Genomic DNA, 57,671 nt, shown 5'->3' with positions numbered 1-57,671 from the left:
ACCGACATGCATCTTAAGTGTTCTTTGGCAACGTTGTGCAAGCTTGGGGTCGTGTGTCACCAACACTAACGTTGTGCCGTGGGATGAGTTCAATTCAAACAACAATTCAACAATTTTGGCAGCAGTTTGTTGGTCTAGGTTGCCTGTGGGTTCGTCAGCAAAAAGAATTTTTGGCTTAATCATAAATGCGCGCGCCAACGCGACCCTTTGTTGCTCACCACCAGATAGCTGAGACGGCAAGTGATCAAGCCTGTCTTTCAAGCCTACTGATTCAAGCAGAGCCGTCGCGCGTTCGATGTCTTCGTCTTCTCCCTTCAACAAACAAGGCAACGTGACATTTTGCAGCGCAGAAAGGCTTGGAATTAATAAGAAGCTTTGAAATACAAACCCTACCGATTCACTGCGGATCTTAGCTCTTGCCTCATCATCAAGCTGTGAAAGTGGCTGCCCTAATAAACTGATTTCGCCTTTCGTTGGTACATCAAGACCAGCAAGTAGCGTCATTAGGGTCGACTTACCCGCGCCAGACGTGCCGACAATCGCGACAGTTTCGCCCTCACGAATATCGATATCGACGTGCTCTAGGATTGTTAAATGTTCTTGATTAGTAGACACTGTCTTCGAAACAGCTTCTGCTTTAATGATGGATGTATGCATGACTCGACTAATTTCCTTTTTATTCTTTATTTTATTTTCAACCGCTTCTTTGGCTCAAGATACCGAGTTAGATTCTAAGTTACTGGTCCTTGGTGATAGCTTGAGTGCCGGTTACAACATGGACATCAAACAGAGTTGGCCAAGCCTGTTACCCGACGCGTTAGCAAAGCATGACAAAGCGGTAACCGTGGTTAACGGAAGTATTTCTGGAGACACAACTGGCAATGGTTTAGCTCGCTTACCACAATTGCTTGAAGAACACGCTCCAGACACCGTTCTTATTGAACTTGGTGCGAATGACGGACTTCGTGGATTCCCACCAAAGCTGATGTCTGCAAATCTTGATCAAATCATTGAGCAGATAAAAGCTGCGGGCGCGAAACCTATAATGATGCAGATTAAAATCCCACCGAATTACGGAAAGCGTTACAACCAGCAGTTTGAATACGTTTTTGCAGCGCTTGCTGATCAACAAAACGTACCACTTTTACCGTTTTTCCTAGAGCATATCATCCTTAAATCTGAGTGGATGATGAACGATGGATTGCATCCAAAACCAGAAGCTCAACCTTGGATTGCTGAATTCGTCGCCGAAGAATTATATCAGTATCTTTAAGTTTTAATGGTCTAGCTCAATAAATTTTACACAGCTTTACGTTAGCCTGAGTGCATATCACCGTTAACTGTAAGGTTATTTATGCTGATCGAACCTGTTATCAAGGGTGTGGTAGCCAAAAGCGCTCACCCTCTTGGCTGTCAAGAAGCCGTAAAGCAACAAATCAAGTTTGTTAAGAGTGCGCCGCAAATCAAAGATGGCCCTAAACGAGTACTGATTATCGGCGCTTCCTCAGGCTTTGGCCTTGCCGCTCGTATTGCCCTTACTTTTGGCGGCGCAAAAGCTGACACTATTGGCGTCTCATTCGAGCGCGGTCCAAATGAAAAATCCCTAGGTAGTGCTGGTTGGTACAACAACATCTACTTCAAAAAAGAAGCCGAACGAGAGCAACGCACTGCTATCAATATCGTTGGCGACGCATTTTCGCAAGAAACACGTTCACAAGTTGTCGAAGCCATTGAAACCTACTTCGAAGGTGAAGTGGATCTGATTATCTATAGCTTAGCTGCGGGTGTTCGCCCTAAACCAGATTCCGAAGAGTTTTGGCGCTCTGCCATCAAGCCTATTGGTGAAAGCGTGACTGGCGCGACCATTTCTTTGGAACATGACAGTTGGGTGACCAACACACTAGAAGCTGCAACGGAAGAAGAAGCCGAAAGCACACTCAAAGTAATGGGTGGCGAAGATTGGGGACAATGGATTGATGAGCTTATCAACGCTGAATCTATTGCTCCGGGTTGCAAAACAATCGCGTTTTCTTATGTTGGTCCAGAAGTCACACACCCTATCTATTTAGACGGTACATTAGGGCGCGCTAAGATCGACCTTCACCAAACCAGCCACGCACTAAACCTAGAGTTGGCTAACTTTGATGGCAACGCTTACGCGACTGTCTGTAAAGCCCTAGTCACTAAAGCGAGCGTTTTCATCCCAGGACTCAGCCCTTACCTACTTGCTTTGTATAAAGTGATGAAAAACAAAGAGACCCATGAAGGTTGTATCCAGCAAATGCAGCGTCTGTTTAGCACCAAACTTTATGGTCAATCAAAAGTACCACTAGATGGTGAGCGATTGATTCGTATGGATGATTGGGAACTAGAACCAGAAACCCAAGCACACGTGACTGAGTTACTAGAAAATATGGATGAAAACAACTTCCAAACTTTAGGCGATTACCAAGGGTTTAAAGAGGAATTTCTGCAATTAAACGGTTTTGGTCAACCATCGGTAGACTATAGGCAAAAACTTAACACAGAAGATTTTATAAAGTTAAAGCCTTAATCGAAACTTATCTCATTACTGAGACCCGGATTCACATTTGAAAACCTCTGCAAAATTGCGGAGGTTTTTTTGTGCAACATTTCTTATACTTAATTAACGTAAGATTCACAGTTTATTTGGTTCATCATAATTAACACAGGATGTGTTGATGCATTTAGCATAATTGACTCGGAGTCATATGAAGAAAATAAAAACGATTGACTTAGATATTCCAGACGATATGGAGTCCGGTTGGCAGAACATTGTTGACCTCTTAGCTCAAATCACTCAAGTGCCTGCCGCGCTCATCATGCGTGTTCACGCCAACTACATTGAAGTATTCTCTACTAGTCGCAGTAAAAACAATCCATACAACAAAGGTGATTCTGAAACCTTAGGCAATGGGCTTTACTGTGAAACGGTGATGGAGTCTCAACAACAACTTGTTGTGCCCAATGCCCTCGCCGATCCTGCCTGGGGAAACAACCCAGACATAAAGCTCGGTTTAGTCTCTTATTGTGGCATTCCGCTGCTTTGGCCGAATGGTGAATTATTTGGCACTATCTGCATTTTAGACTCGAAAGAAAACCACTACACTCCCACCTATATCAAGCTTTTACAGAGCTTTCGCACCTCGATAGAGTCTCAGCTCAAAACCCTGTTTCAGCATGCTAAGCTCACTCAAATGAATAGAGACTTAAGAAACCGTGTTTATACTCGGACTAAAGATCTTGCGAGTCTTAATTATTCATTGAATCAAGAGATTGATAAGCGAAAAGCAGCAGAACAAAAGATCAATTTCCAAAAGAATCACGATCTCGGCACAGGCTTTTTAAACCGAAACGCATTTGAATCTCGCTTAAACCACAAGCTACTGTCACAGAGAAGGCTGACAGGCAGCTCATTTGCCGTCGTTCATATTTGTTTTACCAACGGCAGGCGCATACAGGCTCGATACGGCTATAACGCGTTAGACCAAGTACTGGTTGAGTACCGAAAACGCATCGACAGTCTTTCTGATATCGATGTATTAACTGCACGCCCTACTTCGGTTGACCTCGTGTTGGCGTTTAGCGTTAAAGATTTGCACCATCGCGTTGAAGAACTTTGCCAGACGTTAGTTAAAGTTGGCCATTCAGAATTCGATATCGAAAGTGACAAAGTGCATTTACACGCCTTTATTGGGATTGCTATTACCAACGACGAAGATGACGCGGAGAGCATTCTTCAGAAATCTTCTGAAGCGATGCTAGCCTGTAAAGATTCAGGCCAAAAGTTCGCTTACTACTCTCATTCCCATACCGAAGAACAAACCCACATTAATAAAATCGAAGGCTATTTGCTTCAAGCCGTTCGTAATGATGACCTTATGCTCTACTTTCAACCCAAAGTTTGTCCGTTGACGCATCGCTGGGTTGGTGCAGAAGCTTTACTTCGTTGGCGGCACCCTGTTTTGGGCGATATCTCTAACGAAACCCTGATCCACATGGCTGAGCAAAACGGTTTGATTTTCGAAGTGGGTAGCTTTGTACTGCGCAATGCGATTGAAAAAGCTAAAGAGTGGACTGAATACGTTGACGATTTCAAAATGGCCGTCAATGTATCTGCGATTCAACTCAAGAACATTCACTTTGCGGAACAAGTGGTTCACCTACTCGAAACCTACCACCTAGAACCTCGTTTCTTAGAACTTGAAGTCACGGAGAGCGGCCTGATTGCTGATGAAGTGGTTGCCAAGAATACCTTGGAATCTCTGCATGATATCGGCGTTACATTGTCACTAGATGACTTTGGTACGGGCTATGCCTCATTCAGTTACCTGAAGAAATTCCCATTCGATACCATTAAGATTGATAAGAGCTTCATCGACCAAATGCTCAACTCACACGAAGACTCGGAAATTGTTCGTTCTATTGTCCAAATTGCCAAAAAGCTCGACCTAAAAGTCACGATTGAAGGCATAGAGTCGGAGGTTCAGGAGCAATTTATTATTAATGAAGGCTGCGACGTAGGACAAGGTTACCTTTATGGCAAGCCAATGCCGAGCCAAGAATTCGAACACAGCTTAATCAATCAAAACTATTTGGGGACAACTCGTTACGCTTAAAGCGAAAAAGAACACTTTGTTTTGGATTTAGGCCTACTTTCTCTTTACTCTATAGGTGGTGATTTTTATAATCGCCGCCTTTCTGTTTTATCTTCCCTTTATATAGGCATTCCTCGTTATGGATCAGTTGACTGCAAAGCTTAAAAAGCTCGAAAAACAAAACTTCCGCGCATATCAACAAATTAAAGGTCAATACGACTTTGCTGATTTCGAATTACACATCGACCACGTTCAAGGTGACCCGTATGCTTCATCTTCACGTTTTCGCGCAACACGCGCTTGGTCGTTAACAGGGTTAGATTGGCTTAAAGAAAAGTCTTATGAATACCAAGTAGCAGCACGTGATTTCATTGCACGTAGCTTCTCTGAATTTGCTAAGCAAGAAGCGACTGTGTCTATCGCACTAACAGGTCAAACTGTTTTGGATAACACATCTGTGGTTTTCACCGAGCACGGTATCGAAATTCGTTTTCGTATCAACCTACCTGCTGATGGCCGTAGTATTCTTGCAAAGAAAGCAATCAACATCATTACATTCTATTTGCCTAAGTTTATTCGTCGCGCAACGCTTGAACGCGAACTCAACATTGAAGCGATGATTAAACATTGTGAAGCCGTTGAAGACCAAGACGCATTGCGTGCTCAATTAGAAGAAAACAACCTAGCGGCATTCGTTGCAAATGGCAGTGTATTACCTCGTATTGCAGGTAACTGCGACCTGCCAATGAAAGGCGCGGTTCCTTTCCTAGCACCAGAGTCTTTGAGTGTGACGCTAAACACGCCAAACAAAGGTGATGTGACTGGCCTAGGTATTCCTAAAGGTATCACACTGATCGTTGGTGGTGGTTTCCATGGTAAATCTACACTATTGAATGCTGTTGAGCGTTCTATTTACAACCATATTCCAGGTGATGGTCGTGAAGGTATCGTGACGGCGACGGATACGATGAAGATCCGTGCAGAAGATGGCCGATGTGTACATAACTTGAATCTTTCAAACTACATCAACCATTTACCAATGCAGAAAGATACGTCTAATTTCAGCACCCAAGATGCATCAGGTTCTACATCGCAAGCGGCTTGGTTACAAGAATCTATTGAAGCCGGTGTACAAACGCTCCTTATCGATGAAGATACGTCAGCAACGAACTTCATGATTCGTGACGAACGTATGCAAGCGCTAGTATCAAAAGGTGCTGAACCTATCACTCCACTGGTTGACCGTATTGGCCAACTTCGAGAAGAGATGGACATCTCGACTATCGTGGTAATGGGTGGCTCTGGTGATTACTTAGATGTAGCTGACACGGTAATTCAAATGCACGACTACCAAGCGGTAGACGTAACTGAAAAAGCACAAGAAGTCATTGCTCAACACCCTACTCAGCGAACTAACGAATGTGAGACGGCATTAGAGACGTTTGTTCCTCGCTCGTTAAACCGCGCAGCACTGATGAACATTCTTACTGACGGTAAATTCCGAGTTAATGCGAAAGGCAAAGAGTCGCTGCGTTTTGGTAAAGAATTCGCGGATCTTTCTGCATTAGAGCAGTTAGAGTCGACTTCAGAAGTGAACGCGATTGGTTGGGCATGGTTCCAGTTTGCACAAACTCCGGGCTGGTCAAACAACCCTGCTAAAGAATTTAGCGCTATCTTAAGTGATGAGTGGCACGTGAACATGCCAAACTACGGTGACTTAGCGAAACCAAGAGTATTGGATGTAATGGCTGCACTAAACCGTATGCGTAAATCTCAGTTCAAACCTTCGAACTAAGTTAGATTTAAGCATCATAAATTGTATTGACGGCTCTCATTGTGAGAGCCGTTTTTTTATTCGCTAACTCTATGCCTAAAGCGTTCAGGCTGACTCCTGCATCACTTTCTCTTGTTTAACGATAAAACCCACTAATATTGTGCTTATCCTAAAAATCATGACACAGCTTTTACAAAACTATGGCGATATTCATATAGAGTTCCGATTCGAAAGGTGTAACCAAATGTAACAAACCCTTGAGGCTTCAATGAATCATAAACGCGTTAAGATGCGTGACCATAAAATCGAAGTGAACTTGTTCAAAAATCGCGTAATCGTCGCGTTTTGTGGGATCTTGATGTTCACTCTTGTCTTGGTTGGTAATCTATACCGACTTCAAGTTGAAAATTTTAAAAGCTATCAAACTCGTGCCGATGGCAACAGAATCAAAGTATTACCTATTGCCCCTACTCGTGGACTTATTTACGACCGCAACGGCGTGTTGCTTGCAGAAAACAAGCTTGTCTTTGACCTGACTATGATTCCAGAGCAAACCGATGATGTTGATGCAATGCTCACCAAGCTAGGCAAATACGTCCCCCGTGATGCTGAGCAGATCGCTCGTTTCAAAAAACGTTATCACAACACCCGCCGTTTTAAACCAGTGACTATTCTAGAGAACTTAACGGAAGAAGAGATTGCGAAGTTCTCCGTGCACCAGTACCAGTTCCCCGGCCTATCGATCGATACCAGCTTAAAACGTTTTTACCCGAATGGTGAAGTGCTTACCCATGTTCTTGGTTACGTGGCACACATCAATGATAGCGATCTCAGAAAGCTTGAAGAACAAGGGATAGAAGCGAATTATCAAGCCACAACAATCATAGGTAAGCTCGGCGTTGAACGTTATTACGAAGATATACTGCACGGTACCAAAGGTTATCAAGAAGTTGAAGTAAACAGCCGTGGGCGAATAGTCCGAACCATTGAGTACGTGCCGCCAGTAGCTGGCAAAGATATCGTGTTAAATATTGACCTTGAGCTGCAAAAATACGTCTTTGAGCAACTTGATCACAGAACCGGAAGCGCGGTTATTCTCGATCCGAAAGACAACAGCGTGTTGGCGATGGCATCTAGCCCGAGTTATGACCCTAACCTTTTCGTCGATGGAATTTCGAGTAAGAACTACCAACGTTTATTGAATGACCCAGCTCACCCGTTGGTAAATCGCACGACTTTAGGCGTTTATCCTCCTGCTTCGACCGTCAAACCATTCATGGCTGTGGCAGGACTGCAAGAACATGTTATCTCTGAGCACACCATTCGTGATGATCATGGTTCATGGCAGATTCCCGGTTCTAAACCTAACTCCAAAGCGTGGCGTGATTGGAAACGTTGGGGTCACGGACCTGTCGATGTAACTCAAGCCATTGAAGAGTCAGTGGATTCGTTCTTCTATCAAACTGCTTTTGACTTGGGTATTGACCGCATTTCAAGTTGGATGAACCGATTTGGATTTGGTGAACCGACAGGCATAGACATCTATGAAGAAAGTACCGCCAACATGCCGACTCGAGAATGGAAGATGATGCGTTATCGTACCCCTTGGTATCAGGGCGACACAGTTCCGATTGGTATTGGCCAAGGTTATTGGACATCAACTCCAATGCAACTTGCTAAAGCAACGTCAGTATTGGTTAATCACGGTAAGGTGATGCCACCTCATATCTTGAGAGCTACCTTAGATCACGGTGAAGATTTCAGTACGCAACAACTTGTCGAACCGGAACCAATGCCCTCGATTACTGAAGTACCGGACAGAATTTGGGATGTGCCGATCAACGCGATGCGACTCGTGAACCACGGTAGTCGAGGCAGCGGCAGACGTGCATTTAAGGGAACTGAATATACGAGTGGAGGAAAGTCAGGAACTGCACAAGTGTTTGATCTTGCAAAAGATCAGGTCTACAACTCGAAGAAACTTGCTAGGCATTTACTTGACCACGCACTTTACACGACTTTCGCACCGTATGAGCACCCTGAATATGTCGCTACTGTGGTTATTGAGCACGGTAACGGCGGTTCAAAAGTTGGGGCACCTTATATCCGTAAAGTACTCGACTATGCGTTTGAGCATAAAAGCGGTCAGCAGAGCAAAGATCACTCTTAGCACCAACAAATAAAATAGCACCAACACATAACGTATGTTAAAGCGCATAGCGCAATGACGACACAGCCCCACTTGTATCACTCACAATGTGGGGCTTTCTATTTTAGGGTTTCGAGTTTCAATAAACTACGTAGTCGAGAGTTATGTTCGATTACGTGCTTCGCAATACATGCCACGCTTCACAGAGCGTTTGAAATTTTGCGGTGTTGCCCTCGTCTCTGTCTGGATGCCATCTCAACGCCAGTTGTCGCCAACGCTTTCTAATGTCATGGTGAGTGGCATCTAAAGGTAACTCAAATAAGTTTAACGCTCGGCTTCGATCCATATCTAGTTCATCACCACCAACAAACTTCCTGTATCGAGTCCAAAATTCGTTCAACAGCCTTTTGACTTCGCCTTTGTCCGCTTCATAGTTAACCCAATTAATGTAGTAGTCTCGAAGTGGGTCTTGATGATCAATGTTGTGACTGCTTCCGTGATAACGACCATTCATTAATTCAATGTCCATCGCTTGGACTTGGAGCCATGCATCAGGGTGTAAGGTTTCTTGAAGCTGATAAAGCGCATTCATAATGAGGAAGTTTTTCTTAAACAACTCTTTCTCCGGCACAGCATCTAACACTGGCACAAAACCAAGGCCGTTCAGATGAGCTGCCAATGTATGTACTTTCCATCCACTTGGTTTTTGTTTTAGCACTTCCATAATTGGCCAAAGTAACGGGTTTTCCATATGTGTTTGGAAATTAGGGCTAATATCCTGATGACTTGGTGATTCTGGATTGTCTAACATAATAAAGTGGGCCCGTTGCCATATGCATTTGAGTGTCTTATTAATTGAAAGCGATTTACGTCAGTTTGTCGAGTTTCAAACCAAATAAACATCAATCCGTTGCACCAGATAAACAAAAGGCCAGCATTACGCTGGCCTTCAAGAATATACAGTTTAACTGATTAGATAACGCCAAGTTCTCTTAGACGTTCCATTAGGTATTCGTTTGCTGTGTACTTTTCAGATAGCACTACTTCTGGCTTCGGGTGAAGGAATAGAGGCAAAGAGATACGAGACTTCTCTTGGCGTTCACCTGATGGGTTGATTACACGGTGAGTTGTCGATGGGAAGTAACCACCTGATGCTTCTTGAAGCATGTCACCGATGTTGATGATCATGTTACCGAAGTCACATGGAACATCTAACCACTCGTCATTTTGAGCTTTAACTTGAAGGCCAGGTTCGTTTGCAGCAGGAAGAACAGTTAAAAGGTTGATGTCTTCGTGTGCAGCAGCACGGATTGCGCCCGGCTCCTCATCACCCTGCATTGGTGGGTAGTGAAGTACGCGAAGCAGAGTTTGCTCGCTGCCGTTAATCATTTCAGAAAGTGCGATTGAGAACTTCTCTTGTACTTCTTGAGGCGCGTGCGCTTCAACCCAACCTAATAGCTCTTGAGCAAAAGCATTAGCGCGTTGGTAGTAATCTAGAATCTGTTCTTTCAGTTGTTCAGGAATCTGGCCCCAAGGGTATACGTGAAAGTACTCTTTGATGTCTTTTACAGTGTGGCCCTTTGCAACTTCCGACACTGAAGGTGGAAAATATCCATCTTGTGTTTCAACATTAAAGTGGAAGTTCTCTTTCTCTTCAGAAATGAAGAATTGGTACCAGTTTTCGTAAATTGACTCAACAAGCTCTTTCGGGATTGGGTGGTTTTTAAGAACACCAAAACCAGTTTCACGTAGAGAGCGAACAAATTGTTCTGCTGCGTCGTCAGCAAGGTAATCGACAGTTTCCAGTTTCATGATTTTCTTTCTTGTTATGTAGTAATAGAGCGATTTTAAGGATCGCTTTGTTGTAAATCAAACTTTTGTGAAACTCTAGCAACCGTTTGTCTAGATACTGGGCTATAACACTACTTTTCAACAAATCTGGTAATCAACACCCAATTGAACACTGTTCATTACTGTGTAACACTATTACAAAATTCGACGAGAGATCTTGATATGACAATCACGCCACTTGCTCAAAATCGACCATTACTGTCATTGACAACGTTGTATCTGATTGTGTTTCTATTTTCAGCGTTTGCTCCCTCTTCAAGAGCGGTATGGATTGCCGAAATTGTCCCAGCGCTCGCGATATTGGTAGGTATTTGGTGGTTATCAACAAAGCTCACCTTTTCAAAGACGGCTTACGTTTTGATGTTCATCTGGTTGGTTCTGCATACGATTGGCGCTAAGTACACTTTCGTTGAAGTCCCCTTTGATTGGTTTAATAACCTGATTGGATCTGAACGTAATAACTTTGACCGCGTGGCGCACTTTTCGATTGGTCTTTACGCTTACCCGCTCGCTGAGTACTTGATTCGTAAAAAACTGGCTCAACCGGTATTGGCCTGTTTCTTTGCGCTATTTGCTATCATGAGTGTGGCTGCAGGTTATGAAATTATCGAGTGGTGGTATGCGGAGATTGCAGGTGGTGATGAAGGTATCGCGTTCCTTGGCTCACAAGGTGATATTTGGGATGCTCAGAAAGACATGCTTTGCGATACAACTGGAGCGATAGTTTCGTTGTTACTTCTCAAGCTTCAAGGGCGAATTGGAGTTCATTGATACTCGCCTTTGATTCTTAGCTTCAAGAACAGTTGTGAACTTCAGAAGTAGATCTAAAATGCCATACACAATTCGTGCTATGGCATTTTTATTTCATCGTTACTTTGCCACCCACAAACTTGTAGGCTGGTGTACCTCGAACCAAGGTGTCTCGCGCAAATTCAATCCCGCATTCAGGGCACACACATGGCTCTGTCGTGAAATCTTCATAAAGCACTTAACGAGAGCACCTTTGCCTCCTTTCCGATACTTGAAAAGTTGTGTCTTGCATTTCGCACAGAAAATCTGAACCGTCTTGGTCGGTTGTTTCTTGTTTGGTTTAGCCATAGCAGTTAATGATTGAATTCTTTATTTCTTAAGTTTAGGGGCGACAAGAACCAAGCTTATCCCAAGGAGTATAACGGTTGATGAGACTATAAATTGCATGGTGACAGGTTCAGATAACAGTACTACACCACCAAGTGTCGCGATAACTGGAACAGAGAGTTGCGCGATAGATGCAACAACGGTGTTTAGTTTTTTCACGACGTAATACCACAAGCTATAACCCACACCAGAAGCTACCGCTCCCGATAATACTGCGTAAATCAAACCTTGCTCCGTTATAGATATTTGTGCCGTGACGCTCGGAATGAAGGCTAGAAGACTTAACAAAGCAAGAATGACTAACGAACCAAAACCAAAATTGGCCGTAGTCGATTGAAGTGCGTTCGTAGATTTCTTGCCTGCCAGAGTGTAAATACCCCACCCAACTCCAGCCAATACCATTAATATGATAGAGGTTAGATCTGGTGAGCTTGTCGCACCAGTCGGTATGAGTAAATAAACAAGCCCTGCAACAGACAATAAACAGCCACCCCATTCAATCGACGACATTCTGTTGCCAGCGAATAAGTGCGCAGCAATCATGGTAAATTGAACAGCGACAAACAGTACCAGAGCCCCAAGCCCTGCACCTAATGTGAGGTAAGCAAACGAGAAACCGAACATGTAAACCAGTAGAGCCAATATCGCGGTTAAATCGAGCTCAGAGCGAATCTTGGTATACATAGAAGCGTTGCCTTCTAACTTGTCTTGTTTACGTTTAGCGCTTGAAGATAAGGTCAATAAAATCAACAGTGTGAGTGCACCGGATAAAATGCGCACGACCGAAAAACTCAAAGGATCAATCGTTTGATCCATTAAGGCCCAACGACACAATACTGAATTGGCAGCAAATGCCACCAGCGTAATAAATGTAACCATCAGAGTTTGCATCGTTTTTTCCTAATTGAGTTGTTTGGTCCTAATCGAGTCATCTTCGGTTTCAATCAACTTCTGGTTTTACCCAAACTTGGCTAAAGTCGAACCATCCGAGTGCATTACACTTAGCGTTTTGCAGCGTACCGCATTGGTCTTTGTTTACGCCTAGCCAACAGTGAAACATTGGAATCAATTGGTTGCTTTGCACAAGTTGCTTACCGAGTTGTCTCGCTGGGAATTGCTCAAACTCACCAGAACGCCAACGATCAATCATGTGACACCATTGATCAAAGTCTTCTGCTGGGCTCGATTCATCCAGAAAGCTGTAATCCATCAACCAACCGGCTAATGCATCGTCTCTATTATTGGCAATCCCCATTGGGTTGATCCAAATATCGACATCATCAGCGTGTGGTGGTTCGGTTTCGTAACCAGAAAGCTCGACATCAACATTATATTGCTTCAACACAGTGACGATGGCTTTAGCGAGTGTTGGAAACATTGGGTGTTGGCATTGATACGCTAATTTGATACTTGGTTTAACACTTGCTGGTGGACAAACCGGTACCTTTAACTTGATGTCATACCAACCGGGCTTGATACCGTAAGCATGCAAAACTCCCAAGTCGATCACTGTCTCTTTTGGAATATGCACAAACAAATCTGACGCATTTAACGCGTTTGATAGAAACTCAGCCCAAGCTGGGTCTTGTGCGATGCCCTTCTTTCTGTTCAGTAATAAATATGTACAGCCCGGATCAAGCTCTACTTCGTCATCACTATCACCACGGTCCGCCATTATCGGCTTCGAAAGGCTTGGGTAAACCATCGACGAATAGGCTTCATCAACGACCCACACCTCCACACGATCGATCAACGGCCTAAAACCAAAGTATCCATTGAAAGCCGTTAACACGAGTTGCTTTTCGTCGTTTTTTTCAATGCGATAAGGGCCTGTACCAATTGGGCGAATATCGTAATCTTCTCCACGTAAAATCATCGGCAGAGTAACTTTTGCGACGGATTCAGTTAACGCGAGTGGGAAATATTTATCTGGACGCGTTAGAAAGACATCAACCACGCAATTTGCCGGTGAAGACACATCTTTGATATGCGAGAACATGTTAAGCGGCTCGAGTAAAAGCAGCGTATCCACAACGTGGCTAGTTAACAACGGTTCGCCATTATGGAAACGGACGCCCGGCCTTAAGAAAAATCGCCATTGGTGGTCGTTTATCTTTTGCCATGAATGAGCGAGATCAGGCTGCAGTTGATCGTTCTCATCTAAGCGAGTTAATCCACTGAATACCTGACAAGCGATGTGTTGCTCAGAACGTCGCATCGATTTGGTTGGATTAAGCATGGAGAGCGGACGGTAGTAAGGTAAACGAATAACCTGTTCACCCTCTTGATACTGTACTCCCAAGTAATTCTGAATAACTTGAGTAAGTTTGGCGGCATTTTGGTCAAGTACCGACAGGGCTTGACCAATTTTACCTTCTTCTAAGTAGCGGCGTGCTAAGTTTTCGCTTACATCACAACGATTCTGCTTAAAGATAAGTTGAGATAACTTACCGCGACCCGCTGCAGGTAACCACTCTACCCAACCTTCTTCTTCGAGCTTGTTCAATACCATTCTGGCATTACGACGTGTACAACAGAGCACCTCTGTTATGTCGTCGAGCTGAACATCAGAATCTTTGCCATCGAAGTATTCAAACAGGGTTTCAAATTGAACGCGAAGTCTTGGGCTGCTCATAAAGAGGAAAACTTATTCAAAGGATATTGAATTCAGTTTCCCTATTTTATGAGCCAAAATCAATCGAACTTAATACTATTTTACGAAGGGATTACGAATGTGGGCGATTTAGTGCTTTTAACAGAGAGTGAAAAGCCGAAATAAACGTAATGATAACCGCTAATTACATCACATCACAGCCGATTTCATTGGCAATGTCACGAAGCTGTTGTTCGTTGTCTAATTTAATCGACCATTTACACTCAGAACCATTGGCCGAAATGACGTTTGCCCCTTTTCCGATCAGCTGAATTGCATCAACTTGCGCTTGTAATGTAACTCTATGCTCTCCATCTAAACGAACAACCAACTCATGTGCAGTTGCGATGACTTTTCCACTTTTAAACGTTATGACCATGGATTTCTCTAGCTAAAATAAACAGTGTGTAAATGAGGTTTAATCAGGTATGGCTAGGATGATTACTGCGCCTCACCTTGATTGCAGAACTAACGTTTGTGCTTCTTCACTGCAATGGTCAAACGGCTTGTGCAAACCAAGCGTTGACGTTCATCAGTGATGTTTATCTGCCATACTTGAGTAGATACGCCAAGGTGAATAGGCTCAGCGGTGCCAATAACGTGCCCCTCACGCATTGAACGAACGTGATTAGCGTTGATGTCTAGCCCTACACAATAGTAACCATCGGGTACACAGAAGTTTGCAGCAAGTGAGCCAAGCGTTTCTGCTAAAACCACAGATGCACCGCCGTGAAGCATGCCCAGTGGTTGGTGCGTGAAATGACAAACTGGCATGGTTGCCACCAAGGAATTATCGTTAACCTCGGTGTAAACAATGTTGAGGTGCTCAATTAAGGTATTTTTTGAGGTCGCGTTGAAGGTGTCTAGGTCAACGGGCTTTTTCCAAATGCTCATGTGGGTTCCTTAATTAATGATCTTGTTGTCGCGTGCATAGCTTTTTCTATATTACTGGCTGTTAGTTATCTTACAGTCCTTAGTTATTACGCAAGTTGATGTTAACATGCATAAAAACCGAATACACAGAGGATATTGTATGACGTCATGGACGAAGTTTGCCTCGCTTCTCACTCTTGCAGGCCTAACCGCGTGTAGCGCTTCCCCGACAGGAAGAAACCAACTGCTGCTTTTTTCAGATCAAGATATGTCTCAGCTTGGGGCACAATCTTTTGAACAAATGAAGAAAGAGCAACCCATCAGTAAAGACGCAAAAACCAACGCTTATGTTCAGTGCGTAGCGAACAGTATTACTCAACACATTCCTAAGCAAGGCTTTAGTGAATGGGAAGTGGTGGTTTTTGATAGTGACCAAGTGAATGCGTTCGCTCTGCCAGGCGGAAAAATTGGGGTCTACACGGGTTTACTCAATGTCGCGGTAAACCAAGACCAACTGGCAACGGTTATCGGACACGAAGTGGCGCATGTTCTCGCTGATCACAGTAACGAACGTCTTTCACAATCACAACTCGCCAATACAGGTTTATCGATCACCAGTGTTGCTCTTGGCTCATCAGAATACAAGCAGTATCAAGGCATGACCATGGCCGCATTAGGCTTGGGTGTTCAATATGGTGTGATTCTGCCTTATGGTCGAACTCAAGAATCTGAAGCTGATATTGTTGGCCTTGAGTACATGGCTAAAGCCGGGTTTGATCCAAACCAAAGTGTCGATTTATGGAAGAATATGGCGAAAGCATCAGGCGGCAATCAACCACCAGAATTACTTTCTACGCACCCTTCTCACAGTACCCGAATTAAAGATCTACAAACCAAGATCACGACACTGCCTCGATCGAACGTTGCTAAACCGAATTGCAAAGTATGATTGACGAACGTACAAGTTAAAACCACAGATATTAAAACGCCCTATCCAAATGGTTAGGGCGTTTTTCATTTTGTTTATATTTGGCGACCCTGCGCTTTTATGAACAAGTCACTCAATTATAGATATTCGTTAAGTGCCTAGAATCTGTAACGGGAGGCTCAGTAATTGGTCGCCAGTAGAAGCGAAGTACCAGATAACACCGATTAATCCCGATACTAAGCCCACATACCAAAGGAACGATACGATTTGGCCGTATCTGTCTAATGGCAACAAATGGCTATGGTGACGGCCTCTCCATTCGAACAGAATCTCGACACTACCCATGATCAATAAGAAACCAAACAGGGTTAAGTTCAATTGGTAACTCAACACGACACCTGCAACGGCTGCAGCGACACACAGTACAATACCCAACACGCTATTCATCGAAAAACTGATGCTTTTCAACACGTGGCCACCATCGAGCGGCAAAATCGGCAATAGATTGAACAGGTTTAATAGAGCATTAAACACCGCAAGCCCGGCGAAGAACATCTCGCCAGTTGCCCAGTACAAGACCGTAAATATCAACGACAATATCAAGCCAAACAGTGGGCCCATGATAGAAATAACCACATCTTGCCATCGAGTATTAATCTTTTCGTCTGAAAGCGCTAATCCACCAAGGAATGGGATTAAGTAGATCCCTTTTGTCTTCATCCCAAAGTACTTCATCGCTCTGATATGACCGTACTCATGGAACATAAGGCAAGCGATTAAGGCCAGTGCGAACTGAATAGAAAACAGCCATGAATACGCCGCTAAACTCGCAGAAGCAAGCACGACTTTAATCAACTTAGCACTCTTCAGCGCTTTCATTCCGAGCGACACCAAACCAATCAAGCTAAAACGTTTTTCAGGCTTAGGTGCCACAACCGGAGTTTGTTGTTCGATATCTTTGGTGCTGCGATTTCCTTCGGTAATGGTTTGCCCATTAACCGATGCTTTATACGTCATCTCAAAGGGTTGCCACTGAACGGTCGATTCAACGTGACACTGCAACGTTTCCTCACCCGAACGAAGTGTAAATGTGTGTGTTCTCACATCGTCGTCTTCTGAAGTCGCATCCAGTTGAGACACTAACGTGTTGTCCCAAAACAACTGCTGCCACCCTGCCATTGATCCTTCTAAACGAAGCGGTTTACCAAGAAACTCTATCGCGAGTAATTCCAAACTAAAAATTCCAATTTAATGACTTCTAACGAGTGTCGATATTATGCCGATTTAGCGATCGGCGGTAAACATAAACAAAGTTGTTACATATTGAGCAATTGAACACTATTTGTACCAATAGCTGACATAAACATTCTGGTCACACCTCCAACCACGAACAAACCATTGATTGTAATTATATTATTAGTGTTAAAGTGCCGCCCCTCAAAAATATAACCTCACAAAATAACAACTCTTTCTTTGACTTTATATAAAACATGAATTTAACATGCTATTTACATTAGAGCTTCAACACCAACAATGCTCAGTGTGTTTTCAAACGATAATAATGAAATTCGATGCCCTAGGAGGGTCAAGGATGAAAACAATACAACGCTCTCTCGTTTCACTTTCAGTACTATTTGCATGTAACTCACTTGCGGCTGGCTTCCAAGTTGCTGAGCATTCTGCTTCAGGTCTTGGTCGTGCCTTTTCAGGTGAAGGTGCAGTAGCTGATAACGCGAGTGTACTAGCAAGAAACCCCGCCGCAATGACCCTATTTGATACAGCCAAATTTTCAGGCGCGGTTTCTATCGTTGATCCCGAGGTAGACGTTACTCAAACCAAAATCAATGACAGCGACTTCAACCAAAAATCATCAGATGTAGCTCCTTTACAAATTGTCCCTGCTGCTTATTACATTAATCCTATCAACGACAAATGGGCTTGGGGAATTGGCATGTTCACGACTTACGGAGTAGCTACTGATTACCCAGATGATATTTATGCAGGTGATTTGGCAGGTGACACATCACTGATTTCAGTCAACTTAAATCCAAATATCGCGTACAGAGTTAACGATAGTTTTAGTGTTGGAGCTGGCGTTAACTTTGTTTATGCAGAAGCCGAACTCAACAGACACAAAGGCAGCCTACCTGTTGGTGGCTCACCAAGCGACAAATTAATCTCGATGACTGGTGAGACTTTTGCTTTTGGTTGGAATGTGGGCGCATTGTATGAACTGAACGAATACAACCGATTTGGCTTTGGCTACCGATCATCCGTCGAGCTCGACTTTGATGACGGTGAGTTTACTGATTACACTGGTCTAAGAATGGCAAACGACGCCCCTGGAAAAACAACAGGTCGTCTTGAAATTGAACTGCCCGATATCTTCGAATTATCCGCTTTTCATCAGCTTAACGATGCTTGGGCAATACACTATGGCTGGCAGTTAACTAAGTGGAGTAAGTTCAAAGAGTTAAAAGCCACAAGCTCAGATTGTAAAAACAATGAATGTTTCCTAAAAACCGAACATTACGAAGACAATCAGAGATGGTCTGTAGGTGCAACTTACATGGTTAGCCAAAACTGGACTTTACGTGCAGGTTTGGCATATGACGAACAAGCTGGTGAAGCGACCTTAAGTATCCCGGACAGCGATCGGATGTGGTATTCAGCGGGTTTAACTTACACAGTTTCTGAAAACATGACTATCGATGCCGCATTTGCACTCGTACAAAGTAAAAGCGGTTCATTCACAGAAACCGATGCTGCCGACGACAAGTTAACATTTGATGCTGAAGGCGCTGCTTACCTTTCAGCGATACAACTTAACTATACCTTCAACTAACCGTACGGGAATAATTACATGAACAACAAATTTTCTTTATCTCTCGTATGCTCGGCATTACTGCTGGCAGGCTGTGGGGACAATACTGAAAGCTCTGGTTCTATCTATTCAAATGCAATTGAACAGTCATTAGCACGCAGTTCTTCAGTTAGCTTTACACTTCTTGGCAACGAAGCAGATATCCCTCTTCCTTCATTTTTCCTATTCGATACAAACGACCATACGTTGAATATTCCGTTGGACGCTGACTCAACGGGTTTGCTAAATGATCCAGCAGTTGCGATGGGAGAAGCTGATGGTTGGAGTACTATCATGCCATTTACTATTAATGTGAATCTGCCAAGTGATAGGACACTTAAGAATGATGTTGTAATGAACGGGACGACACCATTTAGCGCGCACCTAAATGCCGGTGTAAAAGTTGCTAAAGTGGATGTTGACCTGAGCACCGGTGTCATGTCTAACTTTACTGCGCTAACTGCTGGAGTTGACTACTTAGTGGCATCTAGCGACTTGAAGACCATACAAGTTTTACCTCTTAAAGGTTTAGATCCTAGCTCTGACTACATCTACGCATTAACTGACTCAATTGTTGATAGCGCAGATGAACCACTTGGAACATCAAGCTCCTACGCGTCTTTAAAAACGACAGATATAGACCAAGCAGGCTCGCTCGATTTACCACAAAAAATCATCCATCAAGTTGAAGCGTTATTCGCTGGCTATGGTTCTGTATCAAGCTCAGATGAAATCATCTACTCATCTTGGTTTACTACGGCGTCAGCAGGTAACGTAATGCAAAATACTAAAAACGCGTTAGCACTAGGGTATGAATCAACCCAATCTCAGATTTGGCAAGGCAGCGCCAACCCGAACAATATTGATGCAGATATGCTCAATAGCCTTTACGAGATAGAAATTGATACTGCGAGCCAAATTCCAAATACCATGGCATTTGATACCGCACTAAGTGTTGATCCATACGCAAAAGCGGTACTGGGAACAAGTGGCATTAATGCCCTCACCACCAATTATGCTGATTTAAAGTTAACGGGCAGCGAAATCACGGTCTACCGTGCTAAAGTTAAATTGCCGTATTTCCTATCTAATGACACAGCGAACAGTGGTTGGAAAACTCAGCCTTGGCGCAGTAGCATGCCGAGTGTCCTCAAGATCCTCAAAGTTCTAACGTCTGGTTCGGACGCAGACAAAGGTGAAATAGCAAGGCAACTATTTGTACTGGGTATCACTGACCCAGCCACTCAACTACTCGATCCAAACTACCAAAAGAATCTAGTTGGTACGGAGCTGACCTTAGCGGACGGCTCTCAACTGGACCCAGAACGAATCTTAACCAAATACAGTGCCGTTCCACAGATTCGCTCTGTAGAAAGCGTTGATGTCATTATGTTTATCCCTTCTAGTGGCCCTGTAGGTAACAGCCTTCCAGTACTTCAATACCAGCATGGTATTACTAGTTTAAAAGAGACCAGTTACGCTTTCGCGTTGCAGCATATTGCGGGCGCAATCCAAACCGGCCAACAACCTTATGCCATTGTTGCGATTGATCAACCACTGCATGGCCAGCGAGGTCTTGGACAAAATGGAGAAGTCGTGACTACGCCAAACACACCGACTGTGTACATGAACCTTGAGTACTTACCGGTTGCCCGTGACAATATTAGACAAAGTGCGATTGATGGCATTGGTTTGAGACTTGCTCTCAATAACGGTATTGGTGCACCATTTAGCTCTTTAGATACGAGTAACGTCTCTTTGATGGGACATTCTATTGGTGGCATCACCGGCATTAGCTCTTCAGCGGTAGCCAACACCAAGATTGATACGACATTCGGCATTACGGTTGATGACGAACTTGCTTATAAAGCGACAACGCTCGCGAATCCAGGCGGTGGTATCGGTCCATTCTTACTGGAATCTGGCTCATTTTCCGGAACAATAAAGCATACGGTAATAGGTGCTCAAGTCACCGCCTATCAAGACTATTATGCCGTCAATTGTTATAACAAAACGCCGGCAGTTGACGATGGTGATTGCTTTGATGATTTCTATACAACGCTCAGCGGCTCAAACGCAAGTGATGAACAAAAGCAAACAAAAGCCGTGGTTGATGCAACGCTCACGTCATTCACTTATGCGGCGCAAACCGTGTTAGATAATGTTGACCCGATTAACATTGCGACACTTATGTCTGGCCCAGTACTTGGCATACAAGCAGAAGGTGATGAGACAATACCTAATACGACTCAACTGCCTACAGCTGGCACACAAGCTCTGTTTAGCAAACTTGAGTTAAAGAACAGTGTTAATAATTCTACAGGCCAATTATTGGCGTCTTACTTTGCTCGAACTTCATTTGCTGAGCATAGTACCGTGATTGCACCACAAAAATCTCACCTACCTGCAGAAGACGACAGTGCCGCGCATGAAGAAATGGTGTCACAAATTGTGCAATTCAATCTCACCCAAGGTAATGCGACGGGTAGCTTAGCCGTTAACCCTGCACTGCTTGATGCAACGATTGATTAGCAACAAGCAACTAATAGCTAAAAGGCAAGTAGTCCAGATCATTAAGCCAAGTTATAACTTATTCATGCCAGCCTAACCGCTGGCATTTTTGTTTCTGTGACTAGCTAACCTTCCCTAGTTAACCGTTTGCATAAAACTTTAAAACACAAATGGTTGATCTCAGCTAAAATTAATCAAGACAGAATACCGTACGACCTCTTTATTTATTGTAAATAAAGTGGATAATAGCCCCGTAATTTAATACCTAATAAATGTGAGTCCATTATGTCTTCTGAAGCTACGATGCTAGAACGCTGCCAATCTAAATGTGAACTATGTGGTTCTGATTCTTCTCTTACTGCATACGCAGTGCCGCCACACAGCCACGTAACAGTGGATCACGGCATCATGGTATGTGACAAATGTCTTGGTGAGATTGACGACCCTAAAGATATCAACCACTGGCGCTGCCTAAGCGACAGCATGTGGAGTCAAGAAGCGCCAGTTCAAGTAACTGCATGGCGTCAACTTACTCGTCTGAACTCTGAAAGTTGGGCTCAAGACGCGCTAGACATGATGTACCTTGAAGAAGAAACGTCAGTTTGGGCACAAATCGGCATGTCTGCTGATGATAAGCCTCTTGATGTGAACGGCGTTGAACTGAAAAAAGGTGACGACGTAACAGTAATCAAAGACTTGCCAATCAAAGGTACTAACCAAGTGATTAAGCAGGGTACTGTTATCCGTGGTATCAGCGTTGGTGACGATCCTAAGCTTGTTTCTGGTAAAACAAACGGCGGTCAATCAATGTACGTAATCGCTGAGTTCTGCCGTAAGAAGTAATTCTTCTTTTAGCTGAACAAAATCCAAAAAGTCGCTAATGAATAATTAGCGACTTTTTTATTGGAAAAAATCAATCCGATTCAGTTGTTCTAGAAACCGCTTCCTACACTAAAGTACACGGCACTTTCTTCATGACTCATCGCGTAATCCATTCCGAGATGCAAACCATAACGTCTCGCAATTTGATATCTGAAGCCCACTCCACCCGCATTCACCTTGTTACTTTTATCAGCTCGCTCCGTTGCTTTTCCTGAACCATAGAAGCCTGATACTTTCCAACGATGATTGATACTGTAAGTCAGCTGCCCTTGAAGGGTTTCAATTTCATCCCCTTGATAGCGAAATGAAGACACCCCTCTTAATTCAACATAGGGCTTAGCTGTTGGAGACACAAATCCATCACCTTGTTCATAATTTTGATAGTTACCCGCTAACCCAAGTGTCCACTTTTCTGACACTGGAATGTAACCTTCCCATTCAATATTTAAGTTTCGATAGTTTGAATCACTACCAATCGCCTCGTCAAATACCATGTAGTCTGCAGAAAATCGGTATCCTTTTGTTGGATAAAACAAGTTGTTCCTTGTATCGAATTCAGCTTCAATACCTAAACCAGACGTCATTGATTCTGTGCCTAGGGTAAGCTCCATTAACTTGTCGACCAAACGATTATCAGATTCAACTTTAGACTTGGCTAATAACTGTTTCAAACCAATCATCCAAGGTGTATCACCGATTCTAAATTGCACCTTTTGTGAAAGTACCGCGACCGAAGTTGATGTGCCAAATTTCAAGTTTAATTCTTTGTTACCAAGGGAAAATTGCTTATATAAATCGATGTTCGCAACACCAAAGCTGCCACCTCCCGTATAACGAATTGAGTCGTTCAACCATGAACGTCTGTGGCCGCCAAAAACAAACCAGGTTTCATTTTCAGTTCCCAAAGCACCAACAACACTCATCGCAGACGGAACAAGCTGCGCACCACCATCAATGGCCTTTAACGCGGCTTCTTTACGGATTCGTTTTTCTTCATCGCTTTCGTGTAAAAACAACCCAGCAACACCACCACCGTAACCAACCGCAGGTTCGGTAATTAGAATGGGGATAGGCAAAAAGCCCGTCGCATTTTCTGCGATGTGATGGCCCATATCAAACTTTCCATCCACAGGATCGTAAAAAGACGCCATAGTAGAAAAAGGGATCAATAAAGAGCTTGAAAATAACGCAAGCACACCACTGCAGTTCATATTAATTGCCTCAAAAAAAAACCGAGGCGCGAACCTCGGTTGAAAATTTGCTTCCGTGCAATAAACATTAAAAATAATAACATTTTGCTACAAAGATAGTTCTTTGGCAGCGCAAGCATAATAACTAGCTCTTAATATTTCCCCTACTCTCATATGGAGGATCTCGCCCTACAAAATCAAATCATTCTAATGATAACAAATATGAAAAAGGCTCATATAAATGAGCCTCTATAAAAAATAACTGTGTGATTGGTTTATTAATCTCGCTTTAGCAATCGCTCTACGTTTTCTTTGATAACTGATAATACTGATGACTTAACTTCACTAATTTGTTTAGAATGAGGGCACCACAGTGCAAAGCCAAATTTAAATCCTTGTTCCATTTCAGACGATTGTATAGGTTCGATGTCGTAATGCGAAAATTCAGAATGAGCGAACGTTTTTGGTAGAAGCGCCCACCCTAGACCTGCTTCAACCATTTTGATAACCAGCGCTAATTGGTCAACTTCTTCATTGTCAGAACTAACGATTATTTTTTCGGACATTCCTTCTTCAATGAAGGATCTTAAGACAAACTGCTTCGCATTTCTTAGCGCTAAAAGTACATCTTCTTTTGCTAAAGTAGAAAACTCGCCATTTTTTTGGACGAAAGGAAAAAATTCTATATGGCCTAAAAAGGTGGCATCAAAACTGTGTATTCCACGACTGTCATGCACGTTGACCAGTCCAAAATGATACTCACCGCTCTGAAGGCCTTGTTTAATGTCTTTTTTATTTCGTACTAGAAAATTCACTCGCATCATAGGGAAGTCACGACGCAACTTCTTTCGAATATCCACAAGGATTTGATGAGGTATCACACTTGAATAAGCAAAAGTAATGTTTTCCAAACCGCCATAAGACAAGCTCAAGGCTACCTTGTCGAAAGTGCGTGCTTGTTCAATCGTTTGCTTAGCATAGTGATAAAGGTGATGGCCATCTTCTGTTGGCTTAACCGACCTTCCAACTCTTTCAAATAAACTTACCGCGAGTTGGTCTTCAAGGTTTGTAATAACTTGGCCGATTGTTGTTCTATGCTTGTTAAGCTTAACCGCAGCCTTACTAAAAGACAGTTGGTCATAGACGGTCACAAATGCGAGAAGTTGTTCAATACTGAAATTCATTTTGTTGTGCTTACTTTTAGTCGTTATGTATTTAAATTATCACAGGTTGACGAAATATCTACTTTGTAAGAATAATAATAGTGGAATAAATTCGTCTGTTTGAAACAAAAAAACCTACTTAAGTCAGTAGGTTATATCATTAATGTGTAACGAATAACTTAAATGTATTCGATAACTCGAGCTAGGTAGTTAAAGTCGCCTGAATCACCGTGGTAATTGCGGTAAACATCGACACTGAAATATCGAGGTTGATCTGCTTGAATGTGTTCAGCAATACGCTGCTCAATAGACTCTAGAGTTTCACCCGTTTGCGAATAAATGTATTTCTTGGTGCTCTTTTGAAGCTGGCGTTGCTTAGCTTCTTTGTGTGTAACGTAATTGTTCACTTCAACCCACAGACCAATGTAATCAATCGCCACGTAATCTGAATTTTCTTCAACCATGACCAAGGCCGCTTGTTGTTGAACGTCGACCAGTTGTAGCATGTCATTATCGACTTTCTCTTGATCCATTGAGGTCCCATTTTGTGCCACTGCAGCGCTAGACGTTGCCATGATAAGTAGCGTTAATGCTGTTTTATTCATTTTACAATCTCCCTAATTACGGTAATTCGGTTACCCAAGGTTCACCCTGAGTTGCTTTGTGATAACCATATTCGTATATGGTTAATAAGTAATGTTCATCAAACATGTCTTTGGTACGTTTCGCATATCCAAAGTCGTGTTCCATATAAGTGAATTGCATACCGATGTTGTTGATTTCACTGATGTATTTCATTCGATATAGGTCACCACGCGTCTGAGCAAGAGTCAGGCTTGATACACTCTTTGCTACCAAATCGAGTCCCTTATCTCTGAGCGAGTGATACGGTGCTTTCAGCGAGCCATTTCGAATAATATCGAGTTGTGGTGGCGCCTCTAACCCAAGTAAGTCTGAGATCTGTTGATAATCGAAGTTAGATGGATTGAAGAACACTTGAGTCGCTAAGCCACCATCGACGTGCAACTCTTCAAAAATTACACCTTCATGTTCCACATTGATAAACTGCGGTGGGAATACTCCGGGAATGGAAGCACTTGCCGCCAAGACCTTATAAATGAGTTCAGACTTATTTGGCATGTCACTGTTTGCTATTGCGCCCACATTCCAAATGACAAGCTCACCAGAATCAAAATGTGTGGTGCCAATAAACAGACGTTTGCCGCTGCGATGTTGCGTTGCAATTTGCTCAATCATCGGTTCAGGGAAAGCCTCAGCAATAAACTGGTACAAATGCTCTCCATCGGTAAACGCATCTTTAAAGACAGTGTTTAAAAAGTTCTTTTTTCCAAGCACTGATTTATCATTGATGTTCAACATTACTTCTTTCATCTTCGAAAACGCATCTCCCCCGATAAACACAAACGGTGCCATTAATGCTCCTGCGCTGATGCCAGTCACTATCGAGTATTCCTTCAGTTGGCCTGATTCTTCAAGCCCTATTAAGATACCCGCACCAAAAGCTCCGTTTGCGCCACCTCCTGACAATGCCAAGATGTTCAGTTGATCGCCTGATACGGTAATCGGCGTGGTTTGATCGTCTGCAGAGTATAAGAAGTCTGGCGCCTCACTCGCCCAAATACGCAGTGGCTCTTCTACTGATGATGCATCTTCTACAATGACGTCTTTGTAATTGTCTTTGTTTACGCGTACATCCAGTGTGTGAGGTGAACTACAAGCCACTACTAGAAATGACAAAGCAACGGTAAGACCCGAAGAGATTAGACGGTTCATATTTAGGCTCATTTAATTTTCTCTAACGTGATTCAGAGACTCTGTTTAATAAAATTAAAAAGCAGAGAAGTTAATAAATAGGATAAAGTGAAGTCCATCTCTTTGTGGTCGTAATATAGCTAGAATCGGGCTCAACTCGTAATCTCGTTTGTAGGACGCTATCCATCGATTTTCGCCCTGTTAGCCTTCGCCTTAAACACTGTTGTAGTTAAACGCTCTAGCCTATTTTAACTACGTTGAAATCGTGGGTAGGCTCAACAAATTCATATTGAGCATTAACCGTTTGTAGTTCCCAAGTGCCATAGCTCTTAGTCAGCTCCAATACACCGTAGACGGCGTTGTTTGCGTGACGGAGTGCAGCCACCGGAGACATTTTTTTCATTAATCCCGCAGTAAATAAGCCCGAAATAAGATCGCCAACACCAACTGGTTGCTTATCAAATTCGATGTTCGGTCGTTGAGCTAAATAGCATGCTTTTTTCGTTGCGAGGATCATACTGAATGCGTCGTCCGGTAATGAGTGTAGATGTTTCACTAGCACAATCTTTGGCCCAAGCTCCAGAGCTTTCTTACAGGCTGTAACCGCATCATAAAGCGAGTGAATTTTGGTGTCGGTCAATTCACTCAGCTCAAATTGGTTTGGTACGATCACATCAGCTATAGGTAGCAAATGCTTAGCAATAGCCGCTTTAACACCTACATCAACAATGCAACCTTTGTCCGGGTCTCCCATTACAGGGTCACAAATATAGAGTGCACTGTGGTTCTTTTCTTTGATGAGGTTCACCGCCTCGGCAACCGCTTTGCATTGGTCTGCACTTCCCTGATAACCCGATAGAACCGCCCCACAATCTTTCAATGCACTGATGTTGTCTAAGCCTCGAACTAAGTTTCGAATATCGTCTGAACTGAATGTTTGTCCCGCCCAACCTTGTTCATATTGAGTGTGATTAGAGAACTGAACGGTATGGATTGGCCACACATCGAGTCCCATTCTTTGGATTGGAAAAACCACAGAGCTGTTGCCTGCATGCCCATAAACCACGTGAGATTGAATAGAAATAATACTTTTCATACGCCGCTCTTTTTCAGTTTGAATTAGATTTTGGATTACTAGGGTAAGACGACTAAATAAACACAACGGAACGTCAGAGAAGCAGTTTTTGCCTTCTAACCACTGTGCTTATTTGGTCGGAATAGCCTCGACATCGTCGAGGCTTATTCTTAGTGATTTGAACATCATTGGCTTAAAATCATGAATTCGATTCTAAGCCTGATTAGAGCTTATGCGCCTTGGAACTCAGTGAAGTGCTCATCCAACACCTTGCGAGTTGCGCGACCAATCAGTTCATACTCATGGTGAGTCAGGTTAGCTAGCGATACACGAACAGACGCGTGCACTACATCGAAGCCTTTGCCTGGAAGCAAGATAACGCCAGTTTCGTGTGCAAGTCGGAACAAGAAGTCTTTGCCCTTCTCGTTCGCTTTGAACCATTCAACGAAAGCTGGTCCGTACAATTTGCCGCCCAAAGTGTCGAGCTCAAGCAATGTGTAGTAGTCCACACGATCTTTGTTTTCTTCAATTTCGATACCCATGTTTTTATACAGAGTTTTGTAACGTTCACGAATAATGCGTTTGCACGATTCTTTGTAGTTTTGCTCTGAATCCATTAGGCAGTTCAATGAGAACAGCGCCATTTGAACTTGTTGTGGTAGTGAAAGACCAGCAGTGTGATTAAGTGCCACGCTTCGGCTGTCTGCAACAATACGGTCGATGAATTTAATACCGCGTGGTTCTGGGTCAAGCGTTTTGTAACGATCATCCAGTTCCAATTGACGAGCTTCTGGTAGGCTGCGCATTGCATCATCGAACACGTTGTTGTGCTGAATCGCAATCGAGCCAAGGCGCCAACCTGTCGCACCGAAGTACTTAGAGAATGAGTAAACACAAAGTGTGTTGTATGGAAGTTTGGCAAACAGAGAAACGAAATCGTCTGCGAATGTGCCATACACATCATCGGTGATAATGAACAGATCACTACGTTGTGTGTTGACGAAGTCAGATAGGTTATTCAGAGTCTCATCAGAGAACTTCACTGATGCAGGGTTTGCTGGGTTTACCACACACAGCAGTTTGATGTCTTCGTCTTCAAGCTTCTCGATTTCAGACATAGGGAGCTGCCATGTTGTCTCATCTAAACGAAGCTCTACAATCTCTAGTTCGTATTCTGAAAGCTCAGGGATTTCTAAGTAAGGTGTGAAGATCGGTGTGATTAACGCAACCTTATCGCCTTTCTTTAGTAGACCGTTGTGAAACATGGTTTGGAACGTATACGTCATCGATGCCGTACCACCTTCCGTTGCAAACAGATCGAAATCTGTCGTCATTGGCATTGGACCGTACATCTCTTCTGCAATGTATTGTTTTACAACGCTTTCGATATTCGTCAGCATGCGTGGTGGTACTGGGTAGTTACACGCTAAGTACGCATTCACTAGCTCATTTAAGAACACTTGCTTCTCGATACCTAAGCGATCTTTTGCGTAGCTCAGAGCTTTTTCAATGAATTGAACACCTGGGTTTTGTTGATTGTTGTTTGCGTAAGAATCAAAACGCTCAACAATACCAACACCATCTGGAATGCCGCCGAAGCTACCATCTAAATATGAATACGTGCGTTCCGCTTCCATTACGGCGAATTCACCCAAGCGAATAAATGCTTTACGTGGCAATGTTGCTAGGAAGTTTGGATTACCACGACCTGCATCTAATAAAGTACGGTCTGGCACTGTTTGCGCAACTTCAATTAATTTGTCTTTTAATTCAAACGGGCTTAAATCAGCGAATTTAGAAAAGTCGATAGTTGTATTTTGTGTAGTCATGATATTTACCTAATAATTTAATCTTAAACACTTTCAATTAGAATGAAGTGCTTTACTTAAGTGTGATTATTCAGGCCTACCCTATTTCGTTATTGGGTAGGTCTTTTAATAAGGTGATAATTTTTTAGTGTCTTTTAAATCTGTAATGAATTCTTAGGTTCAATTACATACCCGCATTAACGGTAATAATACCGACGATAATTGGTCCCCATAGAGTCAGTAACACGTTGGCTACAGCGTAAGTCACGGTGAACGAAAATACTGGCGTTGCATTGCCTGTTTTTTCCATCAATGCTGCGAATGCTGGGTTTGCACTTCGACCACCAGTCACGCAACCTAAAGCTTCTACTGGGTTCTTGATCTTCAACACAAAGTACGAGAAGAAGAATGAAATAATCTGTGGAATGATGGTGACTGCCATACCCAAGAACAGAAGTGACATACCGTGTTCTTTGATGGTATCAACCGCTTGAGGGCCTGCTTGTAGGCCAACAATACCTACAAATGCCGCTAGACCAAAGTCACGAATGAAGTTTGCTGCACCCACTGGGAACTGAGCCACATGTGGGTTTCGGCTACGTAACCAACCAACAAGTAAACCAGAGATCAAACAACCTGCGCCAGAACCAATCGTTACGGGAATACCTGCAATCGTGAAGCTAATTAAGCCAATAAGAAGGCCCAACACCATACCGAAACCCAGTACGATGAAGTCAGTCATAGTCGCAGAACCCATTCGCTTACCGATGTATTTTTCAACTCGGTTAATGTCTTGAGCGGTACCCGTTAGCTGGATAACATCGTTCTTCTCAACAATAAGGTCTTCAGTAATCGCCACTGAAGTACCTGCACGCATGTAGTCTGTCACATACACGCCGCGGAATGAGCGTTCGTTTGAGCTGTCTTTGATTTCTTTTAGCGAGCGACCTATTAGCTTGCGGTTATCAGCGATAAGTTGACGATTTTCTTCAATAACTTCATAGCTTTCCGGTAATGCTACTTCATTGCTTTGTGCCTTGCTCTGTAGCTCATGAACCGCATTTCTACGGCCGGTAACCACAACAAGGTCGCCTGCTTTAAGCGCAGTGAACTTGTCTGCACTTAGCTCTTTTCCGTCGCGCTCAATAAGTTCGATACACGCAGCAAGTGATGATTGATTCAGTTGTGCTAGCGTTTTCCCAACCAATTTATCGTCGTGAGTTACTTTAAAAGCACGTGTCACTAGAGCGGTGACTGCGTTAAATTCGCCGTCTGCTAAATCGCGTTTGCCGTTAGAGTTTTTCTCTTCTAGAGCGATAGCTTCAGATCGGATATCCCACTTCATGAGCGTTGGGAATACCCAAGTCACCATCAAGATTGGTCCTAAAGAACCAAAGATGTATGTTACCGCGTAACCAACTGCTACGTTTGTTTGCATCATGTGCTTGGCTTCTTCAGATACACCGCCTAAACGTGCAATCGCATCGCCTGCAGTACCAATGATCGCAGATTGAGTTAAGCCACCAGCCGCTAGACCTGCAGCTGTACCTCTATCTAGATCAAATAACCATGCAGCAGCCAGCACACACAATAAGCCTGAAACCGTCATAACAACCGCAGAGAGCAGAATGTTAATGGTTCTGAAGTTAAGGGCTTTAAAGAATTGCGCACCGCCTTGATAGCCCACAGCATAAATAAAGAGCGCAAAGAAAATACTTTTTACGCCGGGATCAATCTGAACACCAAATTGCCCAATAATTACGCCCATTAATAATGTTCCGGCTACCCCGCCTAAAACAAATCGGCCGATAGTAATTTTACCAACCATATAACCTAATGAGAGTGTAATAAATAGTGCGACAAATGGTGCCATGTCAAATAGATTAGAAATAATGTCCATGACAAATTTACTCTTGTTACTAAATATAAGGAGTAAATAATCTAACGAATAACTTAATAATGATATTTGTTGGATTATTCAAAATAAACAAAGCATCTCGTTGCTTCGAACCGAATATTAAGAAAAAAAGGTTTTAATATGTAATCTCATTTGATGGATCAGATCATCACTTCGACTGTTTGGAGAGTTATTGAAGTGTGATTTACCTCTGAAGTGATTGTTTTAACTTAATTTGTCTAAAGCCAACAAAAATAGATAATTTTCGAAATCAAATTTAATCAGGTGTTTTAACATCCAGAGTAACAACCTACCTACGCTTGTTTTACTGGCTTTCAGCACTAAACAAACATGCAGTTGGCATAGTCACCGAATAAAGTCGGATTTTTGATGGATCCGGTCCTCTTTACGCGATTATCACAATAAATTGAACTCCGTTATCTTTGTATTCATCAAACAAATAGAGAAAAGAACCATGAACACAATGCCACATGAACTTGTGTGGGGTGAAGTCTACTTCCCACCGCTGTTATTGGTTATCGCACTGGCTTACATATTGACCATGCTAACAGGGTCAATCGCTACTAGGTTTGGCCTTCATAAGTACGTCGCCTTTCCTGCAATAGCAGAACTGAGCTTGATCGTGATTTTTACTGGCGCTATCGGCCATTTTATTACCATTTTTTGAGGCACTTACTGTGATCAAACGTTATCTCATCACACTTTTATTATTGGCTGCTGCGGGAACTGTGGTTTATAGCTATTACCAGTCGTATTCAAGTAACCCGTGGACTAGAGACGGACAAGTTAGTGCTTATATTGTCTCGATTACACCACGAGTAACGGGGCAAGTCATTGAAGTGCATGTCGAAGACAACTCGAAAGTGAAGAAAGGCGATCTTCTTTTTGAAATCGATCCGAGTATTTACAAGGCTACCTACAGAAAAGCACTTGCGACTCAAAAACAAGCGTTTGCCCTACTCGCTAAAGCCAAAAACGAAGAACAACGTGCCTTGAATTTAGAGAAAAGAACGCCCGGTGCCGTCCCCGTGCTCACTCTAAACAACTTAAACAACGCGGTAGAAACCAGCACCGCGAATGTCGAACTGGCAAAAGCCAACGTAGAAGAAGCACATCTTAACCTTGAGTACACCAAAGTATATGCACCGACTAACGGCTATATTACTAACCTGACCCCACGCGTGGGTTCTCAAGTCGTCGCGAATTCACCTGTGGTTGCGCTAATTGATGAAGATAGCTTTTGGATTGAAGGTTATTTCAAAGAGACTGATTTAGTCGGCGTCGATGCTCAGGACACAGCCTATGTCACCTTAATGATGCACAACAATGTTCAACTAGAAGGACATATAAAAAGCATTGGCTTTGGTATTGCTAAGCAAGATGGCAGCACAGGTAATGATTTATTGCCAAACGTGAATCCAAACTTCCAATGGATACGTCTAGCTCAACGCATCCCTATCAAAGTAAAGTTAGACAAAATACCAGAAGACGTACAACTGCGTGTTGGTATGACTGCCTCAATCAAAATAATCAAAAATAGCTAGGTGATTCTTATGTTCACTGCATCGACTAAAGACGCGATTAAAGCCGCACTTTCTATCGTTATCGCAATCTGCCTAGCGTTGTGGTTTGGTTGGGAAAAACCGTATTGGGCGGCGATAGCCGTTGCAGTGATGGCATTGAACGAGAGCTTTGCCCATTCAATAAACAAAGGCCATAACCGGTTAATGGGAACCTTGTTAGGGACCGGTTATGCCTTCTTCCTTATCGCCATGTTTTCTCAAGATCGTTTCTTGTTTCTAACATTTTTCACCCTGTTCCTTGGGGTGTGTATCTTCATGTCGAGCGACGAGAAATACGGCTATATCTTTTCAATTGGATTTGCCGTGTGTTCGATTGTTGCTTGCATGGGTGGGTTTGATAGCCAAACCACCTTTCATTTTGCTGTCCTTCGACTTCAAGAGACACTACTAGGTGTTGTGGTGTTCTCTTTTGTGTATCGCATCCTGTGGCCTGTGAATACAGAGCTCAACTTTGTACAACGTTTCGAAACGAGTAAACAAGCGTTGTTAGATGCGATGGAAAAAACAGGCGACATCGACATTGCCGCACTTGAAAGCAACACTGCGAATATTGATAAGCTGTATCAACTTTTAGATCTGCCACTGACCGGAAGTTACCACCTTAAAGAGAACATCCAAGCATGGAGTTTGCGCATCGATGAAATGGCGCATATCCAGGATACATTACTCAAACAAAGTAACATCGAATCAGACTTAGGCATCCAATGGACAGTTCTAACTAACAACTTGAAGACGTTCGATGTATTAACACCAGACCAATCGCTTGTGGAAGGTGAGCCTAATGTAATGGGTGATCATAAAGAAGTGTCTTGGCATCATGCTCATCGCACGTTTGTTGAACATTTGAATGAAGATGGACGCAAAGTGCTGCAAGGCGTGTCGATGTTTATCACATCGCTCTTGATTTGGATTTATCTTCCAGTTCCGGGTGGTTTTATATTTCCTATGTTAGCCGGTGTATTCTCTTCTATGGTGCCGACCATGCCACCAAGCGTTATTAAGGATGCCTTCTATGGTGTTTTGGGCACAGGATCGGTGATTCTGTTGCAGTACATCTTTGTGATGCCATTAATGACAGAGTTATGGGAGCTGGGTCTATTCTACTTCCTTAACATTATGGTGATTTGGAAAGTGTTCGCGACACCTAAGCTCATGATACATCGAATTTTGGGTATTAACTTATTGGTTGTTCTTACATCTGGAGCTCTCAACCTTACGCCCGTTTACCAAATTGAAACACCGCTTTTAATGTTGGTTAATATTTTAATTATTTTAATGATCGCCAAGCTGTTTACTGATCTATTTAGAGTGAAGGTCACCGCTTAAAGCTTGATACATAAACCACTACAACAATACGGTCTGCCAAGTATTTCACTTAGCAGGCCGTTTTTATATCCGATAAAAACCATATAAATCAAAATATTATGATGGTTATTTATTAACGTAGGATAGCGTCCATCAAACGCGATTAACGCGATCTGCCACCTACTCTTAAAATCCTCTCATTGATTGACGCAATGCATTTTTAGTCGCGACATTCACACTAGCAATCCTAATGGATAGATACATAACAACTGAACACGAAGTTCAGTTTTACATCGACTGTTTGAGCCTCGAAGGTTTGAGGCCACTCAGCGTGGAAACCGTCATGAGTTTTTTTGAAATCCGCAACAGCGCCTGTAAGACCCATACTCTTTCTGTGTTAGCGAGCGCCCTATTACTTACTACTCCCACTTTTGCGTCAGCAACAGAAACCAAGACTTACACCGAAGTCAAAGAGCAAGGTCGAGTACTGTTCGACAAATATGGCATCAGTCATGAATTGCCAAAGCTAGCAATCAGCTCACTAGTACAAGGTGAGCACCTAGTTGAACACGCACATCGTACTCTGCAAGTTGGTGATGAAGTTCGTGACTCAAGCGTCTACCTTGTCAAGAACACCGACAGCAAAGGCAACATCGATCTTCGTATCAAATACAACCCAGAAGAACTCGATGAGAACGAAAACTTACTCGATGAGATCGAAGCGTTCACACGTACCGAATATCGTTTACGTGATTACGCAGAAAGCTTTGATTCATCTTCAGTGCGCGTGAAAGAAATTGACGATAACAAAGTAATCATCAGCTTCGATTATTCGAAGTATGGACTGCCTCAAGACATCGCGTATTTCCGCTTTTTGAATGTCGACATTGAGTTAATCGATGGCGTACCTAAGCGCATGCTGATCACTAACGATAAGCCATTTAATCACCACGTATACAAAGTAGAAAACTATCGTCAAGAGATTGAGTTCCACACATTGGATTCTGGAAAGGTTGTTATTGCAAGTAAAGCAACTGAAGTCATAGGTACATCAAAGAACAAACCCATGAAGATGACGAGTTTAGTTGAACCCGTCGCGTTTTATGAAGACGATAACGGCGTACAAGTGGTCAACGAAGAGAGACTTCAAGAAGTATCAGATCCACGAATGTTAGAAGCGAGCGTGAAGTTAGACCGCATTTTCCCATTAATGGGTGACATGGTGCGCCGTCAAGGCATTGATTTGCCTCTTCCATTCGGTGTATCAGTGGCTTATCGCAACCAAGACATGGACGTTCCAATGACTGATTACGTGATTGGTGGTGTTCGCTTAAATGACTTATTTGATCCTGAAGATAGCGTTGCGACAGTTAAAGCAGAAAGCATTTCGATACGCGGTGACGTAAATATCCTGCCATTCTGGAATGTATTCGGATATGTAGGAAAGGTAAACGTTGATGCGAATGTGGATGCGGCTTATACCGGCGCAGCAGGTGAATATCTAAAAGACAAACTCAATGACAAATTGCCTGGGCTAGGTAACGCACTTTGCGAAGGTGTTTCTGCCTTATGTAACAGTGGTCGTTTGAATGTACCACTTCATCTTGAATATGACTTGCGCGGTGCGGGCACCACATTATCTGTTGGTTACAAAGAGTTCTTTGCCTCAGTTACAGGTACTTATTCACAAACACGCCTGAAAGGAATAGATGATTGGGGCGATGGCATTGTTACGGTTCAACCCATGCTGGGTTACCAGTTTGTCGATTATCGAGCTCAATTTTTCGTTGGTGCTGAATACCAAGGTTTAAATTCTCGTATGCAAGGCACTGTAAAAACCGATGACATCGAATTTGATTATGACGTTGGTGTCGACATCGATCAGTGGGCATTCCTGACAGGGGTTAACAAACAGATCGGCAAGCATTACAACATGACCGTGTTGTACAACAAAGGTGAAACTCGTTCGGCTGTAACGCTGAATCTTGGCTACCGATTCTAGTCATTGAGCTTGGGATACCAGCCTAGCCCTTAAAACCAGGTTGTTTTTGATAAGAAATTTTGTAGCTCTGTTACTACGTAGATGACGATTAAACAGACTACGCCGAATACTATTGTGGAAACTTTTTTATGACTATTGCATACCGCTCTATGATCGCCCTTACTATTGCTGCTGCGTTAGCAGGTTGCGATACTGATACTGCCCCTACAGTTCCATTCCCAGACAAGCCCGAACCTTTAGTTCCGGCACCCGCTGAACCATTTGATGCTCAAATCGGTGACGTAACGATTAAAGCGACCAAAGAAGAGCTGGTTATAACTTCAAATACCGAAGACGACAAACTGGCTTCTGTTGAAACCTTTAAAGGTATTCGTTTTGCGAAAGCTGAACGTTTTGACCACAGTGGCATTGTAGAAGTGACTGAGCTGCTGAACTCAGCAGGCATCGTCGATGCCACTTCGTTTGGTGATGCTTGCCCACAATTAAAAACCATTTCACAGACACAATCTGAAGACTGTTTGAACCTTAACATTTGGCGTCCAGTAGGCGTAGATGCTGATGCAGACCTACCGGTTTATGTATTCATCCACGGTGGTGACTTTGAATACGGTTCTGGTGCAGAGCCGCTCATCCAAGGTGATACGGTTGTAGCGCAAGGCGCGGATGAAGGTAACCCGTTTATTTACGTGACATTTAACTACCGTTTGGGTCTTTTGGGATCTATGTGGGTAGACGACGAAAAAGGTGGTAATTTCGGCATTGGTGATCAAAAACGTGCGCTTCAATGGGTGAACAAGAACATTTCTAAATTTGGAGGTAATGCTGAGGATGTCACTTTGATGGGACAAGGCTCAGGTGCGATGTCTGTGGGCATACTTCAACAAATCGATAGTGAAGAGCCAATCGCCGGTGACAATGGTTACTTCAAACGTTCAATCATGCAAAGTAATGCGTATGGCTTTGAATATCAAAGTTATGATTCAGCAGAAGCAAATAGTACTTCTATTTGTGAAGCGACTGGTGTTTTCGAAACAAAGACAGATGATAACAAAATCAAGGATACTTTAGATTTCATAATACCATTACTACCTGATGATATCAGCGATATATTAAAGCCGATTGTCGATGGGATGGATGATAAAGTGGAGACTACCTTTTGTGTAGACAACTACATAGAACTACAAAAAGCTCTACCACTCAGTGCGATTATGGAAGCACAGCGTGACACATTACTCGACCCTATTAACAAGACATTAGATTGGGTTGTCGACAGCGTATTAACATTGCAGAACGGCATACCATTATTAAGTGCAGACAATAATACGCCAATGACAAATTTGTTACCTTTCGCACCCTATGTCGAATACAAATCAATATTTTCTAAAGGTCATCACCTGGTCTCACAACCTGCGCTGGATAACCTTTCAGTACCAACCGTCATTGGTAACAATGAAAAAGATGCGGACACGATGGCTATGCTGCCTAGTCTGACATTCCTAATTCCAACCATTTTGGATCTATTAAAGGAAGATGTGGACAACGGTACTTTTGAATCGCTAAGCGAAAACAATCAAGGTTTAGATCTCGCAGTATGGCTGCAACTTAATGGCAATAAGCAACGCATTATCGATATGGTGTCAGCAATGTCTGCTGCAGAAGTTCAAGCACAGATCGAACTCGGTGATGTGCTGGATTTACTACCATCCACCGCATATGAAGCCGTGACAAAGCTGTTTTTTGGCCTAGGTAACTCTGAAATGAATAACGCATTGCTTGAACTCGCAGACTACACTCCTGCGTTGGAAAACGAACTGAGTGGTGCAGCGCAGAACATGTCTCAGTTCAAAATACTGATGAATAACATGCTATTCCAAGCACCAGCACGTAACCAAGCGATTCGTTCGACTGAAACCGCTGACGTATACGCTCCAGTTTCAATGTACCATTTTGCGTTCAAGCCTAGCTTCAACGTTTGGACATACAACACTCAAGGTGAAGATGGCGATTTAGATATCGGTGACCTGCTAAAAACGTTTGCTTGTATATCCGGTGCTTGTGGTGGTTCAGAACTGCCGTTTATTTTCAACAAACCGTATAAACTAGACGGTTCAGAAGTGAGCCTAAGTTCAAAAGACCAAGCTTTGATGAACGACATGTCTCGCCTATGGTTCAGCGACAATCTGTTTACAGACTATGAGTACAGCCAGCAACAAGATAATGTACTGTTCGTCGATGGTGACGGTCAAATAACCATTGAAGACAATTGGGATGTTCGATTCAACGAATCTGAAGATAGCAGTATGCTTAACGGTAGACTTCAAGGCTTAAATGATCTTGGGCTTACCTTAAAATACATGTCTGATTACGAAGTCCCTAATCAGGACTAACGTTTAATCATCAACCACTCCCGCAATGGCCAGTTATCTGGCCATTGTCACCTCTACCCTATTTTTATGGAACATCACAATGTACTTCACTCGTATTCACGCGCTGATGGTGCTATTTTTGTCGATCTTAGTTACTGGCTGCGCCCAACCTTATCCCGATGTTGAACCTGACTTCGAAGCAAACTGGAAAAGCACAGAACATCACGCTGAGGTGTACCTGATCCCGACAGCGCCAGAAGCCTTCGCTCGTCGCATCGACCTCGTTCGCCAAGCACAACACTCGATTGATATGACTTACTTCTCTTGGGAGCGTGACACGCTAGGTTTGATGCTTCTAAACGAGCTAAAGCAAGCGGCGGATCGTGATGTTCACGTCCGACTTACCTTAGATGACCTACTGGTCTTTAATGATAAATGGCTAGCGGAATTGGACTCACACCCTAATATAGAGATTCGACTATTCAATCCTTTTGAGTCACGTAAAGCGGGCTGGATTGGTCGTGCGTTCAACTTCTCCACTCATCAAAAACAACTGGATAATCGGCTTCACGAGAAGTACTTCAATGTTGATCATCACTCGATGATTTTAGGCGGAAGAAACATCGGCAATGATTACTTTGGCTATAGCGAGAATGCCAACTTCTTTGATATGGACGTTTTGTTTCGAGGTGACGTAATCGCGTCTTTCGACAACAATTACCAAGCACTTTGGGACAGCCAATATGTCGTGCCAATTCGAGAACGAATCAAAGTCAAAGAACAAGGCCAATACAAAGCGTTTACCAAAGCTATAAATAAAGGTGAGAAGAATAAAAAGCCGATTACTTTCGATGTCGAACAACAGATAAATCGCCTGAGCGAACCAAGGTTTATTAACGCATCGGTAACGCCTTTATTTGATTCATTAGAGAAGCTGAATGACAACAAGCCCTACTTTCGTCAACGTACAGAGCGCTTAATGAAGCAAAAAGTACCGACACCTTCTAAGGCTATGATTTCTACGCCTTACATGGTGCCAAGCGATAACCAGTTTGTATTCATCGATGCACTTAGAGAGAGCCAAGCTGAAGTCACCTTACTGACCAATTCATCGGCTTCTAATGATTCGGGCTTTGTGCCTGCGTATTACGAAAAGCACCGCCAGACTTTACTCGATAAGGGCATAAGTATCTACGAGTACAAAAGCCAAGCTATCAATGATGACCACTACTTTCATGTAGATACTTACTACCACAACAAGACAGTAATTTTAGATGAGCGTGTCACCTATATTGGCTCTTCTAACTTCGACCCAAGATCAGACTTTCTCAACGTTGAGTTTGGTGTGTTGATTGACAGTGAAGAGTTTGCGAAGCAAGTGACTTACTACTTAACGCTTCAGAAAGAGGATTTGTTCTGGGCTGTGACGCGAGAAAAATCAGGTGAGACTATCTGGGCTTCAGGCGAACAAATCCATACTAAGAATCCAAACTACAGTTCATGGAACAAGGTACCAGATTGGTTATTTCGAAAAATGAATGGCGAGTTCGAGCTTTAAGTGTCGAGCTTCGAATTTTAGTTTTTAATCTTTCACCTGTCCAAATGCAAAAAAAGCCGCGTAATTCGCGGCTTTCTCATGCGTCAAATACAAGTTTCTGAGCTTACAGACGGTAGGTCATCGCTCTTTTGGCTACGTAGTTCACCATATCTAACGTTGTGTAAATCGAATCGACATCGTTAATGTCGTAATCCACATGTCCACGTTCCACATACTGCTCCGCGAGTCGATAGATATCGACGACACGCTCTGCTACTGCTTCCATAGGATCAATAAAAGTCACCGTAGGAAATGCTGTTTCAAGTTGCTTTCTAACCAGAGGAAGTTCCGTGCATCCCAAAATGACTGTATCAACGCCCTTCTCTACGATGCTTTGAACCGCAACAGCAAGAAGTGCCGCATTACGGTCAAACTCGCCCGCTTTAATGCCGTTGGTTTCTCGGATTGCTTGTCCACACGCAGTCATATCGCCTGTCACTTCGCCATAAATAGCGCTATGAACGTTATGTTCTTGCTCAAAAACTTCTGGCTTAACGAATACCAGATTGGCGTCAGTTAAGTAACGGTCATAGATTCCAGAGTTATATGTACCGTTGGTGCACAAAATACCAACGATGGATTCAGGGTTCTGCTCTTTGATTTGGTCAACTGTGGTTTGAAGCATATCGACGATGTAAACATTGGTATGTTTTTGAACTTCAGGTCTGAAGTAATGAGCGGTATTGCAGGTCATAACGCCAAATTGAACATTGGCGTGTTCTAAAATGCACGCTGATTCAATCAACTCTGGGACGGGGTCTGTGCCGCCTTCGTTAATTGCTTCAGAGCGATCTGGGATATCTGAATTTTTCACCACTATCATAGCCATGTGGTCTTGGTCTTTAAGTGCGCCGTGTTCAATCTCTTTCTTAGCGACGATATCTTGGAACAAAGCATCCGCTTCTGGGCCCATATTACCAAATACACCAAATCGTACCTTTTTCATTGTTTTTACCTTTGTGTTTGCTAGAGCACAAAGGTTATTACGTTCTGTAGATTTGCTTGAATCCCATTGGATGGATCGCATCCTCGCGAGTACTTAAACAGCGCACAAATATCAGAATTGAGTACCCAAGGAAAAGTGAATACGAAATTCATCACCTTCAGGTGCATCTAAACCGTATGCAAAATCGAGTTTTACAGGAATGAATTGTGATTTCCAAATCAAGCTAAGGCCAGTACCGCGCTTCCAATCCGCTTTGTCTTCAAACGCATCACCAACATCGAGAAACGCCCCCATCCAAATTGACCGATAAATCCTATGCTGATACTCAAGCCCAGCAGTCAGCATATAGCGTGCTCCAGTTAATTCACCATGCTCGTCTGTCGGAGAAATCGATTCATAGCCATAACCTCGTAAATTTCCATCACCACCAGCAAAGTAACGCAGTGATGAAGGCACGTCCGATAACGACTTCGCGATATTAATTCCGACGTTAGAGCGAAAATGAAACGTTTGGTCATCACTAATATCCCATGAGAGTACACTGTTTCCCTCTAACCTTAACAGCCTTGAATCCGAGAGCAAATTTGGGTCTGAATATTCAACAGAATAGATATGTCGATGATTGAGCTCCAACTGATCATTTTTACGATCAACCTGAGAGAAACTGATTCCAGGTAAAAACAGTTGAGATTGATCCTCTTCAGACGCCTGACGGTACTTTTCGTGCAAATATTTGACGTATATGATGCTTTGCCAATCGTTGTCCAATTGCCAATAACGTTCAAACTTGAGATCATTTGACCAGCTTTCAGTGTCTCGATGATCAATTCGTTTCGATTCAAACTGAATACCAAAATAATCGGTCGTCACTTTCTCTGTTGGGATTTTGTACCCCAGTTGCAGTGATTGCTCTTGTTCAGACAAATACGTCTGTGTTTCAAAGCTGTGTCCTCTTCGGTTATACCAAGGCTTAGACCAATTTAAAGACGCTCTTAAACCGAGATCGGTAGAATAACCCCCACCTACCTGCACAATGTTGCGAGAGCTTGGATCAGCAATGATTTCGATTGGCACTTCTAGATTGTCATCAAGGTGGTTAAAGTCACCATGCACAACGACACTGCGAAACCACTGAGTTTCAAATAAGTCAGACTGCAGCTCACCCAACTTGATGGTGTCAAAGTCGTCACCTTGCTTGAATGTTGGCATTTTGTCGATACGAGTAGCTTCAACACCATCATCAGGAATGCTGATAGCGCCAAACTTGTAGCGTGGACCACTAGAAAAATGGAGGTGAATGTTGGCGATGTTTTCGCTAGGAATCACTTCGATCTTGGACTCGACAAACCTACCGTCAAAATAGCCTTTACGCTTTGCCAAAGAGAAAATCGCCCGTTTAGTTTGGTCGTATTCTTGGTGGGATAATGGTGAACCTGAATCTAACTTACTTTGCGTGAGTATTTTGATGAACTCTTCATCTTTACTCGCTTCACCTGTGACTTTTACAACCGATCCTGCAACGTACATGACAGGGCCAGAATCGACATTCAAGGTGAGGTTATCACTGTCATCAAGTTCGATATCTATCTGAGGGTGATAGTAGCCATAAGGGTTGAGCGCGTCTTGAACCCGTTCCAATAAGTTAGTATGCGATAGCTGTGAAGCTGGGACATCAACCAAAGGTTCTAAGTATAACTCTACATTTTCAGTGAGAGTTTTGTTCAGCCCTTTAACCTTAAAGTCTGCGCCTATCGCAGCAGGGGGAGTAACCATGAAGAGTGAAGCTACCAATATTACTTGTTTAATCGAGGTCTTCACGCCGTTACCCAGTTGCTCAAAACCCGAATAGATTATGAGCAAAGCGTCAAATCGCTAAATCTCTTATGGAGGACGTTATCCTACGAACTAACGTGTCTTCACTTTAAGTATAAATTAAGTCGTTCATTCGCCAATTACATCTCTTTATCTAGCAGACACAAAAAAGGCGCAATTAAGCGCCTTTATAAAGTCTATTGTTTTACCGATTTTATATCAGTTATTTCTCAACCAAACATCTTGATTATTTTGTGCTTTTTTCTTTTTCTTCTTTTTGCCTGTGCCAGCCGGAGGCGCAATAGGTTTCAATGCAGCAACAAGTTCAGCAGTCGCTTCTTCATCGATTTCGAAGCCTTCGATTTGCTCACGCTCAAGACGAATTTTGTTCTTCTTCTCGATGATTGTGAAGTGATGGTAATCTTCGTGATCGATTAGAGATAACGCTAAACCAACCTCACCCGCACGACCACTTCGGCCAATACGGTGCATGTAGTCTGATGGGCTACGCGGTAAGTCAAAGTTGATGACTACTGGAAGCTTCTCAATATCCAAACCACGTGCCGCGATGTCTGTCGCGATAAGAACGTCAATCTCGCCAGATTTGAAATCTTCAAGGATACGAGTACGTGAACCTTGACCTTTATCACCGTGGAAGACTTCTGCAATGATGCCACGTTTGTAAAGCTTGTCTGCTAGGTGTTCACAGCTGTTCTTTGCATTCACGAAGATCAGAGCTTGGCGCCATTCGTGTTGCTGAATTAGATGCGCTAACAATGCTGTCTTACGACCTTTTTCGACTTCGAATACACGCTGAACCAGTGTGCTCGCATTAGCACTTTGAAGTTGGACTTCAATTGGATCCGTCAGTAGCTCATGAGTCAACGTTTGAACTTGCTCTGGGAACGTTGCAGAGAACAACAGAGTTTGCTTCTTGCTCGGCAATAGCTTCAAGATTGCATCAAGTTCTTCGGTAAAGCCGAGGCTCAGCATTCGGTCAGCTTCATCAAGCACTAACGTTTTTACTTTGTCTAGCTTGATTGCGTTGCTCGAAATTAGGTCGAGTAAACGACCCGGCGTTGCCACTAAGATATCAGTGCCGCCACGTAATGCCTGCATCTGAGTATTTACCGATACACCACCAAACACACAAACCGTTTTAATCGCGCCATTGAAATGTACAGCGTAAGATTTAACGCTGTCAGCCACTTGCTTAGCAAGTTCACGAGTAGGAACCAAGATAAGGCCAGAAACAAAGTTACCTTTGCCTGAACGACGGTCTAAAGGTGCATCTTCATGGATCTGTTGTAAAAGTGGAAGTGCAAATGCTGCGGTTTTACCTGAACCTGTATTTGCGCCTGCAATTAGGTCGCGTCCTGCTAACACACTTGGAATAACTTGCGCTTGGATAGGCGTTGGCTGTTGGTATTCAAGCTCGGTTAGACGAGCCATCAAAGGAGAAATTAAGCCAAGATCAGAGAAGTTGGTTGGTGCTGTGGTGTTAGTCATTAATTGCAGAAACTCAAAGCTAAAATAATAGCCCGCTATATTAACGTATTTCAGCAGTATTACGTAACTAAATCGCCCTTTCGCTTCTATTTCACCGATTAATACTAGTCAGAAAGCAAGTTATCGATGTGAGAACCTCTATACTAACCCTACCTACTTCGCCCAAGTGTATTCCAGCTAAGCAATTGTCGTGGTTGGCACTTAGTTCAGCCACCCTGCTACCGTTTGTTCCGGTGTGTACGAATTTGGTGCGGTTAGCCATATAGCTACGGCATCTGGTGAAGCGACTAGCGGATCAAAGTCCACATTGAATTGCCACTCAGATTCACCACGTTGGTAACCATCGTAAACCACAACAAAATCGTGTTCGAGCTCCTTACCTCTGTTTTCGCCCGCTTTGACGCTGGTGACTTCGTTCATCGCTAGCAAGGCTATATGAGCCACATAATCACCTTTGCCTTCGTAACTCACACTGAACGTGTCGCCTTTATGATTGACTGTCAGCTTGGGGTTATTTTGTTGTGGGAGCGAAGGTAGTGTTCTATCGAGCCAGTTGAAATAACCGCGCCACTCTTTTCCATCGACCACAAACCCAGGTGTATAAACCCCACTGGTTACACCATAAGCTTTATACAAACGTTGCTTCTGACTGAATGCCTTGCTCGCGAACTTATCTCCCCACCCTAGGTAATCCCAGTAATCGACGTGATAGGCGAGCGGAATGACTTGTGTCCAAAGATTAGGGTCGTCTTCAAAAGTACTAAGGTAGGCATCTGCAGGCGGACAACTTGAACAACCTTCAGAGGTGAACAGTTCGATAACCTGTGCAGGTTGACCTTCATTACTCCAAGTTTGTGCATTCGACACAGAAGAGTAAAAGCCGATCGGAAAGGCAAGTAAACAGAGTTTAATCAATGGTAAGTTGCGGTTGGCGTGTGACATACAGAGGTCCTTGTACGAAGCGAATTGACTAGCGCTCCAATACAGACCGTTATGTCTAAGTATTTCTTTCAGGTGATGAGTTTACGAAGAGATAGAGTTTATTTCATATACAAAAACGCCAGCTTGAGAAGCTGGCGTTTTTTTAAATTCTGTCTTTCTTTTATTCTATGCGTTCGCTTAGATTAACGGTTGATACCGATATCGCGTTGCATGTGACCAGATAGGTCACTCGCGTAGTAACTACGTGGAGAGTTATCTACGAAAAGAATATCAAAAATGTGTGCAATCAATCCTTTGAAGTTAACCGAGTAGGTCTTCTTATCCATAGAGTTAGGAACAGCGATAGTATTCATTTGTACTGCTTGAGCCATGATTGCCTCTCTATAAATTTGTTTATGTGGTTCGTTCTGATGACAAGAATAATAGGTGATCTTTTGCAGGTTAAAAAATGACTAAAATTAGACTTTGGGATTAGTTTTTCTAATAAAACAAACCATTAACAACACCACAAAATACATATGCACGATACGTGAGTATAAATTCAATATAGTGTTCAAATCATGCATTTAGTACAAATACCCCGCAAACAACAGTGGCCAATGTCACAGAAAATTTACATAAATAAATTTTTCACTTCATCAGCCACGTGTTCATTATCGACTTTTCGATAAGTTATATTTGTTTTTAATTTACTTGTTCAATACCTGGCTTCTTCGCATAAACCGACGCTATAACCGCAATCGTCATAGTCGAAATCAGTACAGCGAGTGACCAATAAGTTGGGATCGCCCACTCACTGTCAACCAATAGCATTTTCACACCGATGAACACCATGATGAATGCCAGTGCCGGTTTCAAGTAGATGAACTTGTCCATCATACCTTGCAGTACAAAATACAACGAACGAAGGCCAAGTAACGCAAATACGTTTGCCGCTAATACCAAGAACGGTTCTTGTGTTACCGCAAAGATCGCAGGGATAGAGTCCAATGCAAACATCACATCCATGACTGCAATCGCACCAATGACCAACATCATTGGAGTGAATGCCCATTTAGCACCCTGTTTAACCATTAATGCAGGACCATGGAAATCTTCGGTTACCGGCATCACTTTACGAAGTAGCTTTTCAGGCAGTGTATTCACACTCTCCTCTTCGCCCTTGTCCAATGCCAGTTTAATACCTGTACCAATCAAGAACGCAGCAAACACGTAAAGCACCCAGTGATATTCCGCCAATAGCTGAGCGCCTAGTGCGATCATAATTGCACGAAGCATCAATGCACCAATTACCCCCCAAAGAAGCGCACGAGGTCTTAGATGCTCAGGAACTTGATATTGAGCAAAGATCATCGCAAAAACAAACAAGTTGTCTACGCTAAGGGATTTTTCTAACAAATAACCCGTAATGAATGACACGGTTGCTTTTTGCGCTGTGTAGTCACTATTCGGCGCATAAATGTCCCAAAATAGGTAAATAGAGCCAGCAAACAAAAACGCAAGTACAAACCAGAAAACACTCCAGATTGCCGCTTTCTTGATAGTAACGTTACCGCCACGAGTCTGATAGATATCAATAGATACAAGAATAATCGTCAGCAGGAAAAAGCCCGCATAAGTCGTCATGATTGGCGATGAAAAAAAGGATTCACTATTTGTAGATAATAGAGATTGAGTTGAGTTCATTATTCCTCCGGGCGGAAGAACTGTACAAAGACCTTCCGCAAACAAAGCATATCAAGCTCCATTACGGATCTTGACTGTGATTGCGTTGGTCTCGTTGAAGTGAAATATGGGATTTCACCTTTACATACCGGATAGACACTTGGCCTAACGAGATGACGATATGTAAACTTGCGCTAACTACTCCCCAAACGCGTGGATAATAATCCTCTGATTGTGTTTCGTCTATATAAATTTGCACAGAAAAAGCAAAAAAGGAGCAAATGCTCCTTTCTAATTGATGCCACTCTGTCAAATAGACACGCGAATTGATTATAAGAATAAATTCGCTAGCCAAATTCACTACGGCAGTGCGTCATGAAGTTGTAAAAAATCAAGTTACAACCCTGCGGCAGGTATTAAATACACTAACACTGACCAAACTGACACCCAACCGACAACCACTACCGCATCTACCCAATCTTTCTTATCCATGTATATCTCCACAAGAAGGCGACCTGCGGAAATAAAGCATAAATAATGCCAATTTTATAAATAACCCAACGCAATAATGTTAAATATCACTATCAACTGTAGTTATTTGAAACACTCCATGCAATTCAACAGCTCATTGTGTTGAAGCGACTCTGGGTGGTCTTGCAGAAACTCGATGAAGCAGTCTGCCATAGAGTAAGTGGTTACCGTACCGTCCCCTACCATATCCAACACGGCGTTATAACCCTCTTTCCCTTTCATTGTGTAGGCTGAAGACGCGCCACGGTAAATACGGCTACGAGAAACAGCTTGCCAACCGCCCTCTTCAGAGTGGATTTCAAGGTGATGAATTCTGTGCCCTAAAGGTGCTTCTTTGTGGTAACAGAACCTTAGGTTGTGTGTGTAAGGGAAACTACCCGACCCTGTACCAACCACACCATTATCCAATGCGTTATTGATTGCACCTTCCAGCATGCCAGCGATCGTTTCACCTCTGACGTCATACACACCAATGGGTACGGCAAACGGTAGTAGTTTTCCGGCAATATCAGCAACCGAAACATCGCCGCTATTAAGTGAGTTTCTCACCCCTCCAGAGTTGTGGATAGCAAAATCTACCTGATGGCCTTTCTTGTTCATTAGGTGGTGAAATGATTGAGCAACCAACGGCGCGAGTTGGCTTGGTCCTTTCTCATCAGGGATACGCACATGGCGTAGTTTAGTATCTGCATGAGCAATGACTTGCTGCTGAAGTTTACGAACTCTAGGTTGATACTTGTCCGTCAGAATGCTTTGTAATTCAGGATCTTTCTTACACACTGCAATATTAGGGTGATTGTTCAAAAACGCACACGCCATATCGTGGGCATCGTCTTGCCCGACTTCACTGAGTTTCGCGTCTATAAAGAGTCGACGACCTAATAAAAGTTCGTTCTTACCGTTAAAGTGCGTCACTTTGCCTTGAGCATCGAACTCAATTTCACTGTGGCCTAAGCTCATTGCGTGGAAACCGGCTTGCACAACATAGGTGTCGCCAATTTTTACGCCGTAGTCATCATCTTTTACTAAGCCAATATCAGAGAAATCACCTTGCAAGCGATGGCTATGCCCACCAACAATCACGCCGATGCCTTGCACATTCGCAGCTAGCTCTAAATCTGCTTCATAACCCAGGTGACTAAGCAGCACTATCTTGTTAATACCAGTTTGGTGAATTTGTTCTATCGTTGCTTTTGCCGTTTCTAATGCGTTTTCAAACGGTGTATCAATATCTGGGTTAGCTATGCCTGACATCTTGTCGATGCTTAAGCCGAAAATGGCAACTTTCTCGCCATCAAACTCTTTCGTTATAAAACAAGCACTGCGTGTTTTCGTCAGGTAAGGCTTAACAATGTCGTTGTCTGCTAAGGTATGAGTTTTATTGATATCCTCATTCGATAGATTCCAGTTACCGGCCAACAGCGGGAATTTGATTCTTTTCGCGAAAATCGCCACGGGTTCATTACCCATGTCTAGCTCATGATTACCAAGTGTCATGGCATCAATATTAAGTGCATTCAACAGATCGGCGTTGGCTTTCCCCTTGAACAGAGAAAAGTACAAAGTGCCTTGAAAGCAGTCCCCAGCATGCAAGAACAGGGTTCCAACCTTTTGTCGCTGGGCATCTTGTTCTATCTGTTTAAAGCGCGTTGAAATTCGAGCAAAGCCACCAGCACTGACATAAGGTTCAATGATGTGGTTATTCATTTTAAGTGATAGCTGTAATGAGGTTGGTTCGAAGTATGAGTGGGTGTCGTTGATGTGTGCCAACACTATTTTGGTCGGCTTATTCTTTTTAGTCATATTTTCTTCTCTCTTTGTCCCTTCATACTAGGTCGAGAATCATGACAGAATCGTGAATTTTATGAAACTGCACTGCAAAAAAATACTCGAGATAGATCAAAAATCTCATTTTGCACCGTATAAATAATCAATGGGTTTTGTGACCGATGAGCATACCGAATTGGTGATTTTCGATTATGATTAAAGATATCTGTTAGCTTTCAAACAATTAGCAGAGCCTTCCGTTAGGAGTAAGCCTATGCAACTAGAAAGAATCGAGATTTCTGGCTTTCGAGGTATCAAGCGCATGTCACTCGCGTTTGACGAGCTAACCACGCTTATTGGTGAAAATACATGGGGTAAGTCTTCATTATTGGATGCCCTATCCGTCGTTCTTCCCTCAGACGGTGTGCCATATCACTTTGAAATGACCGATTTTCATGTCGATTACTCCGTCTCCCACCCACAGTCTCAACATCTTCAAATTGTTCTCGCATTAAAAGCTAACGACAAGAGCGAACTTAACGCAGGCCGTTATCGCAAACTCAAACCTATTTGGGTTCAAGATGAGTTTGGCGTATTTCGCATCTATTATCGAATTAGCGCGACGTTGGAACAATATGAGACCACCACACATTATGCGTTTCTTGGTTTGGACGGTAATCCGCTCAAGCTTCATCATTCTGAAAAGCTCGCACAAGAATTAATGACCTTACATCCCGTCATCCGTTTGCGTGATGCAAGGCACTTTGATCGTCCTTTCAACAGTAAAACAATCAATCAGAATGCCGTTGTTAATGTTGGTTCTAATGGAGACTCCAACGTCAGCTTTAATGGAATTGGGAACGGTAATCACGCCAACAATGGCAGTGCTGTTAACTCTAGCGGAAATGGAAACGGTAACGGCAACGGAAATGGACGTCAGGCTAGAATAGAAAAACGCATTGATAATACCTGTCGTCGCTTAATGGCAATCCCTGGTCATGTTAATAAAGGCGAAATGCGCAGTAGCCTTGATTCGATGCAGAGTTTGATAGAGCACTACTTCTCTTTCAAGAGTAATTCTCGTAGTAACCCAAGAAAACAGAGGGATGGCTTATTGTATTCTGCTGGTGCTAATGATCAGAGTATTCATCAGCTCGTCGAAGAAACGAAAAACAAACAAACTCGCTTATTATTCATGGGGTTACTGAACGCTTACCTACAGGCTAAAGGGCCAAATGACTTAAGACGATGTGCGCGCCCTCTTTTGATCCTAGAAGATCCCGAAGGTCGATTACACCCAACCCACTTGGCAAGGGCTTGGAGTTTGATGCAGAAATTGCCTATGCAGAAAATCCTAACCACTAACAGTGGCGATTTACTCGCAGCTGTGCCTTTACAATCGATTCGTCGATTGGTTCGTCAGTCCGACAAAACCATCGCGAATCAACTCAACATGAATCACTTCAGTAAAGATGAACTTCGTCGAATTGGTTTCCATATTCGCTTTCACCGTTCAGGAGCACTGTTTGCGCGTTGCTGGTTATTAGTAGAGGGGGAAACCGAAGTTTGGTTGTTTAATGAGTTAGCCAACCAGTGCGGATATAACCTTGCAGCGGAAGGTGTGCAAATTATTGAGTTTGCTCAATCGGGGCTAAAAGCGCTGATTAAAGTCGCTCAAGAATTTGGTATCGATTGGCATGTGGTGACTGACGGCGATGCAGCAGGTAAAAAATACGCAGCGACCGTTTTATCAAAGCTTGGTAATGACCAAGAACGACACCGCTTAACTGAATTGCCTGATAAAGACATAGAACATTACTTGTATATGAACGGCTTCGAGAACTTTTTCCGTGACATGGTGAAGATTCCATACGATCACCCAATCCCTCCTAAGAAAGTGGTCGCCAAAGTATTGAAGAAACACGCAAAACCTGACCTCGCATTGGCGATAGTTTCTCATTGCGAAAATCAAGGGCAAGAATGTATTCCATTATTGCTAAGGTGGACGTTAAAACGCGTCATCACCATGGCGAACGGAAATACCTAAGCAATATTTGTTTTATAGATGCTATCAGTTGCTCTGCTGATGAAATCTTTAGTTTATTGCCTAAACCAAAACCAAAACCAAAAAAGGCACACCAAACGGTGTGCCTGTATAAATCGATATACAAATTAATTGGGGGTTATCTTGCAAGAGTGCACAGTGGCTAAACTAGAGTCAGGTTAACGAATTAAGCCTTTGCCTGTTTAGCGTGTTGTTCAACAACTTCCGAAGATTGGGTCGATTTTTCGTGAAGCCATAGTCCCGTTGCTTTCATCAAGTATCCGAATACACCACCAAGCAGTAAAGATGGCACAACAAGTTGCCAATCGCCACCTGCCGCAAACGTCGCACAACAACCAATAAAGGTTCCTGGGATATAACCTAGCCACGCTTGTTTCGCTTGAATGCACATGAAGAAAGCCACAATAGCAGTAATCACATAGCCTAAAATCTCTAGCCCTGCGAAGGTAGAGCTTTCTATAATCACCATTGCCCAGAATACGCCGGTCATGTTAGTTAGTAAGCTACCTGCCAATCCTTTTACACCGCCGGTTGGCGAAGCAAAATAACTGGTGCAACCTAAAAAACCTGCCCATGACAATAAGCCGAAAGAGATAGCTATCCATCCCCATAGACCTGACAAAATACCTGTTGTTAATGAAATCGCGACTAATGTACTCATACTATTTCTAAAGCCTAATTACGCAATTTATCGCAACCGGATTTAGCCTCACTTAAAATCAAGTAAGCATACTATGGGAAGATAGCCCTTATTTAGCCGATCACGATCACATTAATAATGTATGCAATTGTGCATTTATCACTAGATAGAGACCGGAATCGCTTATTCAACATATTTAGTTATTAGTATTTTATCAAATCTAGGTTAAAGAACCGACCGTTTGCCTTTCATCATGCGCTTACCTTCACGCTTGATACATTCAGCAAGTGGGTTCTCTGCCATGTCAGCGCGCCAAATAAAGGACAAGGTTCTTTCCATTTCCAGCTCAGGAACATTCAACGTCACCAGTTGGCCTGACTCAACAAACTGTTCGACATCTAGATAAGGTAAACACGTTAAATATGGGCCGTTTGCAACCAAACTTCTTAAAACAGGAACGTGTTCATACTCTCGCCAAACATCGAGATCGCCAATTAAATGGTGAATAGAGCTATCAAAAACTTTTCGAGTACCTGAACCATGTTCACGTAATACCCACTTTGCTTGTTCTAATTGTGCCAAGCTTACTCGTTCACGCCTCGCAAACGGGTGATGAGCCGATGCAACCACCGTTAAATGGTCTGTACACCACACTTCTTGGTGAACCCTGTTGTCATCACAACGACCTTCGATAACGCCTAAGTCATATTGATAATCTAATACACCATCAATGACAGCATCGGTACTTTGTACGCCGAGCGAGATTCGCATCTCAGGAAAGTCGTTATCAATAATACTGATGAGATCCGGAACGAGGTGTTCCGCTGGGGTTTGGCTAGCACCTAATTTGAGTTCGCCACTCAACAAATGCTGCTCGTAAAAACCCATCTCAATTTGCTGCGCATCTTGCAGTAAACGCTTCGCTTTTGGTCTTAACCACATGCCCCAATGAGTCAAAGCCATTTGCTTGCCCTGCCTTTCAAACAAAGGCCTGCCGAGCATTTTTTCCAACTGTGCAAGAGACATACTTGTCGCCGACTGAGTCAACGCCAATTTGTCTGCTGCCTGACTAACGCTCCCGGAGTCTGCTACTGCATCAAATACCGCGAGTTGCTTTAATGAATAACGCAAAATTCATCCTTAATGCTTTTAATAATTTGTGTCCTGATACTCGTTTTTTATAAAGCCAATGAGCAATCAATTTCATTTTACGCGTAACCAAATCTATATCAATAAATTTGATGTGGTTTCTAAAAATTATCAATTTTACCTCTACCCTTCAAAGCCCTAATCTGAAATGGCAGGACACAACGAGCTCTGCAAAACATTACTGATTAACCATCAAGTATTAACACTAGGAATTACACATGACGGATTGTTCAAGGGGGGGATATGGCAACCAGCACTTCTGAAAATCATCAACTATTTTCACCAACAGAAATGATGGCGGAAGCAGAGAAGTTTGCATTAAGCAAAGCAAATAAAACCAGCAGCATGACATTGAGTTTGGCAATCATGGCTGGCGCATTCATCGGGCTTGCTTTTTTATTCTACATCACGGTGACCACAGGTAGCGCTGATGCTGGATGGGGATTGAGTCGCTTAGCCGGCGGTCTAGCATTCAGTATGGGTTTGATCTTGATTGTGATTTGCGGCGGTGAGCTGTTTACCAGTTCAGTGTTATCGAGCATCTCATGGGCTAATAAGCAAATCACCTTCACTAAGATGCTGTCTATCTGGGGCAAGGTGTATGTCGGTAACTTTATCGGTGCCATGTTCCTATTGGCTTTGGTAAGCGCCGCAGGCTTATATCAACTGGATAGCGGGCAATGGGGCTTAAACGCTCTAAACATTGCTCAACACAAGCTGCACCACAGCCCTGTTCAAGCGTTTGCTTTGGGTGTGCTTTGTAACTTATTGGTGTGTTTAGCTATTTGGTTAACGTTCAGTTCTGCTAACGCAATGACTAAAGCAATGATGACCGTGTTACCCGTTGCAATGTTCGTAAGCTCAGGCTTTGAACACTGTGTGGCGAATATGTTCATGGTGCCACTAGGCATCACGATTCAAGCATTCGCACCAGAAAGCTTCTGGATGCAAATCGGCGCGACACCGGCGCAGTACGCAGACTTAAACGTCGTGCAATTTGTTACCGCAAACTTAATACCAGTAACAATAGGCAACATCGTAGGTGGCTCGGTATTAGTCGGCTTAGCTAATTGGAGTATCTACCGTCGCCCACAACTTAAAGCAGCAAAAATTACCGCTATTACACAAACAACAGAAATTACGTCAGTTAAGGAAATTACTATGAACACAGCAACTACTATCAAGCAAATCATGAACACTCAACCAATTACACTGAGCGTAGAAATGCCAACATCAGTGGCAATTGATTCACTTTTAGACGCGCAACTTGTTAGCGCACCTGTTTGCGATGTTGAAGGCCGTCTAGTTGGTATCTTCTCTGTTCATGACGTAATGGTTGACCTTTGGTGCCAAGATTACATTCCAACTAAAGGCCAGAAAGTCGTAGACCTAATGAGCCGCGACGTTGTGGCAATCGATGCAAACGACAAGCTAGTAGATGTTGCTGAGTTCCTATGTATCGACAAAGAGCAGCTGTACCCAACGACAAGCATGGGCTTCGCAACTCGCCTTACTTCTCTTTCTCTAGAAGAGCGTGCAAAAGCGATGAAAGTAAGCCAACCACATATGCTTCCAGTATTAGAAAACGGTGTGATGATAGGTGTTCTTACTCGTACTGAAGTGATGCAAGCTCTTCGCCCAATCTACGGTGACCGCCTAAACGTGGTTCCAAAAGCGGAACTAGAAACGGCTTAATTAACTTACAGTGGTTTAATCTACAGTAGATTAACGTGCAACGGTTTAACTAGGAAGCGTGTAGCTAGCGACTGTTTTACTAGGAAGTGGTTAGCTAACTAGGACAAGGTTGAACAATTAGGGATTAGTTGTTCTCCTCGAAAATCAGTCATGGCAACGTTGACTGGCTAAAAGTAGATGGTGGCTTAAAGCGCAACTAAAGGTTTGACACAAAACAGGTCTAAACGCGTTACCATTTACCATAATAAAAAGGCGCAAAGTGAATACTTTGCGCCTTTCTCTTTTTCTAACTGTGGCTTTCTAAGTATCGATTCAACTTTTGACGTTACATAAAAGATTGATACTAGTCAGCGATAATCAGTAGTTAGATTACTTCTTTACACCTTCAACGTGTAGATCCATGTCTACGTAGCTTGAAGCGCCCATTACTGGAATGTTGAAGTCAGCAAGCTCTAGACGAGTTGTACCAACGAAGCCTGCACGCTCACCGCCCCATGGGTCTTGACCAGCACCGATGAATTCAGCTTCGATAACGATAGGCTTAGTTACGCCGTGAAGTTTAAGGTCGCCCATTACTTCAAGTTTACCGTCGCCTTTATCAACCACTTTTGTACTGTTAAATGTCGCATCAGAAAACTTACCAGCATCAATGAAATCGCCACTACGGATGTGCTTATCACGTTCTGCGTGGTTTGAATCAAGGCTTGTTGTATCAATCGTTACGTTCACTTTTGAAGCTTCAACGTTACTTTCATCAAATGAGAAATCACCTGAGAATGTGTTAAAACGACCTTGGATAAAGCTGTAACCTAGGTGGCTAACTTTAAAGTTAACTGAAGCATGCGCACCTTTTGTATCAATCACGTAATCAGCGGCGTTCGCAGCGAAAGGCATTGCCATTGCAAATGCTAATCCTGTAGCGATAATTGACTTTTTCATTTTGAAGCTCCTATCATTTTTCGTAGCGTATCGTCTTTGTCGATAACGTGGTGTTTTATCGCCGCTAAGGCGTGCACTGATGCCATGATGATCAGTACCCATGCAGCATAGTAGTGAATCGTTCCTGCGAGATCAGATTGGTTTGCAAACAGTTCACCCATACTTGGTACGGTGAACCAATTGAACACGTCGATCCCACGGCCATCTGAAGTTGAAATCAAATAACCTGAAATAAATAAAACCGCTAAGTTAATATACATAAAGCCGTGAGCGATCTTCGCTGCCGCAACTTCATAGCTTTTACCTTCCACTTTAGGTGACGCGGTAACTAGCTTCCAAACCAAGCGGATGACGGTAACAGCAGCCAAAAGAATGCCTACCGAACGGTGGTAGTCTGGTGCTGTTTTGTACCACTCGCTGTAGTATGAAAGATCAACCATCCACAGGCCTACACCAAATAAGCCAAATACTGCGAGAGCTGAAATCCAATGCATCGCTCTTGCTAAAGGGTTGTAATTTCTAACGTTGTTGTTCATGCATCTCTTCCGAATGTTAACGAGTAGTGTAGTTTCGAAAAGCGTACTCTACACCAAGTTTGTGTAACATATTATTTACCAAGTTTTACAATAGTTACATCATTTCAAATTAAACGAGTTATTCAAATTATTTGAACAAGTCTGAGCTAAAGCTTAGATTTCAACAATTTGCTCGATCTCGTAAAGCTCATCTGAGATATCTAACATTTTACGTTCCATCACTTTTTGAGCATCTTCTATCCCTTTGTTGTAATAAACCGCACCAAACTTTTTACTGATGAAGTCGACCAAGAATTCCGTGTCGAACTGGCCAAGCTCCACATCGAGTTCATCTTGCATGTACTTTTGAAGGGCATGGGTAAGCTCAGACTTTTGCTTCGAATCTAATTGAATAGTCATGAATGTTTCCAAATAAAGAATAAATAAATCCATCGTGAACAGCTGACTAAACTATAATTTAGTTAGCTCACTTGTAAATTTGTTGCTAAAGATAGTCGTTCTAACTGATTAGAATTCCTCATAATTTAGAATACAGACCATTGAAGTGCCAATGCTATCCATAAAATCACCTGGCAATCGCTAATTTTGATAGAGGGATCAAGAACTCGCACTTTGGAGATAGGTAATGACACATCAATTACCGTACTATTGCCCATCAATAAGATAGTAACTGTGTATAAGGGACTTCATTGTTATTAGATCTCGTGATTAAAAGCGTCAATCAGTTTCAAGATGATTGTCTAAAACTCTGTGAGCGTCATTATCCTACGGTGCACAACCAAGGGATCAGTGAACATCACATCGGCAAAGCCTTTGCCCGACGAATGGAACACACCTTCGTAAGCTTTAATCATGCGAGTAACATCAACCCACTTGAAATGCTCTCCTCACGAGAAACGCCCCGCCATTTCCGAATCTCTTCAGAAATCGGCACTGTTTGGATGATTAGCCATCATATGGTGAGCGCGGGAAAAACGTGTCGTAAAAAGTTGATGCTAGATATTCATAACTGGCAGCAAGAATACGGATTCGCGATTCAGCCCAATGACGTTTTGATCATTGTTTCTGACCATTGGATTACCAGAAGTAAAAACAGTGGTGAGTTGTTACATTGGTGGATGGGAGAACTCCCAGACGAGATCACTGAATATAGCCAACAAGGCATTACGTTAAGAGAGAGTGATTCTCAATTTGCTACTGAATTAAATAGTAATTTTAAAATCAGCCCTTGCTTTATTAAGTTTGGACACCCTCTCAAACGGTCAGGAAATCAACAATTAGTTCGTAAATACTTGCAACTTTATGCGGTACTTCAATGGCAGTAAGAATATGGGTCAACTTTTTCACCCAATCTTTAAAGTAAATTGTTAGATCTCCATCTCAATACTTTATAAAAGATCGCTTATTCCCTGTTCATTATTTATTCGAATTTCCTGTTTTAATTATTAATAGCGA

Annotated in this window: 46 protein-coding genes and 1 pseudogene (1 of these 47 running past the window's edge); 19 read left to right on the top strand and 28 right to left on the bottom strand. The window is 42.9% G+C overall.

Features of this window, described 5'->3' with window-relative positions; translation table 11 throughout:
* Positions 1-657, bottom strand: partial view of an ABC transporter ATP-binding protein gene (locus ITG09_17800; protein UPR54805.1) — the 5' portion only. 18 nt of this gene lie to the left of the window's left edge; only the first 657 of its 675 coding nucleotides appear in the window; the start codon lies at positions 655-657; its stop codon lies beyond the left edge, outside the window.
* Here ITG09_17800 and ITG09_17795 point away from each other — a divergent pair.
* The 5 genes from ITG09_17795 to mrdA all read left to right on the top strand — a co-directional run bounded on the left by ITG09_17795 (position 656) and on the right by mrdA (position 8,563).
* Positions 656-1,273: an arylesterase gene (locus ITG09_17795; protein UPR54804.1), complete on the top strand. Its 618-nt coding sequence runs from the start codon at positions 656-658 to the stop codon at positions 1,271-1,273. The two genes, ITG09_17800 and ITG09_17795, sit on opposite strands and share 2 nt — an antisense overlap.
* An 81-nt stretch (positions 1,274-1,354) precedes the next feature.
* Entirely contained in the window at positions 1,355-2,554 is a 1,200-nt protein-coding gene (locus ITG09_17790) for a trans-2-enoyl-CoA reductase family protein (protein ID UPR54803.1), read from the top strand.
* Positions 2,555-2,732: 178 nt separating this feature from the next.
* Positions 2,733-4,640, top strand: a complete 1,908-nt coding sequence (locus ITG09_17785; protein UPR54802.1) for a GGDEF and EAL domain-containing protein — start codon at positions 2,733-2,735, stop codon at positions 4,638-4,640.
* Positions 4,641-4,758: 118 nt separating this feature from the next.
* Complete coding sequence (locus tag ITG09_17780; GenBank protein UPR54801.1) at positions 4,759-6,414, top strand: ABC-ATPase domain-containing protein; 1,656 nt, start codon at positions 4,759-4,761, stop codon at positions 6,412-6,414.
* Positions 6,415-6,661: 247 nt separating this feature from the next.
* Positions 6,662-8,563: a penicillin-binding protein 2 gene (gene mrdA, locus ITG09_17775; protein UPR54800.1), complete on the top strand. Its 1,902-nt coding sequence runs from the start codon at positions 6,662-6,664 to the stop codon at positions 8,561-8,563.
* A gap of 151 nt (positions 8,564-8,714) precedes the next feature.
* Here the strand turns inward: mrdA and ITG09_17770 are convergent, their stop codons facing one another.
* Together ITG09_17770 and ITG09_17765 are read right to left on the bottom strand one after the other, a co-directional pair.
* Complete coding sequence (locus ITG09_17770) at positions 8,715-9,353, bottom strand: DnaJ domain-containing protein (protein ID UPR54799.1); 639 nt, start codon at positions 9,351-9,353, stop codon at positions 8,715-8,717.
* Positions 9,354-9,514: 161 nt separating this feature from the next.
* Positions 9,515-10,354: an isopenicillin N synthase family oxygenase gene (locus ITG09_17765; GenBank protein UPR54798.1), complete on the bottom strand. Its 840-nt coding sequence runs from the start codon at positions 10,352-10,354 to the stop codon at positions 9,515-9,517.
* 201 nt (positions 10,355-10,555) lie between these two features.
* Here ITG09_17765 and ITG09_17760 point away from each other — a divergent pair, with 201 nt between their 5' ends.
* Positions 10,556-11,164: a DUF2238 domain-containing protein gene (locus ITG09_17760; protein UPR54797.1), complete on the top strand. Its 609-nt coding sequence runs from the start codon at positions 10,556-10,558 to the stop codon at positions 11,162-11,164.
* Positions 11,165-11,252: 88 nt separating this feature from the next.
* On the opposite strand, the pseudogene ITG09_17755 reads toward ITG09_17760, so the two are convergent.
* The 5 genes and pseudogenes from ITG09_17755 to ITG09_17735 all read right to left on the bottom strand — a co-directional run bounded on the left by ITG09_17755 (position 11,253) and on the right by ITG09_17735 (position 15,077).
* Positions 11,253-11,491: pseudogene (locus tag ITG09_17755) on the bottom strand (hypothetical protein).
* Positions 11,492-11,512: 21 nt separating this feature from the next.
* Positions 11,513-12,421, bottom strand: a complete 909-nt coding sequence (locus ITG09_17750; GenBank protein UPR54796.1) for a DMT family transporter — start codon at positions 12,419-12,421, stop codon at positions 11,513-11,515.
* 49 nt (positions 12,422-12,470) lie between these two features.
* Complete coding sequence (locus ITG09_17745) at positions 12,471-14,165, bottom strand: SgrR family transcriptional regulator (protein ID UPR54795.1); 1,695 nt, start codon at positions 14,163-14,165, stop codon at positions 12,471-12,473.
* A gap of 163 nt (positions 14,166-14,328) precedes the next feature.
* The gene (locus ITG09_17740; GenBank protein ID UPR54794.1) at positions 14,329-14,562 is read right to left on the bottom strand and encodes a DUF3389 domain-containing protein; all 234 of its coding nucleotides are present in this window, start codon (positions 14,560-14,562) and stop codon (positions 14,329-14,331) included.
* A gap of 89 nt (positions 14,563-14,651) precedes the next feature.
* A complete protein-coding gene (locus ITG09_17735; GenBank protein UPR54793.1) occupies positions 14,652-15,077 on the bottom strand; it encodes a hotdog fold thioesterase in 426 nt (141 codons plus the stop codon).
* Positions 15,078-15,216: 139 nt separating this feature from the next.
* Here ITG09_17735 and ITG09_17730 point away from each other — a divergent pair, with 139 nt between their 5' ends.
* On the top strand, positions 15,217-16,005 hold the full coding sequence (locus ITG09_17730) for a M48 family metallopeptidase (protein ID UPR54792.1): 789 nt from the start codon (positions 15,217-15,219) through the stop codon (positions 16,003-16,005).
* Between the two features lie 129 nt (positions 16,006-16,134).
* Here the strand turns inward: ITG09_17730 and ITG09_17725 are convergent, their stop codons facing one another.
* Positions 16,135-17,217, bottom strand: a complete 1,083-nt coding sequence (locus ITG09_17725) for a site-2 protease family protein (protein ID UPR54791.1) — start codon at positions 17,215-17,217, stop codon at positions 16,135-16,137.
* A gap of 358 nt (positions 17,218-17,575) precedes the next feature.
* On the opposite strand from ITG09_17725, the gene ITG09_17720 reads away from it, so the two are divergent.
* From ITG09_17720 to ITG09_17710, 3 genes are all read left to right on the top strand, one after another.
* The gene (locus ITG09_17720) at positions 17,576-18,829 is read left to right on the top strand and encodes an outer membrane protein transport protein (GenBank protein ID UPR54790.1); all 1,254 of its coding nucleotides are present in this window, start codon (positions 17,576-17,578) and stop codon (positions 18,827-18,829) included.
* 18 nt (positions 18,830-18,847) lie between these two features.
* Positions 18,848-21,379, top strand: a complete 2,532-nt coding sequence (locus ITG09_17715) for a fumarate hydrolyase (GenBank protein ID UPR54789.1) — start codon at positions 18,848-18,850, stop codon at positions 21,377-21,379.
* A 264-nt stretch (positions 21,380-21,643) separates the two neighbouring features.
* Positions 21,644-22,201 carry a PhnA domain-containing protein gene (locus ITG09_17710; protein ID UPR54788.1) on the top strand — a complete coding sequence of 186 codons (558 nt, stop codon included), beginning with the start codon at positions 21,644-21,646 and terminating at the stop codon, positions 22,199-22,201.
* Positions 22,202-22,290: 89 nt separating this feature from the next.
* On the opposite strand, the gene ITG09_17705 is transcribed toward ITG09_17710, so the two are convergent.
* From ITG09_17705 to aspT, 7 genes are all read right to left on the bottom strand, one after another.
* Positions 22,291-23,451: a BamA/TamA family outer membrane protein gene (locus ITG09_17705; GenBank protein ID UPR54787.1), complete on the bottom strand. Its 1,161-nt coding sequence runs from the start codon at positions 23,449-23,451 to the stop codon at positions 22,291-22,293.
* Between the two features lie 257 nt (positions 23,452-23,708).
* The gene (locus tag ITG09_17700; protein ID UPR54786.1) at positions 23,709-24,614 is read right to left on the bottom strand and encodes a LysR family transcriptional regulator; all 906 of its coding nucleotides are present in this window, start codon (positions 24,612-24,614) and stop codon (positions 23,709-23,711) included.
* 158 nt (positions 24,615-24,772) lie between these two features.
* On the bottom strand, positions 24,773-25,198 hold the full coding sequence (locus ITG09_17695) for a hypothetical protein (protein UPR54785.1): 426 nt from the start codon (positions 25,196-25,198) through the stop codon (positions 24,773-24,775).
* Positions 25,199-25,214: 16 nt separating this feature from the next.
* On the bottom strand, positions 25,215-26,387 hold the full coding sequence (locus ITG09_17690) for a patatin-like phospholipase family protein (GenBank protein ID UPR55202.1): 1,173 nt from the start codon (positions 26,385-26,387) through the stop codon (positions 25,215-25,217).
* Between the two features lie 217 nt (positions 26,388-26,604).
* The gene (gene pdxY / locus ITG09_17685) at positions 26,605-27,462 is read right to left on the bottom strand and encodes a pyridoxal kinase PdxY (GenBank protein UPR54784.1); all 858 of its coding nucleotides are present in this window, start codon (positions 27,460-27,462) and stop codon (positions 26,605-26,607) included.
* Positions 27,463-27,671: 209 nt separating this feature from the next.
* Positions 27,672-29,270, bottom strand: coding sequence for a bifunctional aspartate transaminase/aspartate 4-decarboxylase (locus ITG09_17680; protein ID UPR54783.1), 1,599 nt, complete (start codon positions 29,268-29,270; stop codon positions 27,672-27,674).
* A 163-nt stretch (positions 29,271-29,433) separates the two neighbouring features.
* Positions 29,434-31,149 (bottom strand): aspartate-alanine antiporter, encoded by a 1,716-nt coding sequence (gene aspT / locus ITG09_17675; protein ID UPR54782.1) that lies wholly within the window; start codon positions 31,147-31,149, stop codon positions 29,434-29,436.
* Between the two features lie 472 nt (positions 31,150-31,621).
* Between aspT and ITG09_17670 the strand changes: the two genes are divergently transcribed.
* From ITG09_17670 to ITG09_17645, 6 genes are all read left to right on the top strand, one after another.
* Positions 31,622-31,834 carry a DUF1656 domain-containing protein gene (locus ITG09_17670; protein ID UPR54781.1) on the top strand — a complete coding sequence of 71 codons (213 nt, stop codon included), beginning with the start codon at positions 31,622-31,624 and terminating at the stop codon, positions 31,832-31,834.
* Between the two features lie 10 nt (positions 31,835-31,844).
* The gene (locus ITG09_17665; protein UPR54780.1) at positions 31,845-32,711 is read left to right on the top strand and encodes an HlyD family secretion protein; all 867 of its coding nucleotides are present in this window, start codon (positions 31,845-31,847) and stop codon (positions 32,709-32,711) included.
* A gap of 9 nt (positions 32,712-32,720) precedes the next feature.
* Positions 32,721-34,076 (top strand): FUSC family protein, encoded by a 1,356-nt coding sequence (locus tag ITG09_17660; protein UPR54779.1) that lies wholly within the window; start codon positions 32,721-32,723, stop codon positions 34,074-34,076.
* Positions 34,077-34,398: 322 nt separating this feature from the next.
* Positions 34,399-36,057 carry a hypothetical protein gene (locus tag ITG09_17655; protein UPR54778.1) on the top strand — a complete coding sequence of 553 codons (1,659 nt, stop codon included), beginning with the start codon at positions 34,399-34,401 and terminating at the stop codon, positions 36,055-36,057.
* A 128-nt stretch (positions 36,058-36,185) separates the two neighbouring features.
* Positions 36,186-38,444, top strand: a complete 2,259-nt coding sequence (locus tag ITG09_17650; GenBank protein ID UPR54777.1) for a carboxylesterase/lipase family protein — start codon at positions 36,186-36,188, stop codon at positions 38,442-38,444.
* Positions 38,445-38,523: 79 nt separating this feature from the next.
* Entirely contained in the window at positions 38,524-39,981 is a 1,458-nt protein-coding gene (locus ITG09_17645) for a phospholipase D family protein (GenBank protein UPR54776.1), read from the top strand.
* Positions 39,982-40,084: 103 nt separating this feature from the next.
* Here ITG09_17645 and ITG09_17640 read toward each other — a convergent pair whose 3' ends face one another.
* The 7 genes from ITG09_17640 to ITG09_17610 all read right to left on the bottom strand — a co-directional run bounded on the left by ITG09_17640 (position 40,085) and on the right by ITG09_17610 (position 49,228).
* Complete coding sequence (locus ITG09_17640; GenBank protein ID UPR54775.1) at positions 40,085-40,966, bottom strand: aspartate/glutamate racemase family protein; 882 nt, start codon at positions 40,964-40,966, stop codon at positions 40,085-40,087.
* Between the two features lie 111 nt (positions 40,967-41,077).
* Positions 41,078-42,796, bottom strand: coding sequence for an outer membrane protein assembly factor (locus tag ITG09_17635; protein UPR55201.1), 1,719 nt, complete (start codon positions 42,794-42,796; stop codon positions 41,078-41,080).
* A 201-nt stretch (positions 42,797-42,997) separates the two neighbouring features.
* Entirely contained in the window at positions 42,998-44,287 is a 1,290-nt protein-coding gene (locus ITG09_17630) for a DEAD/DEAH box helicase (protein UPR54774.1), read from the bottom strand.
* Between the two features lie 201 nt (positions 44,288-44,488).
* A complete protein-coding gene (locus ITG09_17625) occupies positions 44,489-45,229 on the bottom strand; it encodes a DUF1223 domain-containing protein (GenBank protein UPR54773.1) in 741 nt (246 codons plus the stop codon).
* A gap of 182 nt (positions 45,230-45,411) precedes the next feature.
* Positions 45,412-45,600, bottom strand: a complete 189-nt coding sequence (locus tag ITG09_17620) for a hypothetical protein (protein UPR54772.1) — start codon at positions 45,598-45,600, stop codon at positions 45,412-45,414.
* A gap of 313 nt (positions 45,601-45,913) precedes the next feature.
* On the bottom strand, positions 45,914-46,915 hold the full coding sequence (locus ITG09_17615; GenBank protein ID UPR54771.1) for a TerC/Alx family metal homeostasis membrane protein: 1,002 nt from the start codon (positions 46,913-46,915) through the stop codon (positions 45,914-45,916).
* Between the two features lie 573 nt (positions 46,916-47,488).
* Positions 47,489-49,228: a bifunctional metallophosphatase/5'-nucleotidase gene (locus ITG09_17610; GenBank protein UPR54770.1), complete on the bottom strand. Its 1,740-nt coding sequence runs from the start codon at positions 49,226-49,228 to the stop codon at positions 47,489-47,491.
* Between the two features lie 238 nt (positions 49,229-49,466).
* Between ITG09_17610 and ITG09_17605 the strand changes: the two genes are divergently transcribed.
* Positions 49,467-51,239, top strand: a complete 1,773-nt coding sequence (locus tag ITG09_17605; protein UPR54769.1) for an ATP-dependent endonuclease — start codon at positions 49,467-49,469, stop codon at positions 51,237-51,239.
* Between the two features lie 184 nt (positions 51,240-51,423).
* Here the strand turns inward: ITG09_17605 and ITG09_17600 are convergent, their stop codons facing one another.
* Both ITG09_17600 and ITG09_17595 read right to left on the bottom strand, forming a co-directional pair.
* Complete coding sequence (locus tag ITG09_17600) at positions 51,424-51,918, bottom strand: DUF1097 domain-containing protein (GenBank protein UPR54768.1); 495 nt, start codon at positions 51,916-51,918, stop codon at positions 51,424-51,426.
* A gap of 204 nt (positions 51,919-52,122) precedes the next feature.
* Positions 52,123-53,028 (bottom strand): LysR family transcriptional regulator, encoded by a 906-nt coding sequence (locus ITG09_17595; GenBank protein ID UPR54767.1) that lies wholly within the window; start codon positions 53,026-53,028, stop codon positions 52,123-52,125.
* 261 nt (positions 53,029-53,289) lie between these two features.
* Here ITG09_17595 and focA point away from each other — a divergent pair, with 261 nt between their 5' ends.
* Positions 53,290-54,741 (top strand): formate transporter FocA, encoded by a 1,452-nt coding sequence (gene focA / locus ITG09_17590; GenBank protein UPR54766.1) that lies wholly within the window; start codon positions 53,290-53,292, stop codon positions 54,739-54,741.
* A 369-nt stretch (positions 54,742-55,110) separates the two neighbouring features.
* Here focA and ITG09_17585 read toward each other — a convergent pair whose 3' ends face one another.
* From ITG09_17585 to ITG09_17575, 3 genes are all read right to left on the bottom strand, one after another.
* A complete protein-coding gene (locus tag ITG09_17585) occupies positions 55,111-55,680 on the bottom strand; it encodes a YceI family protein (protein UPR54765.1) in 570 nt (189 codons plus the stop codon).
* On the bottom strand, positions 55,677-56,216 hold the full coding sequence (locus ITG09_17580) for a cytochrome b (GenBank protein ID UPR54764.1): 540 nt from the start codon (positions 56,214-56,216) through the stop codon (positions 55,677-55,679). The genes ITG09_17585 and ITG09_17580 overlap by 4 nt, the downstream gene beginning before the upstream one ends.
* A 153-nt stretch (positions 56,217-56,369) precedes the next feature.
* Complete coding sequence (locus tag ITG09_17575; protein ID UPR54763.1) at positions 56,370-56,615, bottom strand: DUF2164 domain-containing protein; 246 nt, start codon at positions 56,613-56,615, stop codon at positions 56,370-56,372.
* 290 nt (positions 56,616-56,905) lie between these two features.
* On the opposite strand from ITG09_17575, the gene ITG09_17570 reads away from it, so the two are divergent.
* Positions 56,906-57,541, top strand: a complete 636-nt coding sequence (locus ITG09_17570) for a hypothetical protein (GenBank protein ID UPR54762.1) — start codon at positions 56,906-56,908, stop codon at positions 57,539-57,541.
* Positions 57,542-57,671: the final 130 nt, after the last annotated feature.

The organism is Vibrio cyclitrophicus (assembly GCA_023206055.1).
GTDB lineage: Bacteria > Pseudomonadota > Gammaproteobacteria > Enterobacterales > Vibrionaceae > Vibrio > Vibrio cyclitrophicus_A.
This window is presented reverse-complemented; position numbering and strand designations above follow the sequence as displayed.

Excerpts from the sequence above, each read along its gene's own strand:
- ITG09_17700 (UPR54786.1), bottom strand. The coding sequence starts at position 24,614 with ATGAATTTCAGTATTGAACAACTTCTCGCATTTGTGACCGTCTATGAC.
- ITG09_17640 (UPR54775.1), bottom strand. The coding sequence starts at position 40,966 with ATGAAAAAGGTACGATTTGGTGTATTTGGTAATATGGGCCCAGAAGCG.
- ITG09_17625 (UPR54773.1), bottom strand. The coding sequence starts at position 45,229 with ATGTCACACGCCAACCGCAACTTACCATTGATTAAACTCTGTTTACTT.
- ITG09_17690 (UPR55202.1), bottom strand. The coding sequence starts at position 26,387 with ATGAACCGTCTAATCTCTTCGGGTCTTACCGTTGCTTTGTCATTTCTA.
- ITG09_17645 (UPR54776.1), top strand. The coding sequence starts at position 38,524 with ATGTACTTCACTCGTATTCACGCGCTGATGGTGCTATTTTTGTCGATC.
- ITG09_17660 (UPR54779.1), top strand. The coding sequence starts at position 32,721 with ATGTTCACTGCATCGACTAAAGACGCGATTAAAGCCGCACTTTCTATC.
- ITG09_17600 (UPR54768.1), bottom strand. The coding sequence starts at position 51,918 with ATGAGTACATTAGTCGCGATTTCATTAACAACAGGTATTTTGTCAGGT.
- ITG09_17680 (UPR54783.1), bottom strand. The coding sequence starts at position 29,270 with ATGACTACACAAAATACAACTATCGACTTTTCTAAATTCGCTGATTTA.
- ITG09_17610 (UPR54770.1), bottom strand. The coding sequence starts at position 49,228 with ATGACTAAAAAGAATAAGCCGACCAAAATAGTGTTGGCACACATCAAC.
- ITG09_17710 (UPR54788.1), top strand. The coding sequence starts at position 21,644 with ATGTCTTCTGAAGCTACGATGCTAGAACGCTGCCAATCTAAATGTGAA.
- ITG09_17575 (UPR54763.1), bottom strand. The coding sequence starts at position 56,615 with ATGACTATTCAATTAGATTCGAAGCAAAAGTCTGAGCTTACCCATGCC.
- ITG09_17740 (UPR54794.1), bottom strand. The coding sequence starts at position 14,562 with ATGGTCATAACGTTTAAAAGTGGAAAAGTCATCGCAACTGCACATGAG.
- focA (UPR54766.1), top strand. The coding sequence starts at position 53,290 with ATGGCAACCAGCACTTCTGAAAATCATCAACTATTTTCACCAACAGAA.
- ITG09_17705 (UPR54787.1), bottom strand. The coding sequence starts at position 23,451 with ATGAACTGCAGTGGTGTGCTTGCGTTATTTTCAAGCTCTTTATTGATC.
- ITG09_17760 (UPR54797.1), top strand. The coding sequence starts at position 10,556 with ATGACAATCACGCCACTTGCTCAAAATCGACCATTACTGTCATTGACA.
- ITG09_17745 (UPR54795.1), bottom strand. The coding sequence starts at position 14,165 with ATGAGCAGCCCAAGACTTCGCGTTCAATTTGAAACCCTGTTTGAATAC.
- ITG09_17780 (UPR54801.1), top strand. The coding sequence starts at position 4,759 with ATGGATCAGTTGACTGCAAAGCTTAAAAAGCTCGAAAAACAAAACTTC.
- mrdA (UPR54800.1), top strand. The coding sequence starts at position 6,662 with ATGAATCATAAACGCGTTAAGATGCGTGACCATAAAATCGAAGTGAAC.
- ITG09_17770 (UPR54799.1), bottom strand. The coding sequence starts at position 9,353 with ATGTTAGACAATCCAGAATCACCAAGTCATCAGGATATTAGCCCTAAT.
- ITG09_17670 (UPR54781.1), top strand. The coding sequence starts at position 31,622 with ATGAACACAATGCCACATGAACTTGTGTGGGGTGAAGTCTACTTCCCA.
- ITG09_17730 (UPR54792.1), top strand. The coding sequence starts at position 15,217 with ATGACGTCATGGACGAAGTTTGCCTCGCTTCTCACTCTTGCAGGCCTA.
- ITG09_17615 (UPR54771.1), bottom strand. The coding sequence starts at position 46,915 with ATGAACTCAACTCAATCTCTATTATCTACAAATAGTGAATCCTTTTTT.
- pdxY (UPR54784.1), bottom strand. The coding sequence starts at position 27,462 with ATGAAAAGTATTATTTCTATTCAATCTCACGTGGTTTATGGGCATGCA.
- ITG09_17650 (UPR54777.1), top strand. The coding sequence starts at position 36,186 with ATGACTATTGCATACCGCTCTATGATCGCCCTTACTATTGCTGCTGCG.
- ITG09_17765 (UPR54798.1), bottom strand. The coding sequence starts at position 10,354 with ATGAAACTGGAAACTGTCGATTACCTTGCTGACGACGCAGCAGAACAA.
- ITG09_17750 (UPR54796.1), bottom strand. The coding sequence starts at position 12,421 with ATGCAAACTCTGATGGTTACATTTATTACGCTGGTGGCATTTGCTGCC.
- aspT (UPR54782.1), bottom strand. The coding sequence starts at position 31,149 with ATGGACATTATTTCTAATCTATTTGACATGGCACCATTTGTCGCACTA.
- ITG09_17605 (UPR54769.1), top strand. The coding sequence starts at position 49,467 with ATGCAACTAGAAAGAATCGAGATTTCTGGCTTTCGAGGTATCAAGCGC.
- ITG09_17655 (UPR54778.1), top strand. The coding sequence starts at position 34,399 with ATGAGTTTTTTTGAAATCCGCAACAGCGCCTGTAAGACCCATACTCTT.
- ITG09_17620 (UPR54772.1), bottom strand. The coding sequence starts at position 45,600 with ATGGCTCAAGCAGTACAAATGAATACTATCGCTGTTCCTAACTCTATG.
- ITG09_17695 (UPR54785.1), bottom strand. The coding sequence starts at position 25,198 with ATGAATAAAACAGCATTAACGCTACTTATCATGGCAACGTCTAGCGCT.
- ITG09_17785 (UPR54802.1), top strand. The coding sequence starts at position 2,733 with ATGAAGAAAATAAAAACGATTGACTTAGATATTCCAGACGATATGGAG.
- ITG09_17715 (UPR54789.1), top strand. The coding sequence starts at position 18,848 with ATGAACAACAAATTTTCTTTATCTCTCGTATGCTCGGCATTACTGCTG.
- ITG09_17735 (UPR54793.1), bottom strand. The coding sequence starts at position 15,077 with ATGAGCATTTGGAAAAAGCCCGTTGACCTAGACACCTTCAACGCGACC.
- ITG09_17790 (UPR54803.1), top strand. The coding sequence starts at position 1,355 with ATGCTGATCGAACCTGTTATCAAGGGTGTGGTAGCCAAAAGCGCTCAC.
- ITG09_17630 (UPR54774.1), bottom strand. The coding sequence starts at position 44,287 with ATGACTAACACCACAGCACCAACCAACTTCTCTGATCTTGGCTTAATT.
- ITG09_17720 (UPR54790.1), top strand. The coding sequence starts at position 17,576 with ATGAAAACAATACAACGCTCTCTCGTTTCACTTTCAGTACTATTTGCA.
- ITG09_17580 (UPR54764.1), bottom strand. The coding sequence starts at position 56,216 with ATGAACAACAACGTTAGAAATTACAACCCTTTAGCAAGAGCGATGCAT.
- ITG09_17795 (UPR54804.1), top strand. The coding sequence starts at position 656 with ATGACTCGACTAATTTCCTTTTTATTCTTTATTTTATTTTCAACCGCT.
- ITG09_17585 (UPR54765.1), bottom strand. The coding sequence starts at position 55,680 with ATGAAAAAGTCAATTATCGCTACAGGATTAGCATTTGCAATGGCAATG.